Here is a 49,818-nt window from a genome sequence, read left to right as displayed (position 1 = left end):
GGCGCGTTCGGGCCGCGTTGACACCACCGGGGCCCGCTGGTAGACTCTGCGCGCCGGGCGCCCCGGCACGCCTCACGGCGCCGCGGCTCGGAGGAAGTCCATGGCCGATGAAACAGCATTCAGGAACCTCATCGTCGAAACGGGCCGCCGTCTCTGGCTTCGGGGCTACGTGGCGTCGAACGACGGCAATATCAGCGTGCGTCTGGACGACGGCAGCATCCTCGTGACACCGACGGGCGTCTCAAAGGGCTTCCTGCGCTCCGAAGACCTCGTTGTCGTGAGCCGGTCCGGGGAGCGGATCCGCGGCCCCCGCGTCCCGACCTCCGAGCTCGGCGTGCACCTGGCGGCGTACGCCGCATCGCCGCGCATCATGGCGGTCGTTCACGCCCATCCACCCGCAGCGACGGCGTTCGCGGCCGCGGGCGTCGAACTCGATCACGACATCCTTCCGGAGGTCGTCGTCACGCTGGGACGCGTGCCGACGGCCCCATACGGCACCCCCTCCACGTCAGAGCTCGAGGCCGCAGTGGCGCCGTTTCTGGCGGAACATGCCGCCGTGCTGCTCGAGAACCACGGGGCGCTGACGGTCGGACCCGACCTCGAGACGGCCTACTTCCGCATGGAAACGGTCGAGCACGCGGCCGACGTCGCGATCAGGGCGCGGACCCTCGGAGGACCCCGCCGGCTTCCGGGAGCGGCCGTCGAGAAGCTCAGTGAGCTTCGTTCCGAAGGCGACTAGAGGGGAGAGGACATGGCCAGCAGAGGGTGTCTCTGGGGATGGATCATCGGGGTGGCGGCGCTGCTCCTGATCGTGCTCGTCACCGTGGTCACCATCGAGTCGGTTCTGGGTGAGCGGATCTCGCTGCCCATGCCGGGACGGCACGTCGGTCTCATCCGGATCGAGGGGTTGCTCGCCGATCCAACCCGGATCATCTCGGACATCGACGAGCTCACGGACGACCCGTCGATCGGAGCCGTCGTGCTCCGCATCGACAGCCCCGGTGGGGGCGTGGCAGCCTCACAGGAGGTCTACTCCCGGATCGTCGAGGCCCGGGATGACGGCACGCCGTTCGTCGTGTCCATGGGGACGGTCGCGGCCTCGGGCGGCTACTACGTCGCCTGTCCCGCGGAGTCCATCCTCGCCAATCCAGGAACGCTCACCGGCAGCATCGGCGTCGTCCTGTCCTTCATGAACTTCGAGGAGCTCTTCGGTAAGATCGGCGTGGACATGGAGGTCGTCAAGAGCGGTCGCTACAAGGACACGGGTTCCTGGTCGCGGCAGATGACCGACGAGGAACGCGCGCTGCTGCAGGAGACGATCGACGACATCCACAGGCAGTTCGTCGAGACGGTCATCCTCGAGCGAGGGCTCGAGCCGGCGCGCGTCGAGAGCCTGGCCGACGGACGCGTCCTGTCGGGACGCCAGGCGCTCGGGGCCGGACTCGTGGACCGCCTGGGAACGCTCGATGACGCGCTTGCCGTGGCGGGCCGGCTCGCCGGCATCGAGGGGGAACCGAATGTCCGTCGTCCCGTCAGGCCCAGGAGATTGACGCTGTTGGATCTGGTGGGGAGCACGCTCGGCTCACTGGCCGACGAGTCGCCCGCGAAGGCGGGTGCCCAGTACCTCTGGTATCCCGGCAAGTGAGCATGACAAAAGCATTTGACAGCCCCGTGCAACGCTGTTAGGATATCCTCGGAGCGGGACGGTCGATGTGATCGGCTCCGCTGTGCCGTAGCGAACGACGCAAGACCTGATGACCGTCGTCCGGGGAGGGCAGGTCCCCTCAGGACGGGCGGTTTCACTTCCTGGATGATAGATACCAAGCGCCCCGCCGAGTGATGCGCGGCCTCGTGCGCCGCGTGCTGAACTGCGGGCCCAGGTTCAGGTCTGACGGAGGTCCGAAAACCATGACGAAGGCGGATCTGGTCGACCAGGTCGCGGGCAAGACAGGGCTGACGAAGCGCGACGTCGCGCTCGTCGTCGAGGGACTGCTTGCGGCCATCAAGGACTCGCTCGCTGCGCACAAGCACATCGAGATCAGGGAGTTCGGCACCTTCAAGGTCAAGAAGCGCAAGGCCAGCATGAAGTACAACCCGCGCGACCGGTCTCAGAAGGTGATCGTGCCCGAGAAGATGGTGCCGGTCTTCAAGCCGAGCAAGTTCCTGAAGGAGAGAGTCAACTGGCTGGAGCCGGAGGGCGAGGACGAGCAGAGGACGCCCCCGGACGCAGCCGCCTGAGAACGGGGAACCCATGGCCAGTCTGAAGAAGAAGCGCCGCCGCAAGATGGCGAAGCACAAGCTGAAGAAGCGGCGCCGCAAGGATCGTCACAAGAAGAAGTCGCGGTAGCCTCGTCCGACGGGGAGTCTGAAGGCCTTGCCGAAACGCGCGCTCGACAGTGGGAAGCTCGCCCGGCTCGTCAACCACGGGCCGACGGTCCTCGTCACGTCTGCGCACACGGGCCGAGACAACATCATCACCCTTGCCTGGTGCATGCCCGTGAGCATCCGGCCGCCCATGGTCGGTGTTGCAATCGCTCCGGCACGCTTCTCGCATGACCTCATCCGGGATTCCGGCGAGTTCACGGTCAACGTGCCGCACGCCGGACTTCTTGACGCCGTATGGCGCTGTGGAACGGTCAGCGGCCGCGACGGCGACAAGTTCGCCGCGAGCGGGCTCACGAGGTGCGAGCCGAGCGTCATCGGGGCGCCCCTGATCGACGAGTGCATCGCGCACATCGAGTGCAGGGTCGACTCCGCGCCCGTCGCGGGAGATCATACCGTCTTCATGGGAACTGCTGTCGCGGCGTCCGTCGAGGACGGCGCCTTCGATGGCAGGCTGACGCTCCGGGACAGGCACCACACACTGCATCATCTGGGCGGCAGCGAGTTCCTGACATCAGCCGGCGAGATCATCTCGGCGGCCTGACGTCGTGAGGGAGGTCGAATGAGCGACCGGACGCAGACAGGATGGGAGGGCCGCGAGAGGCGGCAGTCCCAGCGGGTCGACGCCCAGATCGCGCTCCAGCTCTCCGGCGGCGACGAGGCGTTTCCAGCCGAGTCGATCACGACCGAGAGCATCAACGTCGGCGCGGAGGGCATCTACTGCCACGTCGATCACTTCGTCGCTCCGCTGACGAAGCTCCAGGTGACGATGGTGCTGCCGCTCAAGGGACGCAAGGGACAGACGAAGAACGAGATCATCAAGACCGACGGCGTCGTCGTCAGGTGCCAGCCGGCCGGGAGCGACAAGGGCGGCTACCGCATCGCCTGCTTCTTCACGGGCGTCGACGATGCGACGCGAGAGAAACTGACCGAGTACGTGCGGCAGCATCTCGAGACGACGTGAGTGAACGGACCACGAGCGGATACACGAAGCCCCGGGCTCTCGCGAGCCCGGGGCTCTTTCTTTGCGGTTGATGCGCTGACCGCTAGAACCTGTACGCCGCCTCGACGACCACGGCACTCTCGTCCGTCGACTCGCTGTAGTCGTAGTCGGGACCCGAGCGCTCGTACCCGCCGCCCATCCACGCGGCGTCGATGGAGAAGACCGTGTCGATGAGCACGCCGGCACCGACCGTGAAGTACGATCTGTCGGTGTCGATGTCGAGTCCCCGGTAGGCGATCGGGCGAGTCATGTAGCCTGCGCGCAGCCTCAGCGGCCACGTCGGGACGATGAACTCGGCCCCGACGTTGATGTCGAGCGCCTCCTCGTATGCCGTGCGCCGGCTCTCGAGCAGCCCGCCGTCCTCGAGGAAGACCCTGCCCGCGTAGTCGGTCTCGGACCAGTCGGTATAGCGAACGTCAGCGGCGAGAACGATGATATCCGTCGGTGTGAAGGCCGCGCCGGCCTCGAACGTGAAGGGAAGCGTCACCTCGTCCTCGAAGTAGACGACCTGCTGTTCGGTCTGCCCGTCGTACCACTCGACCTCTTCCCTGATCGTCCCGTCGAAGCTCAGCGTCAGAGGCGACCTGGCTACCAGCGCGCACGTCAGGAGCTCGTTCACGTAGAAGAGCCCTCCCACGGTGGCGCGGAACCCGGACACATCGGACGTCGCGTCCGAGGCGTAGCCGAGGGTGCCGTCGTAATCGGGAGGCGTGTCCTCGCCGTCGGCCGCCCACGCGAATCGCTGGTCGTAGCTCCCGCTCAGGAAGGACACCGTCGCACCGAGCGCGACGTTCTCGGACGCCTCGATTGCCGCGGCGGCGTTCCACGACATGATGCCGCCGTCGGCCTCGAAGGCCTCGGCCTGGTCGACGACGTTACCATCCGTGCCGTCAAAGCTGCCGCTGTAGGCGGCGACGAAATCGCTGTCGAAATCGTAGACGTGTTCGCCCGAAAGCGCGAGCACGAAGCTCCCTCTGAAGGTCGGAAACGGATAGGCGACGCGCAGCGACGTCAGGTCGGTCCCGGTCAGCTCGGTATCAAAATCGGTCCCGAACGCGTTGCCGTCCATGGACATCGCGTTTCGCGCGAGCCCGCCGGCGATCTCGATCCGACGCAGCCGGGTGAGCCCGGCTGGGTTGACATAGGCCGCCGATGCGTCGTCGACGACAGCGAGTCCCGCGCCTCCCATGCCCATCGCTCTGGCGCCCACGGGAACCGGCGCCATCAGCGGGAGTTCGAAGACGCCGGGAGCGACATAGTAGTCGTACGCCTGCGCCGTCCCGCAGGCGAGAACGAGCGATGCCAGTACCACGAGCGCCGCGAGAGCGCCCCGTCGCTGCCGGAGCAGAACCCCCGGCCCGCTCACTTGCCCTTCTTCCCGGATCGCCACAGGCTGCGCTCCTCGTTGGTCTCCTTCTTCTCTTCCTCTTTCTGTTCCTGCTTGGGCTCGTGCTTGGGCTGCGAGATACTCGCGCCCGGAGGCCTCGAGGAGGGGGGACCGGAACGACTGTCGTTGTCGGGACGCGTGAAGCCCCAGCCTTTCGTCGCCCAGCCGCCGCTCGACCAGAGATGCCTCGTGCCCTTCTCGATCTCCGGCCCCTCGTAGTCTCCATCGTCCCCGTCATACGGGTCCCACCACCAGTAGTCATCGTACCACCAGGGATACCCGTAGTAGCCGCTCCACCACGTGTGCGATCTGCCGTAGCTGTAGTAGGGGTGGTAGTAGGCGGCGTTCGCGTGGCAGTCGGCGCACGACCGGTAGTAGCCGCCCGCCTCGACTGCCTGCGTTCCGGTCGGATGACGGAGGACGGTGTAGCAGCCCGTCATCGCGGCGACGGCCACGAGTAAGACGAGCACGAGTCCGATACGCCATCGAGCCATGATGTTCCTCCCTCACGCTGCTCGAGCACGGTCGAAGCCGAGCGCTATGACCCAGCGAATACGACGCCGTTCGCAACGTCAACATTCAACATAGCACGCCCCCGTAGCCCGGTCAAAGCGTAGGACGTCCGGCAGTTTGTGACGAGGCCTCGGACGTGGTACACTCCGGCGGCTTCATGACGCGGTGTTTTCCATTGGAGACAGCATGAGAAGGAACACGCGGTTCTCAGCACTCGTTCTCCTGGCCGCTCTTCTTCCGGCGGCCGGGGCCTCGGCCGTCGCCCTGCCGACGGCGGTGCGCGTCGAACGGGCATCGGAGTTCTTCAGCCGCTACAGTATCGCCAGGCTGATGGAGCTCGAGGGGCTCTACTCGAGCGCGCTCGTGCAGTACCGGCGCGCGGAGTCCGTCGAGCCCGGTCACTGTGAGACCCGCGCCGCGATCGCCAGAGTGCTTCTCTCGATGAGACGGCTCGATGAGGCGAGGGAGGCCGCACTCGAGGCTGAGGAGCGCTGCCCGGAGGATCTCGAGGTCGTGGCGCTTCGCGCGAGGATCGAGCTGGCGGACGAGCGGCCGGCGGTCGCGGAGTCGCTCCTGGTGGCTCTGACCGAACGTGGAGACCCGCCGCGCCGGATCACGGTTCTCCTGGCGGGCGCCCTCGTCGGTCAGGACAGGGCCGAGGAAGCCGAGGCGCTGCTCGCGGAGAGGGCGGCCGAGGACTCCCTCGCGGCCGACATCGCATTCGAACATGCCCGCACGCTGCTGCTGCTCGACCGCGTCGACGAGGCGCTCGCCGAGCTCCGGCGTTCTCACCATCTGGACCCTACCAACCCGTCCGTCGCGGGACTCCTCTCGCGGCTTCTTCTGGCCAGCGGGCACACGGAGGAGGGCGTCAGACTGCTGGAGCGGTTCCTCGGAAGCGGAGCCTCGGAGTCGGAGTACATAGCGCTCGCCCGGGGATACTCCGAGCTGGGACGCCCGGAGCGCGCCCTCGAGGTGTTGGACGAGGTCACCGAGCGTGACGGCATGTCCGAGGCCGTCGTCAACGCCAGGGCATCGATCCTCTTCGCTGCCGGCGACTCCACGGCGGCCATCGGGGTCTACGAGCAGGTGCTCGAGGAGAACCCGGAATCGGTCCCGGCACTCAACTTCGTGGCCTACACACTCGCGGAGTGGGGAACCAGACTTGACGACGCCCTCCGGTACGCTCGGAAGGCCGTCGCGCTCGAACCCGACGACCCCCGTATCCTGGACACTCTCGGGTGGGTCTACTACAAGCTCGGTCGTTACGAGGACGCGGTCCGCGAGCTCGAACGTGCGATCGAGGCGGGGGCCGAGGACCCCGTCATCTTCGAACACCTGGCCGACGCCTACGAACACACCGGCCGCGTCGATGAGGCGCGGGCGATGCGTGAGCGCGCACGCCGGACGGACGACCAGGAGGACCCCAGGTGAGAGCCGCGCTCCTGATCGCGACGGCGTTCATCGCCGCGCTCGTCTGCACCGGATGCGGCCCGCCGCCCGGCGCGCTCAGGCCCCTCGATGACGTCGAGCTCAGCGACCTCGCGGAGAGGATCTACGAGCCGCTGTCAGACGTCGAGGCAGTCAGAGCGACCGGTACAGGACAGATGACGGTCTCCGGGAGAACCCTGCGCTTCGGGTTCGCGCTCCTCCAGAGCGGACCGTCGTGGCTCCGGCTCGACATCCGTCCCGACCTCGTGGGGTTCGGAAGCGCCCTCAACTCGCTCATCCTCGTCGAGGGCGCGTGTGCGAGAGCCTACTTCCCGGCGCGGGTGATCGAGGTGCGAGGCTGCTTCGATCAGATCTTCGGTTTCCCCGCCCTCGAGGGCGCGGCCTCGCTCGCGACCGGGTTTCCGGACGCCTCTCTCGTCGAGTCGATCGAAGGGGCGATGATCAGGACCGAGGGCGATGCGCTGGTGCTTCGGGGCACCCTCGGCGGATCGCCGATCGAGCTCACCATGGCCGGCGAAAGCGGGGTCGTCACAGGCATCAGAGCAGGCGACCCGGACGCGTTCGACGAGGTGACGATCCGCTACGAGGGACACGGGTGGAAGGACGCCCCGCCGTGTCCGAGGGTCATGAGCGTCGTGGCCCGCGAGGGCACAACGAACGAGACGCGGATGAGGCTCGAGTTCGAGACGTTCCGTGCGGCCGAGGGCGTCGACCGCGGGCGGCATGCGCTTCCCGTCCCGCCGGGAGCGCGGCTGCTCTCGTGGCGCGACCTCTTCGGGGACAAGGAGTAGAACCATGAGACGCATCATCTGTCTGCTGCCGGCCCTCCTGTTGATGGTGTCCTGTTCCGGCCCCACGATCTCGGCGGTCGGCGAGAGCGACGACCTCGTCATCGTGACCGCCGGAGGCGCGTCCGACCGTCTTGTGCGAACGGCCGTCGGGGTGGCCGAGCAACCCGTCGCCTGGCTGCTCGACGAGCCCGTGTTCGCATCGACGGTCCGGACGCTCGACCAGATCAAGCGCGTCACCAACCGGCGACACCTCCTGCTGGTGGGCACCTGGGAGGACGAACTCGGCGCGTTCGCCGAGCGGCGGTTCGAAGGCCTCGAGCGGGGCGCGCCCCCGGAGTTCGTCATCGCAACCGATGTGTGGGCCGAGGGACAGGTGGCCGCGGCGGTCGTCGGCCCGGACGAGAAGTCGGTCGTGGCCTTTCTCAAAGAGCGCGCCGCGGGGATCATCTTGGAGATCGAACTCGTCTCGGAGCGTCGACTCGCCCGGAACCTCTGCTCGACAGGGGAGGCGGACCGGAGGGCCGCGGCCCTCATCGAGCGATTCGGGTGGTCGCTTTGCCTGCCCGACCAGTATGAGCTGTTCACGACGCAGGAGGGCGAACCGTTCGCTTTCTTCCGCCGCACGAGACCCGACAGAACGGTGTTCGTCGCCTGGAGGCAGGGAGACGCAGCCGACGTGACCGAGGATGCCGCAACGGCCTGGCGCCAGGAACTGTCGGTGAAGTACCTGGACGGAGACGAGATCGAACGAAGGCGACCGTTCTCTGCAGAGACGGCCCGCCTGGCCGGTCGGCGGGCCGTGCGGCTCAGAGGATGGTGGGCCAACACGGAGCTGGTCGGCGGAGGTCCGTTCGTCTCGTACTGCTTCGCCGTGCCGGAACAGGGGAGGGTCTACCTGGTCGACGCAAGTCTCTTCGCCCCGAGCTTCGACAAGACGGCCCTGATGCGGAACCTGGAGGCCATTGTCAGGACCTTCCGGACCGGGGACTGACGACAACCCGGCAACCTTGACAAAGCGAAGCCGTTCTGATATCTTCCGCCGGGCGGTCAGGGACCCGGTCGTGCTTCAACCCGGCACACTGTGGGAACATGTTGCCATGACGCTCGAACCCGAGTCGTTGAACGGTGTCGTAGCGCACCTGGAGGAGCTTCAGGAGGCGGAGGGACGCGGCCGGACGGCGGCGTCACTTGCCGAGGCGTATCGTCTTCAGGGACGTCCGGAAGACGCCGTGCGGGTGGCCAGAGAGGCCGCCGGGGCGCTGCCGCGGCACGTCGCCGTGCGGATCGCGCTGGCCCGCGCGCTGAGCGACACGGGGGATACCGAGGGCGCGCGCCGGACCTACCGAGACGCCCTGACACTCGACCCTGAGAACCTCGAGGCGATGGCGGCCCTCGATGAGAGCCGCAGCGACGCGCCGGCCCCACCTCCAGTCGAGGAGCCGGAGCCGCCCCACGCCGGGACGCTCTCCGAGGAACTCGCTCATCTCTCGGAGCTCTTCCTTGAGCCGCGCGGACCCGGCCAGTCGCCTCCGGAGGGCGGCATCGCCACGCTGACGCTGGCGGAGATCTACGCCAGGCAGGGTCTCCTGCAACGCGCCATCGGCGTCTGCGAGATGCTTGTGGAACGGGACCCGGACGACAGGAAGGCCAGAGAGCGCCTCGAGACCTACAGGAAGCGCTCCGCCGACGCCGAGCTCGCGGGCGAGGCGGCATCGGCCGGGCGATAGAGGTCCCGGGCATCACGCCCGGAGGATAGCGGCCGCCGGATACGCCCGGCGGTCTCTCCGTTCGGCGGAGCCTCACGGGCATCGGAACCCGCGTCGGCGACGGGGACAACGGAGTTGACGGTCCGGGCGTTCCCTAGTATCGTTCATCTGTTCAGGAACAGGCACAGCAACCGCGCAAGGAACCGGAAGAACATGGCTACCAGCAACGACTTCTACAACGGAATGGTCATCCGCAAGGACGGAAAGCTCTACTCGATCGTCGAGTTCCTTCATGTCAAGCCGGGCAAGGGCAGCGCGTTCGTCAGAAGCAAGCTCAAGGAGATCAAGACCGGCAAGGTCCTCGACGTCACCTGGCGGGCCGGGGAGAAGGTCGACGACGTCCGCCTCGAGCGATCGAAGGTCCAGTTCCTCTACAGGGATGACTTCTTCCACTTCATGAAGATGGACACGTTCGAGCAGCTGGACCTGCCGCCGGAGACCGTCGGCGACAACGCCGCCTACCTCAAGGAGAATCTCGAGGTCGAGATGCTGTTCGAGGGCGCGGAGCCCATCATCATAGAGCTCCCGACCCATGTTGAGCTTGCTGTCAAGAAAACGGACCCCGGCGTCAAGGGTGACACGGTCTCGGGCGGCACGAAGCCCGCGACGATGGAGACGGGCGCCGTCATCCAGGTGCCGCTCTTCATCGAGGAGGGCGACGTCCTTCGCATCGACACCAGGACCGGTGAGTACGTCTCGAGGGTCTAGGCAAGAGCACCGATCTGGAGGCCGGATGGACAGGAAGCAGCTCGAGGAACTGATCAGACTGGTCGAGGACAGCGAGGTGACGGAGCTCTCGATCAGAAACCTGTTCTCCTCCGTGCGGATCGTCAAGGGGAGCCGGACGGCGGCCCCTGACGTACCTGCGGCCGTTCCTGCGGCGCCCCCGGTCGCCGCGCCTTCGCCCGCGCCGGCTCCGGCCGCGGCCGAAGCCGAGCCGGGAGAGGACTCGGACCTCGTACCGATCGTCTCGCCGATGGTCGGCACCTTCTACGAGTCGTCGTCGCCCGAGTCACCTGCTTACGTGCGCCAGGGAGACCGCGTCAGCAAGGGGCAGGTCGTGTGCATTGTGGAGGCCATGAAGCTGATGAACGAGATCGAGTCCGAGGTCTCCGGGACCGTCGCTCGCATCGAGGTCGAGAACGCTCAGCCGGTCGAGTACGGCCAGACGCTCTTCCTCGTACAGCCGGACTGACCTCCGCCATCCCTTCCGCGCGAGGTGCGGACCCATGTTCCGGAAGATACTGGTAGCCAACCGAGGCGAGATCGCGCTGCGCGTGATGCGGGCGTGCAAGGAACTCGGCATCGCGACCGTGGCCGTCCACTCCGAGGCCGACGAGCGGGCGCTTCATGTGAAGTTCGCCGACGAGGCGGTCTGCATCGGACCGGCGCCGGCCGCCAGGAGCTATCTGGACGTGCGGGGCATTCTGGCGGCGTGCGAGCTGACCGGCGCCGAGGCGGTGCATCCCGGCTACGGCTTCCTCGCTGAGAACGCCGATTTCGCCGAGATGTGCGAGACGCACGATCTCGTCTTCATCGGTCCCTCCGCGGACATGATGAGGATGATGGGCGACAAGGCCAGCGCCCGGCGGGCGATGAGCGCCGCGGGGGTGCCGATCATACCCGGAAGCCACGGGGCCGTGACGAACGACGAGGCCGCGGACACAGCCCGGGAGCTGGGCTATCCGATCATGATCAAGGCCTCGGCCGGAGGGGGCGGCAAGGGCATGAGGATGGCCGCCGACCCCGAGGAGCTCGAGACCGGGCTCAGGATGGCACGCGCCGAGGCCGAGGCGGCCTTCGGGAACGACGAGCTCTACCTGGAGAAGCTGATCGTCAACCCCCGCCACGTCGAGCTGCAGGTCCTGGGCGACAGCACGGGCAACGTGGTCCATCTGGGAGAGCGCGACTGCTCCATCCAGCGCCGGCATCAGAAGCTCATCGAGGAGTCTCCATCGCCCGCCGTGGACGAGGATCTCAGGCGGCGCATGGGAGAGGCGGCGACGAAGGGAGCGGCCTCGGTCGGCTACCAGAGCGCGGGAACGGTCGAGTTCCTCCTGACGGAGGACGGTTCCTTCTACTTCATGGAGATGAACACGCGGATCCAGGTCGAGCATCCGGTGACGGAGCTCGTGACGGGCGTCGATCTCATCAAGGAACAGCTGCGCGTCGCGTCGGGCGACGCTCTTCCGTTCGGCCAGGACGACGTGGAGATCAGGGGCCACGCGATCGAGTGCAGGATCAACGCGGAGGATCCCGAGCACGACTTCGCTCCGAGGCCGGGTCACGTATCCGACTTCTACGTGCCGGGTGGCCCGGGCATCCGCGTTGACACGCACGTCTACAGCGGATACGACATCCCTCCGTACTACGACTCGATGATCGCCAAGCTCCTGTCGTACGGAAACACGAGGGACGAGGCCATCGCCAGAATGCGGAGAGCGCTCGACGAGTTCGTGATCGACGGGCTGCCGACGACGATCCCGTTCCACAGGACGATGATGGAGGACGCCGACTTCGTGTCGGGACGCTTTGACACGGGAACACTCGAGCGGAGGCGCCTGGCCTCCGCGAAGGTCTGAGGGATCATCATGGAGCTCTGCCTCTACACGAGGACCGACGAGATCGCCGAGGCCCACGTCAAGGGCAGCCTGGTCGTCATGGTGGATGTCCTCAGAGCATCGAGCACGATCGTGCAGGCGTGGGAGAACGGCGTCGAACGCGTCATACCTGTCGCCGATGTCGAGGATGCCACGCGGCTCCTGCAGACGCTCGAGCGCAAGAAGAGTCTCCTCGGCGGCGAACGCGAGGGGAAGAAGATCGAGGGATTCGATCTCGGCAACTCGCCGCTCGAGTACGCCGGCAAGGCCGTCAGGAAGAAGACGCTCATCCTGTCGACGACCAACGGCACCTCAGCGATCACGTTGTCGGGGGCCGCGAAGGAGATCGTGATCGGCTGCTTCCTGAACATATCGGCCGTCGTCAAGTACATCGTGGCATCCAGGTCGAAGCGCGTCGTGGTGCTGTGCGCGGGGAACTCCGGACAGCTTGCGCTCGAGGACTTCGTCTGCGGCGGTCAGATCGTCGAGCGTCTCGGGCGATCCTCGCGGGCCAGACTGGATCTGAACGACGGTGCGGTCGCCGCCCGGGCCACCGCGTCCTCGATGAGCGACGTCGGAGAGGTGATAAGGGAGTCCTCCCACGGCAGGCGACTGGCCGAGCTCGGCTTCGAACAGGACCTTGAGTTCTGCGCGCACATCGACAAGTACAACTCCGTACCGATCGTCATCGAGGGACGGATCACGGGAGACGACCAGCGTCCGCGCTGACGCCGTGCCGCCTCAGCGTTGAGGGAGCGTGAACGTGGCTCTCTTCGATCACATGACGGACGACCAGCGACGCCAGCTTCTCGGCGTTCTGCTGCTTTTCCTCGGACTCCTCGTGGGAGTCTCCCTCGGGACGCATGTCTACTTCGCCGTCTCGGACGGCCTCGGCCCCGAGATCTGGGCCACCGAGCTCGGCGTCGCGAACCGTCATCTCTCCAACTGGCTCTTCGATCTTCTGGGCGTCTGCGCCTGGCTCATTCCCCTTCTCTTCATCCTGTGGGGCTGGAACCGCATCGTCGACGGCGACGCTGAATCGCTGGCCCTCCGGAGCGTCTTCCTGACGGCCGTCTCTCTGATCGTCGTCTCGCTCATCCATCTCTTCGGGGGAGACGCCGTCGCGGGGATCACGGGCGTCGTCGGGGCGTGGATCGCCGACCTCGGGACCCGCCACATCGGCCGCATCGGCACGCTGCTGGCCGGGGCCGGCGCCGCGGTCGTCATAACGCTTCTGACCACCGAGCTCGACCTCGGCGAGGTCGGTGAGCGGCTCGCCGACTTCGGTCGATGGGTCATGGGAGCCGGCTCGTCGGTCGCCGGAGCGTTCGAGCGCGTCGGCGAGCGCCGCGCAGAGCGGCGCGCGGAACGCGAGAAGTCGAGGCGCGGGAAGACAGCGTCACGAACGAAGAAGGAACCGAAGAGCAGCGACGCACGCGCTGAAGGGAAACCCGCGCCCGGGAGGCCTGACCCCGAACCCGAACCGCGCCCGCCCAGGAAGAAGCCGAAGGCACCGACAATCGTGTCACAATCGTCGTCGCAGCGCCGCGCCTCGGCACGACCGAAGGCGCCGGCGGGGGGATACCGTCTGCCGTCGCTCTCGCTGCTGGACGACCCCCCACCCGAGGCCGACAGAGAGGTCTCGAAGGACGAGCTGCTGGCGCGTTCCAAGCTGCTGGAGGAGAAGCTGGCCGACTTCGGCGTCGAGGCCGCCGTCGTCCAGGTCCACCCCGGTCCGGTCATCACACGCTTCGAGATCGAGCCCGCGCGCGGCGTCAAGGTCAGTCAGATCGCCAATCTTCAGGACGACCTCGCCCTCGCGATGCGGGCGACGGCGATCCGCATCATCGCTCCGATTCCCGGACGCGGCGCGGTCGGCATCGAGATCCCGAACGAGCACCCGGCGGTCGTCTATCTCAAGGACACGCTCTCCTCGGAGGCATACGAGAAAACGCGGACCGAGATTCCACTGGCCCTCGGAAAGGACACAACAGGCAGGGTGGCCTGCGCGGACCTTGCGAAGATGCCTCATCTTCTCGTGGCCGGCGCGACCGGGTCAGGCAAGAGCATCTGTCTGAACGCCCTTCTCACGGGCCTCGTCTTCCGTTCCACGCCGGAGCAGGTCCGTTTCCTCATGATCGACCCCAAGCGGCTCGAGCTCCCGCGCTACGAGGGCATCCCGCACCTTCTGGCCCCGGTCATCACCGAGGCCAAGGAGGCGGCGATGGCCCTGCAGTGGCTCGTGACGGAGATGGACAGGCGCTATGACATCCTGTCGGAGCTGACCGTCAGGGACATCTACGGGTTCAACAGGAGGATCGAGGAGGGGGCCGAACTCGACGGTCTCGCGCCCGAGGACAGGCACAGACTGCCGCACATCGTCGTCTTCGTCGACGAGTTCGCCGACCTGATGGTCAGGGCCCCCAGAGAGGTTGAGGCGCCGGTCCAGCGTCTGGCACAGATGGCCAGAGCGGTCGGCATCCACCTGGTGTTCGCAACACAGAGACCTTCGGTCGATGTCATCACGGGTGTCATCAAGGCGAACTTCGCCTCACGGATCGCATTCAGGGTGATCTCCATGACCGACTCAAGAACCGTGCTCGATCGCAACGGCGCCGAGACGCTCCTCGGCAACGGCGACATGCTCTTCCTCCCGACCGGCAAGCCGGAGCCCGTTCGGCTCCACGGGGCCTACATAGCGCCCGAGGAAACCGCCAGAGTCGTGGCGTTTCTGAGGAAGCAGGGGCCGCCCAGGTACTTGTTCGACCTCGGGGACAGCAAGGGGATGGCGCGGATCGCCGCAACGCAGCAGGACGAGCTCTACGACGACGCCGTCGAGATCGTCGTCGGCACGCAGATGGGCTCCACGTCCATGCTCCAGCGGAAGCTGTCCGTCGGTTACGCGCGAGCGGGACGTCTGATGGACCTCCTGGAAGCGAACGGCGTCGTCGGACCGTTCAAGGGCTCGAAGGCGCGCGACGTGCTCGTTGGACCGGAGTACCTCGAGCAGGTCGCCGTGGCGACCGCGGCGGCCCCGGGAGACGACGGAGACGCATGGAACGACGGGCCGGACGAGGACGCCGACGGCGTCGATGGGGAAGATTTCGAAGAAGAGGAGGAGGGCTACGATCCCCTTCTCGAGGACGACGAGCTCGACGACGAGGACGAGGAGGACGATGAGGAGGAGGACGACGACGAGTTCGGTGAGACCGACATCGAGATCGACGGAGAGGAAGAGAACGACGAAGACGAAGAGGAAGAGGATGACGAGGAGTATTGAATCGATCCTCGTCGCCGTCCTCGTCGCCCTCTCGCTCTTCTCTGCTCCCGACGCGCGGGCCGGGGAGCTCGACGCCGCGGCCCTTGCGGCGTCGGTCGCGGATCGGTACGCCTCACTCTCAGCCTATGCGCTGGACTTCGTACAGACCAGTTACTGGTCCCTTGCCGACTCGACCGTCTCCACGTCGGGGACGCTGCGCGTCGAACGCCCGGGCAGGATCGCCGTCTCCTACGGAACGGGGGGACGGATCGTGATCGTCGGTGACAGTCTGAAGGCGTACGCCCCTGAGAGCCGACAGTTCTTCGTCGCGCGCGTCGACACGACGAGTTCGGTCATCGACCCCGCGCGACTCCTTCGGTCGTACCGCACCGATCCTGAGACACCTGTACTCCCTCCACAGGACGATCCGCGGTTCGGCGGTCCGCCGCCGGAAGGAGCGGTCACACTGGCGCTTCTCCCGCGCGACCCGCTCGCCGAGCCGTCCCGGCTCGTCGTCCGGGTCGCTCCGGCATCGCTGCGGGTCCTTGCGATCCTCGCGGTCGCGGCGGGCGGCGACTGGACCAGATACGACATCGTCGATGAACGGCCGGTGAACGACCATCCGCAGGGCGCCTTCGCGCTCAGACGCCCCGAGGGCGCGGAGCTCGTCACGGGAATGCCCTTCGGCGGGTTCTGACCCGACACAATGCGTATCGCGCTCATCACACTCGGATGCCCGAAGAACCTCATCGATGCCGAGCATATGCTCGGCGCGCTCCACGACGCCGGACACGACCTGGTCGGCGACCCCGCCTCCTCCGATGTCGTCATCGTCAACACCTGCTCGTTCATCGCGTCGGCGGTCGACGAGTCGTCCAGGGCCGTCCGTGATGTCCTGGCGCTCAGGGAGGAGGGATGGCGGGGGCGCGTCCTCGTCGCGGGGTGCCTGCCCGAACGGTACGGCCGGAGGACATTCCAGATGTTCCCGGGTGTGGACGCCGTTGTCGGCTGCCTGTCCGTCGCGAGGATCCTCGACGCGGTCGAGGGCGCAGCGGCCGGTGACCGACCACTGCATGTCGGAACCCGCGGGCGTTCGGTCGACGGGCGATTCCCACGGATCCTGGGAACGCCCGGACACCTCGCGTACATCAGGATCTCCGAGGGCTGCGATAACCGGTGCGCCTACTGCGTCATCCCGTCGATCCGCGGACCGCTGGTGAGTCATCCCGCCCGTGCCATCATCCACGAGGCGCGCGAGCTTCACCGCGCCGGCGTCCGGGAGCTGATCCCGGTCGCTCAGGATACGACGGCCTACGGCATGGACATTGCTCCCTCCGTGTCCCTGGCGGGACTTCTCGCCGAGCTCGACGACGTCGGGATTCCGTGGATCCGGCTCCTGTATGCGCATCCGGCCCGGATCACCGATGATCTGCTCGAGACCCTCGGCCGCGGGCGGCATCTGGCGCGCTATCTCGACGTCCCCATCCAGCATGTCTCGGACGCGATCCTGGCTCCGATGAACCGGAAAACCGACGGCCGCGCCGTCAGGGGACTGGCAGACCGGATCAGACGGGTCGTCCCGGACATGACGCTCCGGACCTCGGTGATCGTCGGTTTTCCAGGTGAGGGCCCCACGGAGTTCGAGGAACTCAGGAGGTTCCTCGCCGCAGGTCCGTTCGACCACCTGGGAGTCTTCGAGTACTCGCCGGAGGAGGGGAGCCCGGCATTCCGTCTCGGAGAGGGCGCCTCCAGAGAAGAGACCCGCGAGCGGGCGGGCATTCTGCTCGAGGAGGCGCGCGAGCGGACCGAGCGACGCCATGGTGAGCTTGTCGGCTCCACGGTCGAGGTGCTCATCGACGAGCCCGGCCCCGCCGCGGTCGGCAGGACCGAGGGTCTCGCCTGGGAACTGGACGGCGTCGTACGGATCGACGATCCTGCGGGCGCCCTTCGGCCCGGCGCGTTCGCAACGGTCGAGGTCACCGGCGCCTCGGGATTCGACCTCGAGGCCGCGACGCCGCAGGTCGGCTGATGCCCACGCAGAGGGCAGAAACCGCTTGCTGACCGATTTGCCCCTGTGCTAGCTTTGCCCCCGGGTTGGGAGCGCAGTGTGAGGAAGATGGGAGGGGTCTCCGTCGACGCGGCCGTGTCGCCTCAGGCTGCGGCCGGCGCCGTTCCTCCGGTCCAACCGACCGAGTTCGAGCTGCTGTGCGCGTTGATCGCGGGGAGCACAGGTCCCCGGCCCGCCGACCTCGTCGGGCGCGAGCTTCTTGGACGGTTCGGAAGCGTGAGCTCCATCCTGAGAGAGCCGCCGTCAAGCCTGACGAGCGTCAGGGGTGTCGGTCGAGGGCTCGCGACGCGGCTGAGGGCCACCGGCGAGATCGCGCGCCGGTTCCTCGGAGCGGAGAAGGGACGGCCGGTCGTCTACCTGTCGGGCCCGGAGGACGTGGCGGACCTGCTGCTCCGTGAGATGTCGTCGCTCGACAGAGAGCACTTCCGCGCGATCCTTCTCAACACGAAGAACAGGATCCTCGGCGTCCGGACGATCGCGATCGGATCGCTCAATGCATCGGTCGTCCACGCGCGCGAGGTCTTCAAGGCGGCGGTATCGGAGAGCGCTCAGGCGGTCGTTCTCGTCCACAACCACCCGTCAGGCATTCCCGACCCGAGCGAGGAGGACATCGTCGTGACCGAACGGCTGGCTGAAGCGGGCCGGATCCTCGGCATCGAGGTCCTCGATCACATCATCCTCGGACGACAGGGATTCGTCTCCCTGAGAGAGCTCGGACACGTCTGAGCGTCGTCCCACAGGCACGGAGAGAGGCACACATGCTCTTCGATTCGGTTCTCGGACTCGTCAACGACGTTGCGATCGATCTCGGCACGGCGAACACCCTTGTCTATGTCAAGGGACGCGGCGTCGTCCTGAACGAGCCTTCGGTGATCGCGGTCGAGAAGGCGAGCGGCAAGGTCGTGGCGGTCGGCAGCAAGGCCAAGGAGATGCTGGGGCGGACGCCCGACGGCATCAAGGCCGTCCGTCCGATGAAGGACGGGGTCATCGCCGACTTCGACGGGACCGAGGACCTGCTGCGCGAGTTCATCCTGGCAGTTCAGCGGCGCAGACTGCTCGTGAGACCCAGGATGGTCATCTGTGTCCCCTCCGGGATCACGGAGGTCGAGCGCCGGGCAGTGACGGACTCGGCCGACCACGCCGGCGCCCGCGAGGTCTTCCTGGTCGCCGAACCGATCGCGGCCGCCATCGGTGTGGGACTCCCGGTCGACAAGCCGTCGGGCAACATGATCGTCGACATCGGCGGAGGCACCACCGAGATCGCCGTCATCGCGCTCTCCGGGATCGTCAACCACACGTCGGTCCGCGTGGGCGGCGACGAGATGGATGAAGCGATCATGAACCACCTCCGCAGAAGCTACAATCTCCTCATTGGCGAGCAGACCGCGGAGCAGATCAAGATCAGGATCGGATCGGCCTATCCGCTCGAGGAGGAGATGGAGGTCGAGGTCAAGGGCCGCGACCTCGTCGGCGGCGTGCCGAGAACGCTCAAGATCACGTCCGAGGAGATCCGCGAGGCGCTCCAGGAACCGATCTCGGCCATCGTCGAGGCGCTCAAGCTCTCGCTCGAGGAGACGCCTCCAGAGCTCGCGGCCGACCTGGTCGACCGGGGCATCGTGATGACCGGCGGCGGCTCGCTCCTCCGAGGACTCGACGTGCTGCTCCGTGAGGAAACGAAGCTGCCGATCAACGTGGTCGAGAACCCGCTCACCTGCGTTGTGCTCGGGACGGGCAAGATCCTCGAGAACCTCTCGCACTACGAGCCCGTGCTGATGCGTTCCGCCAAGAGGTAGTCCGCACACCATGTTCGCCTTTCTCGCGCGGCTCTTCACAAGGAACCGCGAGCTCGCCGCATTCGCCGTCTGCGCGGCGATATCACTCGTTCTGCTGGCCCTGCCGCAGCCCGTCAGAAACGGCATCGGCGAAGGCGTCTCGACCGTCGTCTTCGGACCGTTCCGGAGGCTCGCGACCTACACGGCCTCGCTTCAGTCGACGCGAGAGGAGAACATGAGGCTGCGGGAGCTTGCCGTCAGGCTGGCCGAGGAGCGGTCCAGACTGCTGATATACCGGAGCGAGAACGAACGGCTCCGCGAGCTCCTGAGCTTCCTCGTCAGCTTCCCGGAGGAGGAGCGCTTCAGGATGCTTCCGGCGCGGGTCATCGGTATGCCGGGGACACGCGTCGTGGAGCGGCTCGAGATCGACAGAGGCGTCGTCGACGGGGTCCGCGAGAACATGCCCGTCGTGCTTCCGGAAGGTGTGGTCGGCAAGATCTCGACGGTCATGCGCCGCCGCTCGCTCGTAGAGCCGCTGACCAGCGCCTCGTCGGCCGTCAGCGTCGTCGTCGAGCGCAGCCGGGTCCGCGGCGTCGTGCGCCCGCGGTTCGGCTCGGCGAGCGACGTGCTCGGATGGCATGTCGACTACGTCCCCGCGCGTTCGGACGTGAGGCCGGGTGACCGCATCGTGACGTCGGGCCTCGGGGGCGTCTACCCTCCGGGACTGGCCGTCGGCACGGTCACCAGGGTCGCCCCGGGCCCTCTGACGATGCATGTCGAGGCGGAGCTCGCCATCGACCTGGCGACGGTCGAGCAGGTCTTCATCCTGACCTCGAGGACGGCGACGCCCCACGACTGGTCGGAGATCGAGGCCGAGGTCATGAGACAGTTCGCGCCGATCGGCCCTCCGATGGAGGCCCCATGAGAATCGGTCTCTTCAGCGCGATCGCCTTCGCCGCGGTCATCCTGGACTCGGCTCTCGCACCCGAGATCGAGATCCTCGGAGCACGCCCCGATCTCCTCGTCCTGGTGGTCGTCTACGGCAGCCTGCTGGTGGGTGGAAGGCAGGCGATCGTCGCCGGCTTCCTGATGGGCGTCGCCTCCGATGCCGACATCCCGAGCTACCTCGGGCTCAATGCACTGGCCCTGTCGATCACGGGCCTGGCCACGTTCCGCGTCTGGAACCACCTCGTGCGCGCCTCGGTCCTCGTACAATGCGCCGTCATCTTCGCGGCGACCCTGCTCCACGACGTCATCTACTACCTCGGCTACTACAGGAACCACCTCGACATGTTCGGCCGCTTCATCATCCGCTACAGTATCCCCGGAGCGCTTTACACGGCGGCCATCGGCGTCGTCATCTACGCGCTCGCCCGCGCTCTGGGCCTGAGAGAGGTGTCGGGTGGCTCACTCGGGTGATCATGCCGGAGGAAGCGATGTAGCAAGGCGCCGGTCCCGGGTGCTGCGCATCGCGACGTTCGCCCTCTTCGTGCTCATCATCGGACGGCTCGGATGGCTCCAGCTCGCGCGCGGGACCATCTACCGGGAGCTGTCGGAGGAGAACTACGTCCAGGGATTCGAGGTGCGCGCGCCGAGGGGCCTCATCCTCGACCGGAACGGCATCACGCTCGCCGACAACAGAGCGTCGCTCTCCATCACGCTCTCCCGTGTCCGCGATCGCAACGATGATGAGGTCGCCGGGCGACTCGCCGACCTGCTCGACCTCCCGCCGTCGTTCGTCGCCTCGAAGCTCCAGGAGAGCCGTTCGAGGTTCTACGGCAGCGTCGTGCTCCTTGAGGATGCCGAGTTCGACGAGGTCGCCCGGATCGAGGAGCACCGTTCCGAGCTGCCGGGCGTCAAGGTCGTCATGACGGCCACCCGCCGCTACGCTCAGGGAGACCTCGCGACGCATGCCATCGGCTACGTCGCCGAGATATCGGACTCGGAGCTCGAGGAGGTCGAGCCCCTCGGATACACGCAGGGAGACATCGTCGGCAAGACGGGACTGGAGAAGCGATACGAGCTGCTGCTGAACGGCCGCGACGGAGCGGAGTACTGGGTCGTCGACGCCGCCGGCCGTGAGATCTACCCCTTCGCGGGAGGCCTCGCCAGGGAGGCGAGACCCGGGCACAATCTCATTCTGACGATCGACATGCCGGCACAGAGGACGGCCGAGAGGCTCCTGCAGCAGTACGAGGCCGGAGCGATCGTCGGTATCGAGCCCGGAACCGGCGACGTCCTGGTGATGGCGTCCCACCCGTCTCCCGACCCGAACGCGATCGTCGGCGGCCTCGGGCGGGAGGACTGGAACGAGCTTCTGAGATCGCCCAGACATCCGCTTCTCAACCGCGCCGTCCAGGCGACCTACCCGCCCGGAAGCCCGTTCAAGCTGATCACGGCCGGCGTCGGGCTCGAGGAGGGCGTCATCACCCACTCGACCGAGGTCGTCTGCAAGGGAGCCTACAAGTACGGCATCCGGACCTTCAGGTGCTGGAAGCCGGAGGGACACGGCCTGGTCGACGTTCTGAAGGGCATCGTTGAATCGTGCGACGTCTACATGTACCAGCTCGGGGCGAAGCTCGGTGTGGCGACGCTGATGGAGTGGACCGAGCGCTGCGGCTTCGGTCGAACGACGGGGATCGACATCGGCGGCGAGGTCGCGGGCAACGTCCCCACGCCCGAGTGGTACGACCGGAACTACGGACGCAGGAAGTGGAGCAGGGGCGTCGTGCTCAACCTGTCGATCGGACAGGGCGAGCTGCTCGTCACGCCCCTTCAGGCGGCCTGCTTCGTCGCCGGCATCGTCAACGCCGGCATCGTTCCGACCCCGCACCTCCTCAAGCGCGTGGAGACCTACTCGGGACGCGTCATCGGAACGGCACGGACCGGGACGTTCGTCAGGCTCCCCTTCCGGGAGAAGACGCTGGCGTTCCTCAGACGCTCGATGGTCGACGTCGTCGAGGCTCCCAACGGGACAGGCAAGCTGTCGCGTCTCGAGGGCATCGAGGTGGCCGGCAAGACCGGCACCGCACAGAACCCCCACGGAGAAGACCACGCCTGGTTCGTCGCCTACGCGCCGGCGGACGATCCAGAGATCGTGCTGGCGGTGCTTGCTGAGAACGCGGGAGGCGGAGGCGCGATCGCCGCCCCGATAGCGCGCGAGGTGCTGCGTTCCTACCTGCGCCTCCCGGAGCCGGCGCCCCCGGCGCTCCACACTGCCTCGCCCGGTCCCGGAGAGACGCCGGACGCCGTGGGGGACCCGGCACCGTCGCCGCCCGGCCGGACGGCAGAGACAGACGGGGCGGCGGGGGAGATGACGGAGACCGGAGACGTGCCGGAGCCCGTTGCACCGGCCGCGAACGGGACCGGAGAAACGGAGCCCCTCGATGGATAGACGGCGGCTCAGGGACTTCGACTGGGGGCTCTTCCTCGTCACCGTGCTCATCACGGTGATAGGAATCGTCATGATCTACAGCGCGACGCGCGGCGCGGAGGGCACCGTCACGTCGAACGCCGTGTCGCGGCAGATTCTCTGGGCGTCGCTCGGCATCGCAGTCATGCTGGGTGTGGTCTTCATCTCGCAGGACACCGTCGAGGCGCTCTCACCCTTTTTCTACGTCGTCGCGGTCCTGCTCCTGGTCGCGGTCCTCTTCGTCGGCGTCGGCAAGGCGGGGGAGAGGCGCTGGTTCGATCTCGGCGTCATGCGCCTCCAGCCTTCGGAGCTGGCGAAGTTCGCCGTCATCTTCGCGCTGGCCAGATACCTCTCACGGAAGCGGACGCGGCTCGACAGGCCGCTCCATGTCGCCATTCCACTCGCCATCGTCCTCGTGCCGACCGCGCTCGTTCTCAACCAGCCGGACCTCGGAACCTCCGTCATCTACGTTCTGCTGCTCATCCCCATGCTCTACTGGGGAGGTATGAGGCCGTTCTTCCTGCTGCTCCTGGCGACCCCGGTCATCTCGATGCTGCTGGCCTTCAACTGGTTCGCCTGGATAGCCTTCCTGGCGGTACTGGGCTGGGTGCTGTACGTCTCGCGACTGCTCATCGTCGACAAGGTCGTTGTCTTCGTCATCAATGTCGTCATGGGACGTGCCGGTCCGTTCCTGTGGCAGGCCCTCGAGGAGTACCAGCGTCACCGCATTCTGGCCTTCCTCAACCCGGAGAAGTTCCGTTTCAGCACCGGCTACCAGCTCATCCAGTCGAAGATCGCTGTCGGCTCGGGCTCGGTGTTCGGCAAGGGGTTCCTCCAGGGAACGCAGAAGAACTTCGCCTTTCTCCCGGAACGCCACACGGACTTCATCTTCTCCGTCCTCGCCGAGGAGTTCGGTTTCGTCGGCTGCCTTGTCGTCCTGACCCTCTACATGTATCTTGTCATCCGGATGCTCCGCCTTGCGTCCCAGGTCAGGAACCGGTTCGCCGGTCTGGTGATCGTCGGGATAGCGAGCACGCTGTTCATACAGTCCGCCATCAACATCGGCGTCACGCTGGGGTTATCGCCGGTCACGGGCATGCCGCTGCCGCTCCTGAGCTACGGTGGCTCATCGCTGCTCGTCACGCTGGCGTCGATCGGTCTGGTCCTCGGCATGGGGATCCGCAGGATGGAGTACTAGCTGGATGAAACCCGTCCTCTTCTCGATCGGTTCGTTCCCCGTACGGAGCTACGGTGTGGCGATGGCGCTCGCCTTCCTGCTCGGCATCTGGCTGGCGAGACGGCGGGCGAGGGACCAGGGGCTCGATCCCGACACGATCATCGATTTCTCGTTCTACGTCATCGTCCTCTCCATCGTGGGCGCCCGGGCCGTCTTCGTGGCGCAGCACTGGTCCTATTTCCAGCTCCATCCCGCCGGCATCGTCCGCATCTGGGACGGCGGCCTGGCTCAGTACGGCGGGGTTCTGGCGGGACTCGCGACCGGGCTCATCTACTTCGCGCGCAAGGGCATCGATCCGTGGAGGGGTGCGGATATCGTCGCGCCGTCGGTGGCGCTCGGCATCGCCGTCGGACGCATCGGCTGCTTCCTGAACGGGTGCTGCTTCGGCCGACCGTGCAGTCTCCCGTGGGCCGTCCGCTTCCCGGCCGACTCGCACGCGGCCGAGCTCTTTCCGGGACAGGCCGTCCATCCGACGCAGCTCTACGAGTCGGGTGCCGCGCTCCTCATCCTCGCCGTGCTGCTGATCGCCGACCGGAGGAAGCCGTTCCACGGCTTCACGCTCTGGTTCTTCGTCATGCTCCTCGCGGTCTTCCGCTTCCTCGTCGACCCCATCAGGCAGTACGGCGAGGCCTCGATCGCCTTTCGCGCCGGGGAAACGGCCGTCACGATGAACCAGCTCGCCGGGCTCATCCTCATCGCCGTCGCCGCCGTCTTCATGGCGGTCCTGGCACGGCGGGGCCGGCCGGAACCAGGAAGCTCCCCCCCGACCGAGGAGTGAACCGCCTGTCCGCTCTGCCCCCGGCAGTCATCGGCGCCCTCAGGCGCTTCGCGCTCCCGGCGTCGTGCCGAGCCTGCGGCGCCCCGGTCGACCTCGAGTTCCTGTGCCCTTCCTGTGCCTCGCAGCTGGTGCCGGCCGTGTGCGCGCTCGAGCTGCCGCGCGACGGCGGACGGGGCCCGCGACACGCCTTCTACGGGCTCCGCTTCACGGAAGCGGCCCGGGCCCTCGTCCACGCCATCAAGTTCGACGGACACACGTCGGCCGCCGGCGTCCTCGCGGAGAAGGTACTGCCGGTCTGCCGCGTCGTCGGGGGCAGCGCGTGTGACGCGGTCGTGCCCGTTCCGCTCCACCCCGTCAGGGAGCGGGAGCGGGGCTTCAACCAGTCGAGCTCCATCGCGAGGGAGTTGGCCGGGCGCCTCGGTCTTGACGTCATCGAGCGGGGGCTTACAAGGACGCGCCCGACACGCCCGCAGACGGACCTCGGACGAGCTGAGCGCCTGGTCAATGTGAGAGAGGCCTTCCGTGCGGGGCGCAGTCCGCTCAGCGGGTCGCGGGTCCTGCTCGTCGATGACGTCATCACCACCGGCTCGACGCTCGCCGCCGCCTCGTCGGCGCTCCTGGCGGCCGGAGCCGAGAGCGTCATCCCGTTCGCCGCCACGGGACGGCCCGAAACGGGTTGACAGCGACGCGCGGGGCACTCTAGCATCACAGATTCGAGCCCGCAGAGGATCGGGCCGACACGGAGCGCGTTCAAGGGAGGAACGACACATGAAGGTGGGCATCCTGACCGGCGGCGGCGACTGTCCTGGCTTGAACGCGGTCATCAGGGCCGTTGTCAGAAGGACGATCCAGCGGTACGGCGGCAGCGTCACGGGCTTCCGGTATGGTTGGGCGGGCGTCGTCGACGAGAACACCATCGAGCTGGGCATCGATGAGGTATCCGGCATTCTGCCGAGAGGCGGGACGATCCTCGGAACCTCCAGGACGAACCCGTTCAAGATGGACGGGGGCGTCGAGGCGATTCAGAGGGTCTTCGAAGCCCACGAGTTCGACGGGCTGGTCGCAGTCGGCGGCGAGGATACGCTCGGAGTCGCCTACCGGCTTTTCGAATCGGGTCTCCCGATCGTCGGGGTCCCGAAAACGATCGACAACGACATCAATGCGACAGATTTCACGTTCGGCTTCGACACCGCCGTCCAGATCGCGACCGAGGCGATCGACCGGCTGCACACGACGGCGGAATCGCACAATCGCGTGGTCGTGGTCGAGGTCATGGGCCGGCACACGGGCTGGATCGCCGTCAAGGCGGGCATCGCCGGGGGCGCCGATCTCATTCTGATCCCCGAGGTACCCTTCACCCTCGACGGCGTCTGCGACGTCATCAGAAAGCGTCACGGGAGGGGGAAGAACTTCTCGATCGTCGTCGTTGCGGAGGGCGCGGAGTTCCCGGACGACGAGGGCGGCGAGCTCGTGACACAGCAGGCCGGTACCGACTCCTTCGGGCACGTGAGGCTCGGTGGTATCGGCAACCGTCTGGCCAAGATCATCGAGAAGGAGACCGGATACGAGACGCGCGTGACCGTGCTCGGCTACACGCAGCGCGGCGGCACGCCGACAGCGTTCGACAGGGTCCTCGGCACGCGCTTCGGCGTTCTCGCGGCCGACCTCGTCCACAATCAGGAGTTCGGCAAGATGGCGAGTCTTCACGGCGACCGCGTGATACCCGTCGAGATGTCGCACGCCACGGAGTGTGTGAAGCGGGTCGACTCCGAGCTCTACGAGGTCGCCCGGACGTTCTTCGGCTAGAGAGCACCGGTCGGCAAACCCGACATCAAGGAGGTCGTCCGAACATGTCCCTCGTCACGAACAGCGCGCTGATGGTCCCCGCGAGAGAGAGCGGATATGCCGTCGGCGCCTTCAACACATCGAACCTCGAGATCACGCAGGCGGTCTTCGAGGCGGCCGTCGAGCAGCGCTCGCCGGTCATCATCGCCACGTCGCAGTCGGCCATCAAGTACGCGGGCTATTCGAACATCGTCTCGATGGTCGCGAACCTGGCCCGTGAGACCGATGTTCCAGCGTCGCTCCATCTGGACCACGGGACCGATCTCGAGGTCATCCAGGCCTGCATCGAGCATGGATGGACGTCGGTGATGATCGACGGCTCGCACCATCCGCTCGAGGAGAACATCGCCGTGACCAGGCAGGTCGTCGAGATGGCCCGGCCTAAGGAGGTCTCCGTCGAGGCAGAGCTCGGGAGGCTGATGGGCGTCGAGGATGAGATCGAGGTCTCTGAGGGCGAGGCCGTCTACACGGATCCCGAGGAGGCGGAGCGGTTCGTCTCGGAGACCGGATGCGACGCACTCGCCGTCGCCATCGGAACCTCGCACGGGGCATACAAGTTCAAGGGAGAGGCCAAGCTCGCCGTCGACCGTCTGCGCGCGATAGCCGACCGCGTCGAGATCCCGCTCGTGCTGCACGGCGCATCCGCCGTCCCGCAGGACGTACTCGAGCTCGCGCGCCGTTACGGAGCGGATCTCCCGGGGGCCCGGGGCGTCCCGGCGGAGAGCATCAAGGAGGCCGTCGGGCACGGTATCGCCAAGATCAACATCGACACCGATCTCAGGCTGGCGTTCACGGCGAGGGTCAGGGAGTTCCTTGCGGAACAGCCGGAGGTCTTCGACCCACGGAAGATCCTGGCCGCGGCAAGAGCCGGGATGAAGGACGTCGTCACCACAAAAATGAAGCTCTTCGGTTCGGCCGGCACGCTCGAGAACCGGCCGGGGGCATGAGGAAGGAGCAGGCTCATGGCGCTGAAGTACGCGATCAACGGATTCGGGCGTATCGGACGACTCGTTCTCAGGATAGCCCATGACAACCCCGAGTTCGACATCGTCGCGGTCAACGACCTGACGGACGCACAGACGCTGGCCCATCTGTTCAAGTACGACTCGGTGCACGGGATCTTCGACGGCGACGTCTCGGTCGAGGACGACGCCATCGTCGTCAACGGCAAGAAGATCAGGGTCTTCAACGAGAAGGACCCTTCCGGGCTGCCCTGGGGCGATCTCGGAATCGACGTCGTGATCGAGTCGACCGGGCATTTCAGGACGCGGGAGGGCGCCGGGAAGCACATCGAGGCAGGCGCAAGGAAGGTCATGATCTCCGCCCCGGCCAAGGGCGAGAAGGGCCCCGACATCAGCATCGTGATGGGCGTGAACGACGGCGACTACGATCCGGAGAACCACCACATCATCTCGACCGCATCCTGCACAACGAACTGCGCCGCGCCGATGGTCAAGGTGCTTCATGACAACTTCGGCATCACGCGCGGCATCATGACGACGATCCACGCCTACACGAACGACCAGCGGATTCTCGATCTGCCGCACAAGGACCTGAGAAGGGCCAGGGCTGCCGGCGTCTCCATGATCCCGACGACGACGGGTGCGGCGAAGGCCGTCACCATCGTGATCCCCGAGCTCAAGGGCAAGCTCGACGGCATGGCGGTTCGCGTTCCGACGCCTGACGGATCGCTCGTCGACTTCGTGGTGGAGACCGAGAAGGAAACGACCGCCGAGGAGATCAACGCCGCATTCCGGAAGGCGGCGTCGGAGGGACCACTGGCTCCGTATCTCAGGTACGCGGACGACCCGCTGGTCTCGATCGATATCGTCGGCGACAGGCACTCCTGCATCTTCGACAGCGAACTGACGAAGGTCATGGGCGGTACCATGGTCAAGGTCCTCGGCTGGTACGACAACGAGGCCGGGTACGCGGCCAGGATGGTCGACATGATGAAGCACGTGGCGCAGAAGTAGGGAGGCCCACGGTGGCCGGAAAGCTGCACGTCAAGGACATCCCTCTGGGGGGGAAGCGGGTGCTGACGCGCGTCGACTTCAACGTCCCGCTCGGGGACGACGGCTCGGTGGCCGACGACACGAGGATCGAGAGAGCGCTGCCGACGATAAGGAACATCGTTGAACGCGGCGGACGCGCCGTCCTCATGTCGCATCTCGGGCGCCCGAAGGGCCGTGTCGTCGACGACTACAGGATGAAGCCGGTCGCGGAGAGGCTGGAACGCCTGATCGACATGGCGGTGACGGTCGCTCCGGACTGCGTGGGTGACCGGACCGAGGCGGTCGTCGCCGGCATGCAGGACAGCGACATCGTTCTTCTTGAGAACCTGCGCTTCCACGCGGGCGAGACGGAGAACGCCTCCGACTTCGCGCGAAGGCTCGCGCGTCTGGGCGACGTCTACGTCGACGATGCGTTCGGCACGGCCCACCGCGCCCACGCGTCGACCGTCGGCGCCGCGGAGCTCTTCGACCGGCGGGCCATGGGCTTCCTGATCGAAAGGGAACTCGAGCACCTCTCGCTGGCCACCGAGTCTCCGAAGCGGCCCTACGCGGCGCTTCTCGGCGGAGCGAAGGTGTCCGACAAGCTCGGCGTCATCGACAACCTGCTGGCGCACGTCGACGTCTTCCTGATCGGCGGGGGTATGGCGTTCACGTTCCTCAAGGCCCGCGGCGTCGGGATCGGCGATTCGCTGGTCGAGGAGGACCTCATCGAGACCGCCTCGGATGTCCTCGGCAGGGTCGAGTCGGCCGGGAAGACGCTCCTCCTGCCAGCGGATGTCGTCGTCTCGAGCGACATCGACGACGAGAGCTCGGCCCGCGTGGTCACGGTCGCCGAGGGCGTTCCCTCCGGATGGAAGGGCCTGGATATCGGTCCGGAGACCGCGGGGATGTTCGCCGACGAGATAGCGAAGGCCAGCACGATCGTGTGGAACGGACCGATGGGCGTCTTCGAGAAACCGGCGTTCGCGAAGGGCACCCGCTCGGTCGCGGAGGCCGTGGCGGCCCGCACTGCACAGGGAGCCGTCAGCATCGTCGGCGGCGGCGACTCGGCCGCGGCCGTGGCCCGGGCGGGACTCGCCGGGAAGATGACGCACATCTCGACCGGCGGCGGCGCTTCGCTCAGGTTTCTCGAAGGCAAGCCGCTCCCCGGCATCGAGGTTCTGACAGACGTCTGAACACCGGGTCCACCGGGCCCGGGAACGGGGGGCCGCGCGAACGGGAGGAGACGAAGCGTGTCGAGGAGACCGATCGTCGCAGGTAACTGGAAGCTCCATAAGAACGCGGGGGAGACGCGGGAGACGATCCGCGAGCTCGCCTCGAACGTGGACGCGGCCGGCGGGACGTCGGCTGAGATCGTCGTCTGTCCGCCGTTCACCTCGCTCTCCGCGGCTGTCGAGGCCGCACGGGGAAGCGACATACTGATCGGCGCCCAGAACGTGTCCTCGGAGAGCTCCGGAGCCTTCACGGGCGAGGTTGCGAGCGAGATGCTCGAAGACCTCGGCGTCAGCTACGTCATCATAGGGCACTCCGAGCGGCGGTGGGTGTTCGGCGAGACCGACGACATGGTCAACGCCAAGCTCCGGAAGGTCCTGGACGGCGACCTCGTACCGATCGTGTGCGTCGGTGAGCGGCTCGAGGATAGAGAGGGCGGCAGGACGGAGGAGGTCGTACGGACCCAGGTGACCTCGGCCCTGAAGGGCATCTCGGAGGACGCCGCCGTGCGCGTGGTCATAGCCTACGAGCCCGTCTGGGCCATCGGCACCGGAAGGACGGCCACGCCGGAGCAGGCGGACGAGGTTCACCGCTTGATTCGCGACCTGATTCGTGCTAACTTTGGAGGTTGCGTCGCCGACGGCGTTCGCATACTCTATGGTGGCAGTGTGAAGCCCGGAAACGCCGGGGAGATCCTGTCGCAGAACGACGTCGACGGCGTTCTCGTGGGCGGCGCCAGTCTGGAGGCTGTTTCGTTCGCCCGGATCATCGAGAAGGCCTGAGCAGATTCAGAAGCCCCGCCTGAGGCGGGGGAGAGCGGAGGAGCAAGTCCATGGTCGGTCTGCTGCTGACACTTCACATTCTGATCAGCGCCGCACTGGTCGTCGTCGTCCTGCTCCAGTCGGGCAAGGGCGGCGGTCTGGCCGGCGCCTTCGGAGGATCCGGAGGCATGGGCGCCGTGTTCGGCGGACAGACGGCCGCTTCGCTCCTGACGAAGGCGACGCGCTATCTGGCTGTTGCCTTCATGGTCTCGTCCCTGACACTCGCTGTCGTGTCACGCGGCAGCACGATGGGCACCGTCGAGGGCGGGCTCGAGCGCCGCACCGGCACTGCCGCCAGTGCGACCGGCGGGGCCGTTCCGGTGGAGGGTCTGCCGAGCGGCGAACCCATGACCGACGAGACCCCGGTGCCGGCCGTTCCGGACGGCGGCGGAGAGGCACCTGTTGAGACGGAGGGCGGAGAGTAGCGCGAACCGGCGCCTCACGAGGCGCGACATATGTGCCCGGATGGTGGAACTGGTAGACACGCCATCTTGAGGGGGTGGTGGGCCTTTGCCTGTGCGAGTTCGAGTCTCGCTCCGGGCACCACTCGATACGTCGGCCCCGTGGGGGCCGTGACGGACGACGGCGGAACGCGATGCGTTCCGTCGTTCTGTTTCTGGGGGAGCATATGCCCGGCACGACGGCGGAGAGGATTCGGTGCATGGAACGTGCGCTCTTCGCGGTCTACGGGCCGCAGGGCTGGTGGCCGTCGCGGACGGACTTCGAGACGGCCGTCGGGGCCGTGCTGACCCAGGGGACCGCCTGGCGCAACGTCGAGCGCGCCGTTGCCGCGCTCGGGGATGCAGACCTTCTGTCGCCCGCCGGCATCGCCGGTGCCGATCCCGAACGGCTCGAGACGCTCATCCGGCCGGCCGGCTTCTCCAGGAGAAAGGCGCGCACGCTCAGGTCGCTGGCCGGGCTGGCGGGCGCGTCGTCCGACGGGTTCAGGGAACTCCTCGAGCGACCCGCCGCGGAACTCCGTCAGCAGCTCCTGGGCGTCTGCGGCATCGGCCGGGAGACTGCCGACTGCATCCTGCTCTACGCGTCCGGGCGTCCGGCCTTTCCCGTCGATACGTACGCCCGGCGCGTCGTCGGTCGTCACGGCATCCTGCCCGCCCGGTCGTCGTACGAGACGCTGTCGGCGTCCGTACGGACCGCGCTCGGCGACGATGTGACGATCCTCGGGGAGTTCCATGCGCTCATCGTGCAGGTCGGCAAGCACCACTGCGGCGCCTCGCCCCGCTGCGGCGGCTGCCCCCTGGAGTATGATCTGCCGGCGCCGCGAAGCGCGTGAATACCGCTCAGTCGAGGGGCGTCTGACGCTTGACACGGCCCCCTCCAGGGTCCAAGCTAGTACATGAGGACCGAGACCGGACCGACGCCTCCAGGTGCGCCGGACGGCGTCGTGTCACCTCATTCCGGATTGGAGCCGACGCGCATGCGGAGGCCTTTGATAGCCCGATTCCTGTTCGTGACCCTGGCCGCAGCGTTCCTTTCGGGCGCGGCGGCGGACGGTCACGCCGCCATACATGAACACGTGGTCACCGTCAACGAGAGAGACCTCACATTCTCGTCGGCGGACGGTTACGTCGTCGTGCGTCTCGAAGGGGCCGACCTCGTGAGGGAACCGGGGCTCCCCGAGCTGCCGGTCGTACCCGTCACCATCGCCCTGCCGGGTGCTTGCGACGTCCTTGGCGTCTCCGTCCGGAGCGCCGAGACCACCGAGCTTCTGCGGCGCGCCCGCATCCGACCGGCGCAGCCGCCGGCCATTCTGCCGATCCCGGGCCGCGATGTCGCGCTGCCCTCGTTCGTTGCTCCGGACCCGTCGGTCTACGGAACCGGGTCACCCTGGCCGGAGAATCCCGTCGACTTCAATGGGACCGGGCACTTCTCGGGACGCACGCTGGTCGACCTCGCCGTTCGCCCGCTCCAGTACATCCCGTCCGACGGAAAGCTCCGACTGTTCACGCGGCTCGTTCTGGAGATCGAGTACGAGGGCACGGACACCGTCCCGGATCTCGGCCCCCATCCCGCCACGACACGTACTCTGACGAAGGTCGCCGCCAACGGGGCCACGCTCCCGGCCGGCGCGAGTTCGCGGCCGGGGCGCGACAGTCATCTCACACCGGGCGACCACGAGTACGTCATCGTGTGCGGAAGCGGATACGTCGATATCTTCCAGCCGCTGGCCGACTGGAAGACAAGGAAGGGCGTACCGGCCACGACCGTCGAGTGGCAGTGGATCGACGCAACCTACGACGGAGCGGACGGGGCCGAACGGCTGCGCAACTTCATCATAGACGCCAGAGCGACCTGGGGGACCGTGTGGTTCCTCCTGGGCGGAGAGCCGTCTCTCGTGCCCGTCCGCCGGGCGTACGCGATGACCTCAGAGGCGGGGATGCACGCGGACGAGGACGCCCTCGCCTGCGATCTCTATCTCTCGGACCTCGACGGAGACTGGAACGCCGACGGCGACGACACCTTCGGCGAGATCGAGGACGCGATCGACCTCTACCCGGATGTCTACGTGGGCCGCGCCTCCGTCAAGAACACGGCCCAGGCCGAGGCCTTCGTCGAGAAGACGCTCCGCTGGGAGCGGGACCCGCTGTCCGGCTATCAGCTCGACATGCTGATGGCGGCCGAGGTGCTCTGGAGCGATCCGTTCACGGACTCGGGCATCGCGCTCAACTGGATCGACAACGAGTCCATACCACCGCGCTACGATCCCATCACGAAACTCTACGAGACGCTGGGGAACGAGTCGGGAGCGTCGGTGACCGACGCGCTGAACGCCGGACCCGGGCACTTCCTGCACAGCGGACACGCCTGGTACACTACGATGGGGTGCGGCGACGGCGCCATCTACCGGTGGGAGATCTACGACCTGACGAACGCGGACGAGCAACCGCTCGTCTATTCGATCGGCTGCTGGCCCGCCGCCTTCGACCTGACGGACGAGTGCATCGCCGAACGCTTCATCGGAAGCCCGAACGGCGGAGCGGTCGCCTTCATCGGGAACTCCCGCTACGGGTGGGCGTCCCCGGGCAACCCCGGGTACGGCTATTCCGAGCGTTTCATGCAGGCATTCTACCGGGCCGTCTTCGTCGACGGTCTGAGCTCGGCGGGACAGGCACTCGCCGCCGCCAAGGCATCCATGGTCCCACTCTCGCGGGCCGAGAACGTGTACCGCTGGCATCAGTACGAGGTCAACCTCCTCGGCGATCCGGAGCTTCCTGTCTGGACCGACGTCCCCAGGCCGCTCACGGTCTCCCATCCCGACACGCTCCCGGCCGGACAGTCGATCCTCGAGGTCGCCGTCCGGTCCTCTCAGGGACCGGTGGAGGGGGCGCTCGTCTGCGCGATGAACGGCCTCGACGCGTACGAGAGAGGGCACACGGACCAGAGCGGCTCCGTTCTGCTGCCGCTCAATCTCTCGACCCCCGACAGTGTCTCGATCACCGTCACGGCGCCGGACCACATGCCGTACGAGGGCGTCATCCCGGTCGCCGTGTCCGGCGCCTTCCTGCGCGTCGCCTCCCACGAAACCGATGACTCGGTCGGAGGCAACGGCGACGGGCTCGCCGGACCGGGTGAGACCGTTGAGGTGACCGTCTCCCTCGAGAACGTGGGTACAGAGACGGCGGACGCCGCGGACCTCACCGTCGCAGGAGACGACCCCTGGGTCAGCGTGGCGACCGCCGACGCCGACCTCCCGCCCGTCGACCCTGGAGAGACCTCATCGCCGGGGACGCCGTTCGTTCTGACCGTTCTTCCTGAGGCACCGGACGGACACGTCGCCACCTTCGACGTGACCGCCACCGACTCGAGAGGGAGTTCCTGGGTGGGCTCCTTCAACGTGACGGTCGCCGCACCCCGCCTTGTCGCCGGACTCTATTCGATCGACGACGCGGTCGGCGGCGACGGCGACGGGATCCTCGAGCCCGGGGAGTCGGCCGCTCTGATGGTCGACGTGACGAACCTCGGTGGAGCCGTTGCGCTGGACCCGCTGGCCACCGCGTGGACGTTCGACGATGAGATCCTCCTGGTCGACGATTCGGCCGACGTCGGGGACATCGGCCCGCAGGAGACAGGCAGGCCGGTCTTCTCGCTCGACGTGGACGAGCACTGCGCGCCCACGCACGTCGCCGAGGTCGTCCTCGAGTTCGAGACCGCCGACGGCTTCACGGACATCGATACGCTGCACGTCGCGGTCGGCACGGCCGGGATCGAGGACGACTTCGAGAGCGGAGCGCCCGGGTGGAGCCACGGCGGCGCGAACGACCTGTGGACGCTGAGCGAACTCCGCGCACGATCGGGCTCCATGAGCTGGTACTGCGGCGATCCGGCGACCGCGGAGTATACGAACAACATGGACGCGTCACTCATCTCGCCCGAGGTCGTGCTGGGGGAGGAGAGCGAACTCGCGTTCTGGGCGTGGTGCGAGTTTCCGATCTACCACGAGGACGGCCTCTTCGTGGAACTCGTAGGGACGGACGGAGCGGTCGACACACTCGACTTCATCGGAAGCGGCGGGGCGCTCGGTGAGCTCGGTTCGATCGGAAACGACTGGCTGGAGTACCGGTACGCCGGTCTCGGCGAGCCGGGCGACACGGTCCGAGTACGCTTCAGGTTCCATTCGGACGGTTCGGAGGTCGTCGAGGGCGTTCACATCGACGACGTCTCGATCGTCACGGTCTCCGGGTCGACCGGAACGTCGGTTCCCGGCGGGACGATGCCGGAGCCCATGGCGCTGCTCCACCAGAACTCGCCGAACCCGTTCACGCCGTCGACGACCATTCGCTTCACGACGCCGTCACCCGGGCATGTCGTCGTCGCCGTCTACAATGTCCAGGGGCGCCTGATCAAGACGCTGCTCGACGACTACGTCGGCGCGGGGGAACACGCCGTCGTGTGGGACGGCCGGGACGAGCTCGGCGGCGAGATCGCGGCCGGGGTCTACCTCTACCGTCTGTCGTACGGCGGTCGTGAGGAGTCCCGGAAAATGCTGTTGGTGAGATAGCCATGGACGCCATCGCGCCGCAACCCTACGGCGAGATCAGGATCAGTGAGGAGGACGAGAGGCTCCGGAACCTGAGCGAGTCGACGCTCCGGTTCATGCATGACCACGGAGTGCTGCTGGAGGAGAGGCTGCGGGAACAGAGCCGGTATCTCGGGTTCCTTGTCGAGGAGGAGTACGACCTCGTGAACGCCATGAGGCTCTCCGAGCGTCGCGCCTCCGTCGGACGGAACGTCAGAGTCGCCGGACGGCGCGTCGAGACCATCAGGGCCGAGATCGTGCGCCGTTCGGTCGAGAGTCCCTGACACCCCGCTTTCCGCTTTACAGGCTGGAAAAGGCATGCTACAAAGAGGGGACATGAGACGAGCATACGGTCGAGGCGTGCCGACGCCGCGCGCCGCGCATACGTGTATCCTCGTCGGCCTCATGCTGGTCGCGACCATGGCGACGGTTCCGGATGAGGCCGATGCCGCCAACAAGTACGCCGGCGAGTTTCTGACCCACGGGGTCGGAGCCCGCCCGCTCGGCATGGGCAGCGCCTTCGTGGCGGTCGCCGACGACGTCACGGCCGGCTACTGGAATCCGGCGGGCCTCGCCGATCTGCCGGAGGGAGCCCGCTACGCGCAGCTCATGCACTCGGAGACGTTCGGAGACGTCGTCAACTACGACACCGGCGCCTACGTGATGAACCCGTGCGGATGGGAGGGGGCCGTCGGCGTCACGATCGTGCGCCTGGCGATCGACGACATCCCGTTCACGGACTTCGAGAGCGATGAGGAGAGAATCTACTACGACGCCGCCCGGATCGACTGGGAGAGCGACGCCGAGACCGCCCTGCTTCTGTCGTACGCCAGAAGGACGTCCGACAGACTGAGACTCGGCGGCAGCCTCAAACTCATCTGGAAAAGCGTCGGGGAGTACAACTGCTACGGAGTCGGCTTCGACGTCGGAGGCAAGTACGACCTCTGGGACCACGTGACACTGGGTCTCGCGATACAGGACGTCACGACCACGTTTCTCGCGTGGGACACGAAGGAACGTGAGCAGATCATGCCGACGGCGAAGATCGGCGCGGCCTACGTGAGGCCGGTGGCCTCGATGAACGGTGTGCTGACGCTTGCGGCCGACGCCGACGTGCGGTTCGAGGACCGACTGCTGGCCGACGAGTACCACGTCGGGCCCGTGTCGGCCGACACGCACTACGGCGTCGAGTTCGTCTACCGGGAGATGGTCGGTGTCCGCGCCGGTCTGGCGATGGGGCAGTTGACCGCGGGGGCGGGTCTGAACCTCGGCGGCTTCACCGTCGACTACGCCTTCGGGAAGCACGAGTATCTTGATTCGAGTCACAGAGTGTCGGCGGCGTACGCATTCTAGGGCGCCGCAGGGAAGCGACGCAGGAAGAGAGACCGGACGACAGGAACGGCCCCGCGAGCGGGGCTTGAGAACCACCCCCCGGGAGGAGAGGGATAATGAGGATCGTCCACGACAGGAGGCTGTTCGCGGCGCTCATCGCGCTCGCGGCCCTTGCGGCGTTCGCCGTGACCGGGTGCGAGAAGGACCTCATGGAGGCCGACGAGCTTCCGCCGACGGGCAGTCAGATCACGAGTCCGTCCAACGGTACCAGCCTCTCCAGCCGTGTCATCAGCGTTCTCGGCTGGGCTGAGGTGGGGGCCACGGTCGACATCTACGTCGACGGCGTTCTCGAGGGAACCGGAACCGCCAACGTGTACCAGGACGACGAGGACAACACACAGTACGGCCGGTTCACCGTGCCGAACATCGACCTCGGCGAGGAGGGTGAGAAGACGATCCGCGCCGAGATCACCGACACGGTCGGCAACGAGGCGGACCCGCTCGAGATCACGGTGACCCTCGACACGACGGCGCCGCCCGCCGAGCTCGAGCACATCACCGACTCGACGTACAAGGACTCGCTGGGCTGGTGGGAAACCGGCGTGACGCGGCTGCAGGCGGTCGGACGGACCGACGTCACGTCGTCGACCCGCCGCGTTCGCTTCGGCATCAACGAGTTCGCGGCGACCGAGGCCGATACGTACGAGGTCGCCGGCGGTCCGGACTCCGTCAGGTTCTGGGTGCCGATGAACGCGCCCGTCCTGACCGAGGAGTCGCCCCAGGACACGGTCACCTACTATCTCGAGGCGATCGACGACGCGGGCAACATCGGATCCGAGCGGTTCGAGATCCTCTGGGTCGTCGAGGGCAAGGACACCACGCTCGTCTGGGACGACGGCGACTACGGCCAGTTCTCGAACTACATCACCGGCCGTCAGGACTGGGAGGCCGCGGTACTCTTCCAGGCGCCTACCTGGGCCAACTACGTGACCGAGATCCACTACTACATCATGAACGACGACCAGGACAATCCGGACGATCCGGAGGCGCCGACAACGGAAGCGTTCTCGGCCCGCGTGTACTATCCCACGTCGCCCGACAGCCCGCAGCCCGGGGAGGTTGCCAACGGCATCGGCGCCAACACGGGCGACCTCTATCCTGAGGACGCGTGGCTCGAGTTCCCGCTGCCGGAATCGGTCGACATCACGAGCTTCACGTCGTTCCCGAACAAGCAGTTCTTCGTCGGCATGCGCTGGGAGTCGCGCTTCAACCCGCGCCTCGGCTACGACATCGACGAGCCGATCGACTACAAGAGCTACATCAAGGACCTCGGCGGCGATTGGGTACTGGATGCCCGAGACCTGATGATCCGCGCGGTCGTCTCAGACATCCCCTCGGGCAGAGGAAGGACGGCGGTGATCCTGCCGCAGTCTCACTCGCGGTAGGAGTTCGGCGGCAGTGGTACCGGCGTGGTCGGAACCGCGCCGGGCCGGGCGGTCGTGTCACCCGCGCGGGTGCGGCGGCCGCACGACCGTCGGCGAACCGACGAACTGAAGAGGAAGAAGACGACCCCGGGCCGATGGCCCGGGGTCGTTGTTGTCTCAGGTCGCCTGCCGTCCTTGTCCGAGGCTCCTGCCGGCGGTCCGCAGGACCGATCCGGCCTCGCCGCGTCCTACATCGGGATCCTGATCCGGTCGCCGGGGTAGATGCGCGAGTGCCAGCTCAGCCCGTTCGTCCTGAGCACCTGCCGCGTCGAGCGCCCGTGCCTCCGGGCGATCGAGCTGATGGTGTCGCCGCGCTGGACCACATACTCGATGTACCCGCCGTCGCCCGACTCGACGGCGCCGACAGGTATCACCAGGAAATCACCGGCGCGGATCCGGCTGGGATTCGAGATGCTGTTCGTCGATGCGATAGCGTGGACGCTGGTCCCATAGGCGCGGGCGATGTCCCACAGCGTCTCGCCGCGGGCGATCCGGTGCCGCTGCCATGAGACCCGTTCCTCCCTTGGGATCGCGTGGAGCCCGGCCAGCGTCCTGTCGCCCGTACCGACCGGGACACGGAGGGTCGTCGGTCCGCTGCTCGGGGCCGTGCACCAGCGCCTGAGTGCGGGGTTGAGCTCGCGTACCGCGTCGACCGACACACCGGCCACGCGTGCGATGACGTCGAGGTCGAAAGCCCCGTCGACCAGGATCGTGTCGTACTCCAGCGGAGGCTCCGGGGTGCAGCCTGTGAAGCCGTGCTTCTCAGGATCGCTGCCGATGATGAGCGCCGCCATGAACTTGGGAACGAAGTTCTCGGTCTCCCTGGGAAGATCGAGGCACCAGAAGTCGTGGCACCCCGGTCTCCGCCTCCGGGCGCGTGCAACGCGTCCCTCGCCCGAGTTGTAGCCGGCCAGCGCGAGTTCCCAGGAACCGAACATCCCGTAGAGGTCCCTCAGGTACTCGCAGGCGGCCCGCGTCGCCTTCTCGGGGTCTCTCCGCTCATCGACCCACCAGTCGACGCGCAACCCGTGCATTCTGGCCCTGCTCGAGATGAACTGCCACATTCCGGAGGCGTGTGCCCGCGAGTAGGCCTTCGGGTTGAACCCACTCTCGATCATCGCGAGGAAGAAAAGCTCGGATGGGAGCCCGTGCTCCTCGAGCATCTGCTCGATCATGGGGCGGTACTTCGAGCTCCGGGAGAGCCACCGAGACATCTGCGACCGGCCTCTGCCCTGGAAGTAGTCGAGCCACTTCTCGACGCGGGCATTGACGACCGGCTCGATCACCGGCCTCAGCGGCGGCTCAGGGACCTCCGCATCGGCGGCGTCGACGACCGTCGTGTCCACCCGGGCGGGCGCCTCGACCACCTCGACGGGCGCGTCCCTCGTACCGATGATCTCCAGGAAGTAGTCGATCCGCTTCGTGAGGCTCGCAGCATCGGACCGCTCGGCACGAGAACCGGACGCGGCACCCGACACGGCGCGCTCCGCCCTTCGAAGGAGAACGGAGGCCTGGTCCCACTCGTCGAGCACGTAGTGACCGAGGGCGTCCCTGTAGAGATGCTCGGCCCGCGCCAGCGAATCGGCGGGGGCCCCCGTGACCGGCGACCGGGAGACAGGGTCTCCCGACGGCGGCTGCGTCGTGGAGCAGCCGGCCACGACGCCGACGAGCATGAGAAGCACCAGAAGTCGCATGAGTCGTCTCATGGCGTGACAGGATAAACGACGACCGGCGGACCGTGCAAGTCGTTTCCTCGAAACGCTGCCCGGATCAGCGTGCCCGACGTGGTCCGGCGCCCGCCGGCACCGTTCGTGCCGTTGATTGTTCCTTGACAATCAGGTAGCATCTTTGAAAGAAGTGTTCCGAAACCCCCTTACGTTACACTTGCCCGGCGTGGATGCGCGCATGAGAAAGTCCTCCACAACCGCGCGGGAGCTGCTCGAGCATCTCATCTCTGTCGATCTCCTGGATGCCGAGGGCCTCCGTATCTACCGCAGCCTTCTGACGGCCGACGAGGAGGCGGCGCGGCAGGGTCTCGCGTGGCTGCTGGACCATCTCTGTGAGCTCGGATACGCGCGCCGGACCGCGCGAACGGTCTCCAACGGAGCGGTCCGCGAAACCTATCAGAACCTGACGACCCTCGATTCGATCACGCTCGAACTGCCGCGGGCGGACGCTGCCGTCCCGAAGCAGCCGCCTGCGACGGATGCGCCCGACCGTGCCCCCGAACGGCCTCCGGACCGCGGCTCGGAGGGGGTGGACGTGCCGGGTGCCGCGTCGCTTCCGGCCGAGTTCCTGGACGCGGTCGCGGCATCGAGCAGGCGCGTCGACCTCGCCGGGTCGCTCAGTCATCTCTACGACCTTCTGAAGAGGACCGTCGGCTACGAGCACATCGCCGTCTTCATGTCGAAGGGGCTCGTCGCCTCGACCGTCGGGACCTCGAGCGAGCTCGACGACGTCTTCCGATGGCCTCCCGGAGCCCGCGTGACGCCGGAGTTCCTGAAGACGCGCGTCGAGGAGTCCGGTCGGCCGGTCTCCATCCCGGACCTGGGCTCGGACAGGAGGCTCCAGCGTTTCCTGCCGAGCGATGCGCACGGCTCTCTCGTGGCCGCCCCTCTCTTGGCGGAGGGCTACGTCTACGGCCTCCTCGAGCTCTGGAGCGAGCAGCCGTCGGCCTACGGCGAAGACGACGTCGCGACGATCGACTTCGTCGCGCGCTTCGCCGGGGGCCTCATCAAGAGACGCCTCGAGGTCGAGGAGCTCATCTTCGTCGACCAGGCGAGCCAGATCCACAACAGGCGCTATTTCGAGGAACAGATCACACGAGAGATGGAGCGCTGCAAGCGTACGGGACAGGCCATGGCCCTGCTCATGGCCGATCTTGACGGCTTCAAACAGGTCAACGACGACCTCGGCCACGCGGCCGGCGACAGCATCCTCAGACAGGTCGCGCGCGTCCTGGCCGAGAACGCCCGCCAGGTGGACATCGTCGCCCGCTACGGGGGAGAGGAGTTCGCGGTCATCCTCCCGAACGTCTCGCGGGACAGCGCCTACGCCGTGGCCGAGCGTATCAGGCGCACGGTCGCAGAGCAGCAGTTCGTCACCGGGAACGAGAGCGAGCCCACGCGACGCGTGACGGTGAGCATCGGCGGGGCGCTCTATCCGCTCGACGCGAAGTCGCGTGCCGATCTCCTCGACAAGACCGACCGCATCGCCCTCTACTCGGCCAAGCGACAAGGGAAGAACCGCGTCGTCTTCTGGGACGAGGTCGCTCAGACCGAGGATTGAGACCCGAGCGATGTCCCTCTCACCAGCGACCCGTTGAGCCTCGTTGTTGACAGCGCCCCCCTCCATCGTAGATGCTCCACAGGGAAGCGCGTCCGGGCGGACGCGCCTCACAACGAACCGCCTGAACGCGGCGGGGACGGATCTCGCATGCAAGGAGGGTCTTCGTGGCACGCGCGTACGTCAAGGTCAACGTGGCAGCAGGCAGGGAACGCGAGGTGAAGGACGCGCTACTGGCGCGCGATGAGGTTCAGTCGGCCGATCTCACGAGCGGCGACCAGGACATCATCGCCCTGGTCGAGGCCAGGAGCTTCGACGAGCTGCTCGATCTGACACTCAATCAGCTCAGGACGATCGACGGCGTCACGGGCACCGTGACGAACCTCGTGATCGACAAGGACGAGGAGCCGCCTCAGATCGGATGAGGCCCGCCGGCGTCGAGGCCGAGGGTGTCGCTCCGGACGCAGGTGTCGTGAAAGGAGAAGGAACTACCATGGCTGTGGCAATGGTCAGTATCGTCCCGGTGGGTACCCCCGACGCCAGTCTGAGCTCCTACGTCGCGCAGTGTGTCGACATCGTTGAGAAGAGCGGTCTCACGTACGAGCTCACACCGATGGCGACCATCATCGAGGGAGACCCACGGCGCATCTTCGACGTGGTTCTCGAGATGCACGAGAGCGTCTTCAGCGACAGGATCGTTCGCGTGCTGACGAAGATCTCACTGGACGACCGAAGGGACAAACAGCTGACGATGAAGGGCAAGCTGGCGTCGGTACGCCGGAAGCGGGGAGAGCGGACGGACTGACGATTCGCTCAGTCGGCAGAGAGGACCGCCACGGGCTCGGCGGTCTCCGCCAGGCGGCGGCGTTCACGACGCTCACCGACGAACACCACGACGGCCGCACCGAGGATGACGGCATCGGCCACGAGCAGGATGAACGGGACCGTCAGGCAGAAGGTCGTCGACAGAAACACCGGCACGGCAATGCCCAGAACCTTCGCAGTCAGACTCACTGGCCTCCTCCTTGCCGATCGCGCTCAGAAGCCCCTACGGATGGGCCGGTACATCATGCTCGAGCTCTCTCACACACTTCATCGTATCACAAACTGAACACGCTGTCAAGAAAATGAGCAATCAAACGGAACGGCCGGACAGCTCGAGCATCGACCGGTACCGAACGCTTCTCGAGGCGGTCAAGACGATCACGTCGACGCTCAACGTCGAGACGATCCTCGAACGCCTGCTGTACCTCACGCACCGCATCCTCGGATTCGAGTACTGTACGATCCTGCTCATAGGGCGTGACGGCGAGACGCTCGATGTCGCTGCGCGGTACGGCTATCCAGACTCGATCGTCCAGAGCGTCGAGCTCAAGGTGGGAAAGGGGCTGACGGGACGCGTGGCACAGACGGGGCAGCCGATCGTCGTGCCGGACGTCTCCGTGGAGGACCGCTACCTCGACGGCCTTCGGGGTGCCCGCTCCGAGCTCGTCGTGCCGATGGTGTTCCGCGGACGCGTGATCGGGGTGGTCGACGTGCAGAGTCCAGAGCTCGACGCCTTCTCACCGGAGTCGAGTGAGTTCCTGTCCGCCCTCGCCGCCGTGGCGAGCGTCGCCATCATCAACGCCAGGAACCACGAGGCGGCCATCGCCAGCCGCGATGAAGCGCTCAAGCGCCGCGAACTCGAACACCAGATCAACCTCGGACGCACGATCCAGGAACGGCTTCTGCCGGAGAGCGACCCCCTGGTCGAGGGATACGAGATCGCGGGCATGAACCTCCCCAGCCAGACGATCAGCGGCGACTACTTCGACTACATCGAACTTCCGAACGGACATCTCGGCATCGCCGTCGCCGATGTGTCAGGAAAGGGCATCCCCGCCGCACTTCTCGCGGCGGCGCTCCAGGGGACCCTGAGATCCCACGTCGAGAACCTCTACTCGATCTCCACGATCATGCAGCGGGCGAACAACGCGCTCGCGAGGAGCACGCCGCCCGACACGTTCGCAACGCTCTTCTACGGGGTTCTCGACCCTTCGGGTGAACTCACCTACGTCAACGCGGGGCACAACCCGCCCATCCTGCTCCGTGACGACGGGACGACTGAGCGGCTGACCACGGGAGGGACCGTGCTCGGCATGTTCGCCGGCGCCGTGTACAAGCACGATCGCGTCAGGTTTCGTCCCGAGGAATATCTGGTCATCTTCACGGACGGTCTGAGCGAGTCTCAGCAGGGCGACGAGCTCTTCGGTGACGGTCGCGTGATCGAAACCGCGCGGCGCGCCCGCGGCGCGCCCGCCCGCGTCATGGCGTCGCTCCTGATCACCGAGGCCGACGCCTTCGCGGGCGCCGGGACGCCGGTCGACGACATGACGGTCGTCGTGGCCCGGCGCCTCGCCGGCTGAGCCACGACGTGGTTCCCCGCCTCGCCGGCTGAGCCACGACGTTGTCCCGCGCCTCGCCGGCTGAGCCACCGGACACGCTGACGTTCCCGTCGACCGCGCCGCCGGGCACGGCCGTTGCTTACTGTTGCGCTCTTCGACGCCCCGCCGCCCCGTTCGGTCCCTTCGAGATGATCGAGCATCGAGGCCGTATGCCGGCCGTACCGGCCGCCCTGGCGCTTGCCGCCGGCACGGCCGCCGCCTCGCACGGCCTGCCCCCGGTGCCAACGGCGTTGACAGCCGGGCTGTGCATCCTTGCGGCTCTCATGTACGTCGTTGCCGGTCGCAGAACAGCCTGGGGGCGCCTCCGGTCGGGACAGCTCCTTCTGGACGCCGCGGCGCTTGTCGCGCTGGCCGGCGCGGGGGCGCTCAACGCGTCGGTCCGACTGGACCGGGTCGCTCCCGACGACGTATCGCTCCATGCGGGCTCGCCAACCCTCGTGGTCTCGGGTCGTGTCGTGGAAGCGCGGTCCAGAGGCGGGGAAGGCTTTCGGACCGTCGTCTCGGTCGACACGCTGGGTCGCGCTCCCTCAACTTCCGCCGTAGGCGGACACGTGTGGGTCACGTCGCTCAGCGGCGCTCCGCCGCCCAGGGGAACGCGAGTCCGGCTCCGCGGCTCGCCGCATCGTCCCAGGGGCAGGACGAACCCCGGGGCGTTCGACTTCGCAGCCTATCTCCGTTCCCGCGGCATCCATCTGACGATGACGGCCAGGTCGGTCGAGCGTCTCGACGAACCCGGAACCGTCGCAGATCGGATCCGCGACCGGCTCGAGCGGGCGCTGGCCCGGCGGTTCGATGAGCGGACATCGGCGGTCCTCCGGGGGCTGATGCTGGGCGCATCGGACCGCATGGCCGAGGAACGCGTCGAGGCCTTTCGTCGTTCGGGAACGGTGCACGTGCTGGCCGTCTCCGGCCTCCACGTCGGCATGATCGCTCTGATGATCCGGACGGTCCTCCGCGCTCTGAGGACGCCGCGCCGGCTCGCCTCGCTGGCGGCCGTGTGCGTTCTCCCGCTTTTCGTGGGCGTTGTCGGCGCGAGGCCGTCGGCCGTCAGGGCGTCGGTCGGGGCGGCCGCGCTCGTCGCGGCCGCGCTCGCACAGCGCAGAAGCAGCGGGGCCAACACGATCGCGCTCGCGGCCCTCGCCATCCTGATCGCACGACCGGGCGACGTCCACGACCTCGGCTTCCGGTTGTCCTTCGGCGCGGCGACGTCGATCATCGTTCTCTTCCGGACTTTCCGCAGACGCGCCCGCACGCTCCTCAGGAACACGGGGATCGCCGCCCGCGTCGCCGACGGGCTGGCGCTGTCGGTCGCCGCGCAGCTCGGCGTGGCCCCGGTGCTGCTGGCGAGTTTCGGCGAGATCTCGGTCGTGTCCCCGATCACGAATCTCCTGGCCGTGCCGCTGGCGGGCGCGTCGCTCGCATGCGGCCTGATGACGGTCGCCGCGGACGTCTTCGTCCCTTGCGCGGCGCACGTCCTCTCGGGTGCGGCGTGGGCGTCGACGGCCGCACTGTCCTGGGTCGCGGAGCGGGCGGCGGCGCTATCGTGGGCGGTCCTGCGTCCCGGCACGAACGCCGCGTTCCCGGCGGCGCTCCTTGCAGTCGCCGCGGCGTTCGGAGCGCGGCGGCGCTTTGCCCGTGCGTCCGCCGCGGCCGCCGTGGCGGTGCTCGTGAGCCTGCTCTGCACTCTCGCGGAACCTGGCAGGACGTCGAGCCGTGTCACGTTCTACGACGTTGGACAGGGGGACGCCGCCCTGCTCGAACTCAGGGGCGGGCTTCGCGTCCTCGTCGATGCGGGTCCCCCTGGACCCGGACGCGGGGCCGGACGGGCCGTCATCGTGCCGCACCTGACCCGACGCGGCGTCTCCAGACTTGACGCCATCGTCGTGACGCATGCACACGCCGACCACTACGGCGGCGCCGGCCACGTCATGCGCTCCGTGGAGGTCGGTCGTCTGATCGTCCCGCCTGGACGCTCCGGGTCGGCGGAGCTCGAGCGGACGCTCACGGTGGCGGGAAGCCTGGGGATCCCGGTTCACGAGATCGCGCGGGGCGAGACGATCGTGGCAGCACCCGGGGGACCGTTCCTGGTCGCGCTCTGGCCCGACACCGCCGCGGCGCGCGGCGCGTCGGAGAACGACGCCTCGGTCGTCGCACTCCTGCGGGACGGTGTGACCGACGTGCTTCTTGCCGGGGATATCGAGCAGACGGCCGAACGGCGCCTGACCGACCGGGGACTGCCGTCGGGCATCGGCGCCCTGAAGGTGGCGCACCACGGCTCATCGTCCTCCTCGCGATCGAGCTTCCTCGCGTGCGTCGGCCCGAGCGTCTCGGTCATATCTGTCGGCCGGGGGAACCGGCACGGCCATCCCGACCCGGGTGTCATCGAGCGCCTGCGACGTGCCGGGTCGGTCGTCCTCCGGACGGACGTCGATGGAGCCGTCCTACTCGACATCGCCAAAGGCGCGATGACGGTCCGCACGGTCGGCAGCGACCTCCGGATAGAGCGGGTCCGTGCGGACTCGAGAGGAACGGCCGGTCAGGGTGTCAGCGGGCGAGGAGTGGCAGGGGCTCATCGAGCGGGCCGACGACGACGACGGAGCATCCGGACGGGTCGAGCAGCCTGTGTGCGGCCTCAAGAACACTGTCTCCCGTGACGTCGTCGAGAAGCCCGGGATATCGTTCGTCGTAGTCGAAGCCGAGACGATAGCGCTCGATGCGGATGAGGGATGCGGCTCTGGCCTCGGTCGTCTCGCGCTCCAGGATCCTCCGCCCCTTGAGAAAGGCCCGCGCCGCGTCGAGCTCCTCATCGGACGGCGGCACGCCGACCGCTCGACGAAGCTCGCCGCCGACGGCCTCGAGAGCGGCTCGGACCCGGTCGGGGGCGGTGGCCGTGTAGACCGAGACGAGCCCCGGGTCGACGCCGGCCGAGCCCACGAGGTCTCCCTCGACCATGTAGGCAAGACCGTCGCCCTCGCGGAGCCGCGCGGCCAGACGGGAGGCGAAGCCGGCGCTGTCACCGAAGATCACATCGAGCACGCACGCGGGAAGATACAGCGGATCGGTCCGCCGTATGCCGCGCGCGCCAACGGCCAGATGCACCTGCTCGCTCTCGCGACGGATCAGCCTGCTCTCGGGCGGCACCGGCGGGGGAGCCGGCACCGGCGGGTCCTCCGAGGGCGCGGTCCGCCGCTCCAGGTCCCCTGCAGCGGCGAACACGGCGTCACGGTCGAACCGGCCCGCGACGGCGAGAAGCGCTCTGTCGAGCCGGTAGCCCCGAGCGTGGAAGCGCCTCACATCTTCGACGGTCGCGCCGCCGACGCCGTCGGCCGTGCCGATGCCCGCGCGGCCGCGGGGATGGTCACCGAACACCAGTCGGAACAGAGCCCGCTGGGCGACGACGTACCTGTCGTCGTCCTCCTCCTCGATCTCCCGCAGGAGCCTGCGCTTCGAACGCTCGACGGCAGCGGGCTCGAGCGTGGGACGAAAGGCCATCTCGGCCACGAGACCGGCGAGTTCGTGAACGGTGTCGCCCAGGCCCGTCGCGACGATCCGACATGCCTCGTAGCCGGTCAGAACGTCGACCGAGCCGCCCAGGGAATCGATGGCCCACGCGAGCTCAGGTCCCGGGCGTTCACGCGTGCCCTCGAGCAGAGCGTCCGCCGCGAGGGTCGCAAGCCCGTCCCGGCCGGCGGGTTCCCGCCTGGTCCCCGCGAGAACGGAGAGGACGACCGAGGCGACCGGCGACTCGGGTATCAGCTCGGTCAGGACAATGAGACCCGAGGGCATGACGTGCCGCTCTACGCTGCGCGGGGGCGGAGCCATACGACGTTCCTCCTGTCGGGCGTCAGATACCGCCCGACGACCCTCACGAGGTCGTCGGGGCCGACCCGCTGTACGGCCCGGTCAAAGGCGATGCCCTTCTCCCATCCGCCGAGGAGCTCCCAGAAGGCGAGGGCCCCGGCCAGCCCCAGCGCCGACTCCCTGTTGAGCGCGAGGTCGGCCGAGATGAGGGTCCTGGCCTTGTCCATCTCACGGTCAGCGGGCGGGTCGGCAACGACGCCCGCCACGCTGTCAAGGAGGTCGCGCTCGAACGTGCGTTCGTCCACGTCCGACAGGACGCTGGCGCTCAACTGAAAGAGACCGGGGTCCGTGTCGAGATGCCGGACGGCCGAGACCTCCGTTGCCATGCCGCCGTCACCGACGAATCTCCGGAAGAGCCTCGAGCTTCGACCTGAGGAGAGGAGCGCCGTCAGAACCTCGAGCGCCGGGCTGTCCTCGTGGGGGGCCTCGGGGCAGTGATACGAGACCATGCACTGCCGCGAGACGCCCGGCAGCTGCACGACCCGGCGCCGGGGGCGCTGCTGCTCGGGTTCACGGAGAACGGGCGGAGGCTCTCCGCCGGACGCGAGGATGCCGCCGAAGAGCTGCTCGACCGACGTTCGGACGGCGTCGTGCTCGATGCCCCCGGCGACGGCGACTATCGCGCGGCCCGGGACGTAGTAGGAGTCGTAGAACCGCCGAACGTCGTCGAGCGACATGCGCTCGAGATCCTCCCGACGCCCCGCCACCGGTCGACCGTAGGGGTGGACCGTATAGGCCAGCGCCGCCGCGCTCTCGTCGAGCACCGCGTCCGGGTCGTCCGAGAGCATCGAGCGCTCCTCGATGGCAACGCGACGCTCTGTCTCGAAAGCGGCAGGCTCGAAGAGACAGCCGCACATCCTGTCGGCCTCGATCTCGAGCGGCACGCGCCAGTGCTCTCTCGGCATGGCGAAGTAGTAGGCTGTGTAGTCGGCCGTCGTCACGGCGTTGTTGACGCCGCCGAGCTTGCCGGTCGTGGCGTCGATCCAGCCCTGCGGACGGTCCTTCGTTCCCCGGAAGAGCATGTGCTCCGTCAGATGCGCGACCCCGCAGAGGTCGGCCGGCTCGTGGAGGAGTCCGGCCCTGTAGAGGACCAGAACGGCCGCCACGTCGGAGTGCTCCTGCCTGGCGGTCAGGATCTCGAGACCGTTCTCGAGCCTCGTGCGCCGCACGTCCTGTCCGGATGGCACCGGTTGCATACCGTCTCCGACACGGGAGGGTCCGAATGCGCCGCGGCCGGCAACCTCTGCTCGACGGCGGGGCCGGACGATCCGCGGCGCTTGACTCAGCGAACGGAGCGACCTTATGCTCGCTCAGACCGGGCGTCAAGCGCCTTCGCCCTCACGACACCGTCCTCGGGAGGTTCCGGATGAAACGACTCCGCACGGGGGTCCTCGCTTCCGGCCGCGGCTCCAATCTCGGCGCGATCCTGGAGCGGTCACGGAACGGGGCGATCGACGTCGACGTCGCGGTCGTCATCTCGGACGTCCAGGACGCGAAGGCCCTCGACCGCGCCCGTGAGGCCGGCGTCCCGGCCTTCCATCTCGAGCCCGGGGGATTCAGAACCAGGCTGACGCCGGACGCCGAGGCGGAGTACATCAGGGTACTCGACGAGCACGAGGTCGACGTCGTGGCGCTCGCCGGGTTCATGCGGATCCTCCACGACACCTTTCTCAGGCACTACGAGGGGAGGATCGTCAACATCCATCCGTCGCTCCTTCCGTCGTTCCCGGGACTCGATGCACAGCGGCAGGCCTTCGATTACGGGGTCAAGTGGTCCGGCTGCACGGTCCACTTCGTTGACGCCGGCGTGGACACCGGACCGATCATCCTCCAGAAGACCGTTCCCGTGCTCGCGGGCGACAGCGCTGAGACACTGGCCGCGAGGATCCTCGAGAAGGAGCACGAGGCCTACCCGGAGGCGCTCCAGCTCATGGCCGAGAAACGCCTGAGCATCGAGGGGAGGCGCGTGATCGTCGCGCCCCCGGAGACAGCGCGGCGGAGCGAGGAGCCATGACCACCGCGGCAAATCGGCTCCCGCCCGCGGACCACCGGGCTGGGGGG

Annotated in this window: 48 protein-coding genes and 1 tRNA gene; 43 read left to right on the top strand and 6 right to left on the bottom strand. The window is 67.4% G+C overall.

From position 1 onward, the window contains the following. Positions 1 to 100: 100 nt before the first annotated feature. From GF405_06770 to GF405_06745, 6 genes are all read left to right on the top strand, one after another. A complete protein-coding gene (locus tag GF405_06770; GenBank protein MBD3367861.1) occupies positions 101 to 739 on the top strand; it encodes a class II aldolase/adducin family protein in 639 nt (212 codons plus the stop codon). 12 nt (positions 740 to 751) lie between these two features. After that, on the top strand, positions 752 to 1,645 hold the full coding sequence (sppA, locus tag GF405_06765) for a signal peptide peptidase SppA (protein ID MBD3367860.1): 894 nt from the start codon (positions 752 to 754) through the stop codon (positions 1,643 to 1,645). Positions 1,646 to 1,908: 263 nt separating this feature from the next. Next, entirely contained in the window at positions 1,909 to 2,238 is a 330-nt protein-coding gene (locus tag GF405_06760; GenBank protein ID MBD3367859.1) for an integration host factor subunit beta, read from the top strand. A 13-nt stretch (positions 2,239 to 2,251) separates the two neighbouring features. Then, positions 2,252 to 2,347 carry an AURKAIP1/COX24 domain-containing protein gene (locus tag GF405_06755; GenBank protein MBD3367858.1) on the top strand — a complete coding sequence of 32 codons (96 nt, stop codon included), beginning with the start codon at positions 2,252 to 2,254 and terminating at the stop codon, positions 2,345 to 2,347. A gap of 18 nt (positions 2,348 to 2,365) precedes the next feature. After that, entirely contained in the window at positions 2,366 to 2,926 is a 561-nt protein-coding gene (locus GF405_06750; GenBank protein ID MBD3367857.1) for a flavin reductase family protein, read from the top strand. A gap of 18 nt (positions 2,927 to 2,944) precedes the next feature. Continuing rightward, positions 2,945 to 3,346: a hypothetical protein gene (locus GF405_06745; protein ID MBD3367856.1), complete on the top strand. Its 402-nt coding sequence runs from the start codon at positions 2,945 to 2,947 to the stop codon at positions 3,344 to 3,346. An 82-nt stretch (positions 3,347 to 3,428) separates the two neighbouring features. On the opposite strand, the gene GF405_06740 is transcribed toward GF405_06745, so the two are convergent. Both GF405_06740 and GF405_06735 read right to left on the bottom strand, forming a co-directional pair. Next, on the bottom strand, positions 3,429 to 4,751 hold the full coding sequence (locus GF405_06740) for a hypothetical protein (GenBank protein MBD3367855.1): 1,323 nt from the start codon (positions 4,749 to 4,751) through the stop codon (positions 3,429 to 3,431). Continuing rightward, a complete protein-coding gene (locus GF405_06735; protein MBD3367854.1) occupies positions 4,748 to 5,266 on the bottom strand; it encodes a hypothetical protein in 519 nt (172 codons plus the stop codon). The genes GF405_06740 and GF405_06735 overlap by 4 nt, the downstream gene beginning before the upstream one ends. 205 nt (positions 5,267 to 5,471) lie before the next feature. Between GF405_06735 and GF405_06730 the strand changes: the two genes are divergently transcribed. The 31 genes from GF405_06730 to GF405_06580 all read left to right on the top strand — a co-directional run bounded on the left by GF405_06730 (position 5,472) and on the right by GF405_06580 (position 38,128). Next, positions 5,472 to 6,719, top strand: coding sequence for a tetratricopeptide repeat protein (locus tag GF405_06730; protein MBD3367853.1), 1,248 nt, complete (start codon positions 5,472 to 5,474; stop codon positions 6,717 to 6,719). After that, a complete protein-coding gene (locus GF405_06725; GenBank protein ID MBD3367852.1) occupies positions 6,716 to 7,528 on the top strand; it encodes a hypothetical protein in 813 nt (270 codons plus the stop codon). The genes GF405_06730 and GF405_06725 overlap by 4 nt, the downstream gene beginning before the upstream one ends. Next, positions 7,461 to 8,519: a DUF4837 family protein gene (locus GF405_06720; protein MBD3367851.1), complete on the top strand. Its 1,059-nt coding sequence runs from the start codon at positions 7,461 to 7,463 to the stop codon at positions 8,517 to 8,519. The genes GF405_06725 and GF405_06720 overlap by 68 nt, the downstream gene beginning before the upstream one ends. Before the next feature lie 106 nt (positions 8,520 to 8,625). Next, entirely contained in the window at positions 8,626 to 9,255 is a 630-nt protein-coding gene (locus GF405_06715) for a tetratricopeptide repeat protein (protein MBD3367850.1), read from the top strand. A gap of 192 nt (positions 9,256 to 9,447) precedes the next feature. Next, a complete protein-coding gene (gene efp / locus GF405_06710) occupies positions 9,448 to 10,002 on the top strand; it encodes an elongation factor P (protein ID MBD3367849.1) in 555 nt (184 codons plus the stop codon). Positions 10,003 to 10,027: 25 nt separating this feature from the next. After that, positions 10,028 to 10,489 (top strand): acetyl-CoA carboxylase biotin carboxyl carrier protein, encoded by a 462-nt coding sequence (gene accB, locus GF405_06705; protein ID MBD3367848.1) that lies wholly within the window; start codon positions 10,028 to 10,030, stop codon positions 10,487 to 10,489. Between the two features lie 34 nt (positions 10,490 to 10,523). Continuing rightward, positions 10,524 to 11,876 carry an acetyl-CoA carboxylase biotin carboxylase subunit gene (accC, locus tag GF405_06700; GenBank protein MBD3367847.1) on the top strand — a complete coding sequence of 451 codons (1,353 nt, stop codon included), beginning with the start codon at positions 10,524 to 10,526 and terminating at the stop codon, positions 11,874 to 11,876. 9 nt (positions 11,877 to 11,885) lie between these two features. Then, positions 11,886 to 12,623 carry a 2-phosphosulfolactate phosphatase family protein gene (locus tag GF405_06695; protein ID MBD3367846.1) on the top strand — a complete coding sequence of 246 codons (738 nt, stop codon included), beginning with the start codon at positions 11,886 to 11,888 and terminating at the stop codon, positions 12,621 to 12,623. 34 nt (positions 12,624 to 12,657) lie between these two features. Next, positions 12,658 to 15,174, top strand: a complete 2,517-nt coding sequence (locus tag GF405_06690; GenBank protein MBD3367845.1) for a DNA translocase FtsK — start codon at positions 12,658 to 12,660, stop codon at positions 15,172 to 15,174. Next, positions 15,158 to 15,850: a hypothetical protein gene (locus GF405_06685; GenBank protein MBD3367844.1), complete on the top strand. Its 693-nt coding sequence runs from the start codon at positions 15,158 to 15,160 to the stop codon at positions 15,848 to 15,850. The genes GF405_06690 and GF405_06685 overlap by 17 nt, the downstream gene beginning before the upstream one ends. Positions 15,851 to 15,859: 9 nt before the next feature. Continuing rightward, a complete protein-coding gene (gene rimO / locus GF405_06680) occupies positions 15,860 to 17,182 on the top strand; it encodes a 30S ribosomal protein S12 methylthiotransferase RimO (protein MBD3367843.1) in 1,323 nt (440 codons plus the stop codon). A 78-nt stretch (positions 17,183 to 17,260) separates the two neighbouring features. Continuing rightward, the gene (gene radC / locus GF405_06675) at positions 17,261 to 17,947 is read left to right on the top strand and encodes a DNA repair protein RadC (protein ID MBD3367842.1); all 687 of its coding nucleotides are present in this window, start codon (positions 17,261 to 17,263) and stop codon (positions 17,945 to 17,947) included. A gap of 32 nt (positions 17,948 to 17,979) precedes the next feature. Next, positions 17,980 to 19,014, top strand: coding sequence for an MreB/Mrl family cell shape determining protein (locus GF405_06670; GenBank protein MBD3367841.1), 1,035 nt, complete (start codon positions 17,980 to 17,982; stop codon positions 19,012 to 19,014). A 10-nt stretch (positions 19,015 to 19,024) separates the two neighbouring features. After that, the gene (gene mreC / locus GF405_06665) at positions 19,025 to 19,918 is read left to right on the top strand and encodes a rod shape-determining protein MreC (protein MBD3367840.1); all 894 of its coding nucleotides are present in this window, start codon (positions 19,025 to 19,027) and stop codon (positions 19,916 to 19,918) included. Next, positions 19,915 to 20,412 carry a rod shape-determining protein MreD gene (mreD, locus tag GF405_06660; GenBank protein ID MBD3367839.1) on the top strand — a complete coding sequence of 166 codons (498 nt, stop codon included), beginning with the start codon at positions 19,915 to 19,917 and terminating at the stop codon, positions 20,410 to 20,412. The genes mreC and mreD overlap by 4 nt, the downstream gene beginning before the upstream one ends. Further along, a complete protein-coding gene (gene mrdA / locus GF405_06655) occupies positions 20,396 to 22,387 on the top strand; it encodes a penicillin-binding protein 2 (protein MBD3367838.1) in 1,992 nt (663 codons plus the stop codon). The genes mreD and mrdA overlap by 17 nt, the downstream gene beginning before the upstream one ends. Next, positions 22,380 to 23,603, top strand: a complete 1,224-nt coding sequence (rodA, locus tag GF405_06650) for a rod shape-determining protein RodA (GenBank protein MBD3367837.1) — start codon at positions 22,380 to 22,382, stop codon at positions 23,601 to 23,603. Before mrdA ends, rodA begins: the two co-directional genes overlap by 8 nt. 4 nt (positions 23,604 to 23,607) lie before the next feature. After that, complete coding sequence (gene lgt, locus GF405_06645) at positions 23,608 to 24,420, top strand: prolipoprotein diacylglyceryl transferase (protein ID MBD3367836.1); 813 nt, start codon at positions 23,608 to 23,610, stop codon at positions 24,418 to 24,420. After that, positions 24,417 to 25,100, top strand: a complete 684-nt coding sequence (locus tag GF405_06640) for a ComF family protein (GenBank protein ID MBD3367835.1) — start codon at positions 24,417 to 24,419, stop codon at positions 25,098 to 25,100. The genes lgt and GF405_06640 overlap by 4 nt, the downstream gene beginning before the upstream one ends. Positions 25,101 to 25,188: 88 nt before the next feature. Beyond that, the gene (locus GF405_06635; protein MBD3367834.1) at positions 25,189 to 26,226 is read left to right on the top strand and encodes an ATP-dependent 6-phosphofructokinase; all 1,038 of its coding nucleotides are present in this window, start codon (positions 25,189 to 25,191) and stop codon (positions 26,224 to 26,226) included. 44 nt (positions 26,227 to 26,270) lie between these two features. Beyond that, entirely contained in the window at positions 26,271 to 27,212 is a 942-nt protein-coding gene (fba, locus tag GF405_06630; GenBank protein ID MBD3367833.1) for a class II fructose-1,6-bisphosphate aldolase, read from the top strand. A gap of 15 nt (positions 27,213 to 27,227) precedes the next feature. Further along, entirely contained in the window at positions 27,228 to 28,241 is a 1,014-nt protein-coding gene (gene gap / locus GF405_06625) for a type I glyceraldehyde-3-phosphate dehydrogenase (GenBank protein MBD3367832.1), read from the top strand. Positions 28,242 to 28,252: 11 nt separating this feature from the next. After that, positions 28,253 to 29,455, top strand: coding sequence for a phosphoglycerate kinase (pgk, locus tag GF405_06620; GenBank protein MBD3367831.1), 1,203 nt, complete (start codon positions 28,253 to 28,255; stop codon positions 29,453 to 29,455). A 57-nt stretch (positions 29,456 to 29,512) separates the two neighbouring features. Further along, complete coding sequence (locus GF405_06615; GenBank protein ID MBD3367830.1) at positions 29,513 to 30,274, top strand: triose-phosphate isomerase; 762 nt, start codon at positions 29,513 to 29,515, stop codon at positions 30,272 to 30,274. Positions 30,275 to 30,324: 50 nt separating this feature from the next. Next, a complete protein-coding gene (gene secG / locus GF405_06610) occupies positions 30,325 to 30,738 on the top strand; it encodes a preprotein translocase subunit SecG (GenBank protein ID MBD3367829.1) in 414 nt (137 codons plus the stop codon). Between the two features lie 34 nt (positions 30,739 to 30,772). Further along, positions 30,773 to 30,859, top strand: a tRNA-Leu gene (locus tag GF405_06605). An 82-nt stretch (positions 30,860 to 30,941) separates the two neighbouring features. Next, positions 30,942 to 31,607, top strand: coding sequence for a hypothetical protein (locus GF405_06600; protein MBD3367828.1), 666 nt, complete (start codon positions 30,942 to 30,944; stop codon positions 31,605 to 31,607). 63 nt (positions 31,608 to 31,670) lie between these two features. Continuing rightward, positions 31,671 to 35,333: a T9SS type A sorting domain-containing protein gene (locus tag GF405_06595; GenBank protein MBD3367827.1), complete on the top strand. Its 3,663-nt coding sequence runs from the start codon at positions 31,671 to 31,673 to the stop codon at positions 35,331 to 35,333. Positions 35,334 to 35,335: 2 nt separating this feature from the next. Then, positions 35,336 to 35,635 (top strand): hypothetical protein, encoded by a 300-nt coding sequence (locus tag GF405_06590; protein MBD3367826.1) that lies wholly within the window; start codon positions 35,336 to 35,338, stop codon positions 35,633 to 35,635. Positions 35,636 to 35,669: 34 nt separating this feature from the next. Beyond that, positions 35,670 to 36,704, top strand: coding sequence for a PorV/PorQ family protein (locus GF405_06585; protein ID MBD3367825.1), 1,035 nt, complete (start codon positions 35,670 to 35,672; stop codon positions 36,702 to 36,704). A 95-nt stretch (positions 36,705 to 36,799) separates the two neighbouring features. Then, on the top strand, positions 36,800 to 38,128 hold the full coding sequence (locus tag GF405_06580) for a hypothetical protein (protein MBD3367824.1): 1,329 nt from the start codon (positions 36,800 to 36,802) through the stop codon (positions 38,126 to 38,128). Between the two features lie 227 nt (positions 38,129 to 38,355). On the opposite strand, the gene GF405_06575 is transcribed toward GF405_06580, so the two are convergent. Continuing rightward, positions 38,356 to 39,873, bottom strand: a complete 1,518-nt coding sequence (locus tag GF405_06575) for a transglycosylase SLT domain-containing protein (GenBank protein ID MBD3367823.1) — start codon at positions 39,871 to 39,873, stop codon at positions 38,356 to 38,358. 199 nt (positions 39,874 to 40,072) lie between these two features. Between GF405_06575 and GF405_06570 the strand changes: the two genes are divergently transcribed. The 3 genes from GF405_06570 to GF405_06560 all read left to right on the top strand — a co-directional run bounded on the left by GF405_06570 (position 40,073) and on the right by GF405_06560 (position 42,257). Beyond that, positions 40,073 to 41,455: a diguanylate cyclase gene (locus GF405_06570; protein ID MBD3367822.1), complete on the top strand. Its 1,383-nt coding sequence runs from the start codon at positions 40,073 to 40,075 to the stop codon at positions 41,453 to 41,455. Positions 41,456 to 41,595: 140 nt separating this feature from the next. Beyond that, complete coding sequence (locus GF405_06565; protein MBD3367821.1) at positions 41,596 to 41,877, top strand: Lrp/AsnC family transcriptional regulator; 282 nt, start codon at positions 41,596 to 41,598, stop codon at positions 41,875 to 41,877. Between the two features lie 68 nt (positions 41,878 to 41,945). After that, positions 41,946 to 42,257, top strand: a complete 312-nt coding sequence (locus GF405_06560) for an MTH1187 family thiamine-binding protein (protein ID MBD3367820.1) — start codon at positions 41,946 to 41,948, stop codon at positions 42,255 to 42,257. Between the two features lie 8 nt (positions 42,258 to 42,265). On the opposite strand, the gene GF405_06555 is transcribed toward GF405_06560, so the two are convergent. Then, positions 42,266 to 42,466 carry a hypothetical protein gene (locus tag GF405_06555; GenBank protein ID MBD3367819.1) on the bottom strand — a complete coding sequence of 67 codons (201 nt, stop codon included), beginning with the start codon at positions 42,464 to 42,466 and terminating at the stop codon, positions 42,266 to 42,268. A 113-nt stretch (positions 42,467 to 42,579) separates the two neighbouring features. Between GF405_06555 and GF405_06550 the strand changes: the two genes are divergently transcribed. Further along, positions 42,580 to 43,857 carry a SpoIIE family protein phosphatase gene (locus GF405_06550; GenBank protein MBD3367818.1) on the top strand — a complete coding sequence of 426 codons (1,278 nt, stop codon included), beginning with the start codon at positions 42,580 to 42,582 and terminating at the stop codon, positions 43,855 to 43,857. 167 nt (positions 43,858 to 44,024) lie between these two features. Further along, complete coding sequence (locus GF405_06545; protein ID MBD3367817.1) at positions 44,025 to 46,550, top strand: DNA internalization-related competence protein ComEC/Rec2; 2,526 nt, start codon at positions 44,025 to 44,027, stop codon at positions 46,548 to 46,550. On the opposite strand, the gene GF405_06540 is transcribed toward GF405_06545, so the two are convergent. Both GF405_06540 and GF405_06535 read right to left on the bottom strand, forming a co-directional pair. Further along, positions 46,441 to 47,718 (bottom strand): hypothetical protein, encoded by a 1,278-nt coding sequence (locus tag GF405_06540; protein MBD3367816.1) that lies wholly within the window; start codon positions 47,716 to 47,718, stop codon positions 46,441 to 46,443. The genes GF405_06545 and GF405_06540 overlap by 110 nt on opposite strands. Continuing rightward, entirely contained in the window at positions 47,694 to 48,953 is a 1,260-nt protein-coding gene (locus tag GF405_06535; GenBank protein MBD3367815.1) for a hypothetical protein, read from the bottom strand. Before GF405_06535 ends, GF405_06540 begins: the two co-directional genes overlap by 25 nt. A gap of 170 nt (positions 48,954 to 49,123) precedes the next feature. Between GF405_06535 and GF405_06530 the strand changes: the two genes are divergently transcribed. After that, entirely contained in the window at positions 49,124 to 49,771 is a 648-nt protein-coding gene (locus GF405_06530; GenBank protein MBD3367814.1) for a phosphoribosylglycinamide formyltransferase, read from the top strand. The last annotated feature ends 47 nt before the right edge of the window (positions 49,772 to 49,818 follow it).

Source organism: Candidatus Effluviviaceae Genus V sp. (assembly GCA_014728125.1).
GTDB lineage: Bacteria > Joyebacterota > Joyebacteria > Joyebacterales > Joyebacteraceae > WJMD01.
This window is presented reverse-complemented; position numbering and strand designations above follow the sequence as displayed.

Bases quoted from the DNA above. Each gene is read 5' to 3' on its own strand.
- GF405_06770 (MBD3367861.1), top strand. From the start codon at position 101: ATGGCCGATGAAACAGCATTCAGGAACCTCATCGTCGAAACGGGCCGC.
- sppA (MBD3367860.1), top strand. From the start codon at position 752: ATGGCCAGCAGAGGGTGTCTCTGGGGATGGATCATCGGGGTGGCGGCG.
- GF405_06760 (MBD3367859.1), top strand. From the start codon at position 1,909: ATGACGAAGGCGGATCTGGTCGACCAGGTCGCGGGCAAGACAGGGCTG.
- GF405_06755 (MBD3367858.1), top strand. From the start codon at position 2,252: ATGGCCAGTCTGAAGAAGAAGCGCCGCCGCAAGATGGCGAAGCACAAG.
- GF405_06745 (MBD3367856.1), top strand. From the start codon at position 2,945: ATGAGCGACCGGACGCAGACAGGATGGGAGGGCCGCGAGAGGCGGCAG.
- GF405_06735 (MBD3367854.1), bottom strand. From the start codon at position 5,266: ATGGCTCGATGGCGTATCGGACTCGTGCTCGTCTTACTCGTGGCCGTC.
- GF405_06730 (MBD3367853.1), top strand. From the start codon at position 5,472: ATGAGAAGGAACACGCGGTTCTCAGCACTCGTTCTCCTGGCCGCTCTT.
- GF405_06720 (MBD3367851.1), top strand. From the start codon at position 7,461: ATGCGCTTCCCGTCCCGCCGGGAGCGCGGCTGCTCTCGTGGCGCGACC.
- GF405_06715 (MBD3367850.1), top strand. From the start codon at position 8,626: ATGACGCTCGAACCCGAGTCGTTGAACGGTGTCGTAGCGCACCTGGAG.
- efp (MBD3367849.1), top strand. From the start codon at position 9,448: ATGGCTACCAGCAACGACTTCTACAACGGAATGGTCATCCGCAAGGAC.
- accB (MBD3367848.1), top strand. From the start codon at position 10,028: ATGGACAGGAAGCAGCTCGAGGAACTGATCAGACTGGTCGAGGACAGC.
- accC (MBD3367847.1), top strand. From the start codon at position 10,524: ATGTTCCGGAAGATACTGGTAGCCAACCGAGGCGAGATCGCGCTGCGC.
- GF405_06695 (MBD3367846.1), top strand. From the start codon at position 11,886: ATGGAGCTCTGCCTCTACACGAGGACCGACGAGATCGCCGAGGCCCAC.
- GF405_06685 (MBD3367844.1), top strand. From the start codon at position 15,158: ATGACGAGGAGTATTGAATCGATCCTCGTCGCCGTCCTCGTCGCCCTC.
- rimO (MBD3367843.1), top strand. From the start codon at position 15,860: ATGCGTATCGCGCTCATCACACTCGGATGCCCGAAGAACCTCATCGAT.
- GF405_06670 (MBD3367841.1), top strand. From the start codon at position 17,980: ATGCTCTTCGATTCGGTTCTCGGACTCGTCAACGACGTTGCGATCGAT.
- mreC (MBD3367840.1), top strand. From the start codon at position 19,025: ATGTTCGCCTTTCTCGCGCGGCTCTTCACAAGGAACCGCGAGCTCGCC.
- mreD (MBD3367839.1), top strand. From the start codon at position 19,915: ATGAGAATCGGTCTCTTCAGCGCGATCGCCTTCGCCGCGGTCATCCTG.
- rodA (MBD3367837.1), top strand. From the start codon at position 22,380: ATGGATAGACGGCGGCTCAGGGACTTCGACTGGGGGCTCTTCCTCGTC.
- lgt (MBD3367836.1), top strand. From the start codon at position 23,608: ATGAAACCCGTCCTCTTCTCGATCGGTTCGTTCCCCGTACGGAGCTAC.
- GF405_06635 (MBD3367834.1), top strand. From the start codon at position 25,189: ATGAAGGTGGGCATCCTGACCGGCGGCGGCGACTGTCCTGGCTTGAAC.
- fba (MBD3367833.1), top strand. From the start codon at position 26,271: ATGTCCCTCGTCACGAACAGCGCGCTGATGGTCCCCGCGAGAGAGAGC.
- gap (MBD3367832.1), top strand. From the start codon at position 27,228: ATGGCGCTGAAGTACGCGATCAACGGATTCGGGCGTATCGGACGACTC.
- secG (MBD3367829.1), top strand. From the start codon at position 30,325: ATGGTCGGTCTGCTGCTGACACTTCACATTCTGATCAGCGCCGCACTG.
- GF405_06600 (MBD3367828.1), top strand. From the start codon at position 30,942: ATGCCCGGCACGACGGCGGAGAGGATTCGGTGCATGGAACGTGCGCTC.
- GF405_06595 (MBD3367827.1), top strand. From the start codon at position 31,671: ATGAGGACCGAGACCGGACCGACGCCTCCAGGTGCGCCGGACGGCGTC.
- GF405_06590 (MBD3367826.1), top strand. From the start codon at position 35,336: ATGGACGCCATCGCGCCGCAACCCTACGGCGAGATCAGGATCAGTGAG.
- GF405_06585 (MBD3367825.1), top strand. From the start codon at position 35,670: ATGCTACAAAGAGGGGACATGAGACGAGCATACGGTCGAGGCGTGCCG.
- GF405_06580 (MBD3367824.1), top strand. From the start codon at position 36,800: ATGAGGATCGTCCACGACAGGAGGCTGTTCGCGGCGCTCATCGCGCTC.
- GF405_06575 (MBD3367823.1), bottom strand. From the start codon at position 39,873: ATGAGACGACTCATGCGACTTCTGGTGCTTCTCATGCTCGTCGGCGTC.
- GF405_06570 (MBD3367822.1), top strand. From the start codon at position 40,073: ATGAGAAAGTCCTCCACAACCGCGCGGGAGCTGCTCGAGCATCTCATC.
- GF405_06560 (MBD3367820.1), top strand. From the start codon at position 41,946: ATGGCTGTGGCAATGGTCAGTATCGTCCCGGTGGGTACCCCCGACGCC.
- GF405_06550 (MBD3367818.1), top strand. From the start codon at position 42,580: ATGAGCAATCAAACGGAACGGCCGGACAGCTCGAGCATCGACCGGTAC.
- GF405_06545 (MBD3367817.1), top strand. From the start codon at position 44,025: ATGATCGAGCATCGAGGCCGTATGCCGGCCGTACCGGCCGCCCTGGCG.
- GF405_06540 (MBD3367816.1), bottom strand. From the start codon at position 47,718: ATGGCTCCGCCCCCGCGCAGCGTAGAGCGGCACGTCATGCCCTCGGGT.
- GF405_06535 (MBD3367815.1), bottom strand. From the start codon at position 48,953: ATGCAACCGGTGCCATCCGGACAGGACGTGCGGCGCACGAGGCTCGAG.
- GF405_06530 (MBD3367814.1), top strand. From the start codon at position 49,124: ATGAAACGACTCCGCACGGGGGTCCTCGCTTCCGGCCGCGGCTCCAAT.